Annotated in this window: 30 protein-coding genes, 2 tRNA genes and 1 rRNA gene; 10 read left to right on the top strand and 23 right to left on the bottom strand. The window is 32.7% G+C overall.

The features are described from left to right. Nucleotides 1–82: 82 nt before the first annotated feature. The 4 genes from DFR66_RS12815 to DFR66_RS14060 all read right to left on the bottom strand — a co-directional run bounded on the left by DFR66_RS12815 (nt 83) and on the right by DFR66_RS14060 (nt 2108). Entirely contained in the window at nt 83–517 is a 435-nt protein-coding gene (locus DFR66_RS12815) for a hypothetical protein (RefSeq protein WP_114755234.1), read from the bottom strand. A gap of 203 nt (nt 518–720) precedes the next feature. Further along, entirely contained in the window at nt 721–1266 is a 546-nt protein-coding gene (locus tag DFR66_RS12820; RefSeq protein ID WP_114755235.1) for a DUF1697 domain-containing protein, read from the bottom strand. A 130-nt stretch (nt 1267–1396) separates the two neighbouring features. Continuing rightward, nucleotides 1397–1822: an exonuclease/endonuclease/phosphatase family protein gene (locus DFR66_RS14055; RefSeq protein WP_242008683.1), complete on the bottom strand. Its 426-nt coding sequence runs from the start codon at nt 1820–1822 to the stop codon at nt 1397–1399. Next, the gene (locus DFR66_RS14060; RefSeq protein ID WP_242008682.1) at nt 1785–2108 is read right to left on the bottom strand and encodes an endonuclease/exonuclease/phosphatase family protein; all 324 of its coding nucleotides are present in this window, start codon (nt 2106–2108) and stop codon (nt 1785–1787) included. Before DFR66_RS14060 ends, DFR66_RS14055 begins: the two co-directional genes overlap by 38 nt. A gap of 203 nt (nt 2109–2311) precedes the next feature. Between DFR66_RS14060 and recG the strand changes: the two genes are divergently transcribed. The 7 genes from recG (at nt 2312) to DFR66_RS12860 (ending at nt 13109) form a co-directional block, all read left to right on the top strand. Then, nucleotides 2312–4417: an ATP-dependent DNA helicase RecG gene (gene recG, locus DFR66_RS12830; protein ID WP_114755236.1), complete on the top strand. Its 2106-nt coding sequence runs from the start codon at nt 2312–2314 to the stop codon at nt 4415–4417. A gap of 293 nt (nt 4418–4710) precedes the next feature. Further along, nucleotides 4711–5769, top strand: a complete 1059-nt coding sequence (locus DFR66_RS12835) for an efflux RND transporter periplasmic adaptor subunit (protein ID WP_114755237.1) — start codon at nt 4711–4713, stop codon at nt 5767–5769. A gap of 71 nt (nt 5770–5840) precedes the next feature. Then, the gene (locus DFR66_RS12840) at nt 5841–8936 is read left to right on the top strand and encodes an efflux RND transporter permease subunit (protein WP_114755238.1); all 3096 of its coding nucleotides are present in this window, start codon (nt 5841–5843) and stop codon (nt 8934–8936) included. Nucleotides 8937–9016: 80 nt separating this feature from the next. Continuing rightward, nucleotides 9017–10330, top strand: a complete 1314-nt coding sequence (locus DFR66_RS12845; protein WP_114755239.1) for a TolC family protein — start codon at nt 9017–9019, stop codon at nt 10328–10330. A gap of 254 nt (nt 10331–10584) precedes the next feature. Continuing rightward, the gene (locus tag DFR66_RS12850) at nt 10585–11106 is read left to right on the top strand and encodes a hypothetical protein (RefSeq protein WP_114755240.1); all 522 of its coding nucleotides are present in this window, start codon (nt 10585–10587) and stop codon (nt 11104–11106) included. Nucleotides 11107–11248: 142 nt separating this feature from the next. Continuing rightward, nucleotides 11249–12112 (top strand): bestrophin family protein, encoded by an 864-nt coding sequence (locus DFR66_RS12855; RefSeq protein WP_114755241.1) that lies wholly within the window; start codon nt 11249–11251, stop codon nt 12110–12112. 73 nt (nt 12113–12185) lie between these two features. Continuing rightward, on the top strand, nt 12186–13109 hold the full coding sequence (locus DFR66_RS12860) for an AraC family transcriptional regulator (RefSeq protein ID WP_114755242.1): 924 nt from the start codon (nt 12186–12188) through the stop codon (nt 13107–13109). Between the two features lies 1 nt (nt 13110). On the opposite strand, the gene DFR66_RS12865 is transcribed toward DFR66_RS12860, so the two are convergent. The 3 genes from DFR66_RS12865 to DFR66_RS12875 form a co-directional block, all read right to left on the bottom strand. After that, entirely contained in the window at nt 13111–13485 is a 375-nt protein-coding gene (locus DFR66_RS12865; RefSeq protein WP_114755243.1) for a DUF779 domain-containing protein, read from the bottom strand. Between the two features lie 80 nt (nt 13486–13565). Next, nucleotides 13566–14633, bottom strand: coding sequence for a 2,3-butanediol dehydrogenase (locus DFR66_RS12870; RefSeq protein ID WP_114755261.1), 1068 nt, complete (start codon nt 14631–14633; stop codon nt 13566–13568). Between the two features lie 63 nt (nt 14634–14696). Next, the gene (locus DFR66_RS12875) at nt 14697–16202 is read right to left on the bottom strand and encodes an aldehyde dehydrogenase family protein (RefSeq protein ID WP_114755244.1); all 1506 of its coding nucleotides are present in this window, start codon (nt 16200–16202) and stop codon (nt 14697–14699) included. A 295-nt stretch (nt 16203–16497) separates the two neighbouring features. Between DFR66_RS12875 and pheT the strand changes: the two genes are divergently transcribed. After that, nucleotides 16498–18918: a phenylalanine--tRNA ligase subunit beta gene (pheT, locus tag DFR66_RS12880; RefSeq protein ID WP_114755245.1), complete on the top strand. Its 2421-nt coding sequence runs from the start codon at nt 16498–16500 to the stop codon at nt 18916–18918. Nucleotides 18919–19041: 123 nt separating this feature from the next. On the opposite strand, the gene DFR66_RS12885 is transcribed toward pheT, so the two are convergent. The 12 genes from DFR66_RS12885 to DFR66_RS12945 all read right to left on the bottom strand — a co-directional run bounded on the left by DFR66_RS12885 (nt 19042) and on the right by DFR66_RS12945 (nt 38592). After that, nucleotides 19042–19596 carry a fasciclin domain-containing protein gene (locus DFR66_RS12885; protein ID WP_114755246.1) on the bottom strand — a complete coding sequence of 185 codons (555 nt, stop codon included), beginning with the start codon at nt 19594–19596 and terminating at the stop codon, nt 19042–19044. Between the two features lie 309 nt (nt 19597–19905). Continuing rightward, nucleotides 19906–21684: a 30S ribosomal protein S1 gene (rpsA, locus tag DFR66_RS12890; protein ID WP_114755247.1), complete on the bottom strand. Its 1779-nt coding sequence runs from the start codon at nt 21682–21684 to the stop codon at nt 19906–19908. A gap of 964 nt (nt 21685–22648) precedes the next feature. After that, entirely contained in the window at nt 22649–24025 is a 1377-nt protein-coding gene (locus tag DFR66_RS12900) for a nucleoside permease (RefSeq protein ID WP_114755249.1), read from the bottom strand. Nucleotides 24026–24098: 73 nt separating this feature from the next. Further along, nucleotides 24099–24791 (bottom strand): (d)CMP kinase, encoded by a 693-nt coding sequence (gene cmk / locus DFR66_RS12905; RefSeq protein ID WP_114755250.1) that lies wholly within the window; start codon nt 24789–24791, stop codon nt 24099–24101. A 60-nt stretch (nt 24792–24851) separates the two neighbouring features. Then, nucleotides 24852–25874: a type IX secretion system protein PorQ gene (porQ, locus tag DFR66_RS12910; protein ID WP_114755251.1), complete on the bottom strand. Its 1023-nt coding sequence runs from the start codon at nt 25872–25874 to the stop codon at nt 24852–24854. A gap of 164 nt (nt 25875–26038) precedes the next feature. Next, the gene (gene lon, locus DFR66_RS12915; protein WP_114755252.1) at nt 26039–28492 is read right to left on the bottom strand and encodes an endopeptidase La; all 2454 of its coding nucleotides are present in this window, start codon (nt 28490–28492) and stop codon (nt 26039–26041) included. Nucleotides 28493–28925: 433 nt separating this feature from the next. Further along, nucleotides 28926–30254, bottom strand: coding sequence for an MFS transporter (locus tag DFR66_RS12920; protein ID WP_114755253.1), 1329 nt, complete (start codon nt 30252–30254; stop codon nt 28926–28928). 173 nt (nt 30255–30427) lie between these two features. Continuing rightward, a complete protein-coding gene (locus tag DFR66_RS12925) occupies nt 30428–31243 on the bottom strand; it encodes a M48 family metallopeptidase (RefSeq protein ID WP_114755254.1) in 816 nt (271 codons plus the stop codon). Nucleotides 31244–31332: 89 nt separating this feature from the next. Beyond that, complete coding sequence (locus DFR66_RS12930; protein ID WP_114755262.1) at nt 31333–33732, bottom strand: glycoside hydrolase family 31 protein; 2400 nt, start codon at nt 33730–33732, stop codon at nt 31333–31335. Between the two features lie 184 nt (nt 33733–33916). Continuing rightward, nucleotides 33917–35824, bottom strand: a complete 1908-nt coding sequence (gene glgB / locus DFR66_RS12935; protein ID WP_114755255.1) for a 1,4-alpha-glucan branching protein GlgB — start codon at nt 35822–35824, stop codon at nt 33917–33919. 69 nt (nt 35825–35893) lie between these two features. Further along, nucleotides 35894–37174 (bottom strand): glucose-1-phosphate adenylyltransferase, encoded by a 1281-nt coding sequence (locus tag DFR66_RS12940; RefSeq protein ID WP_114755256.1) that lies wholly within the window; start codon nt 37172–37174, stop codon nt 35894–35896. After that, nucleotides 37171–38592, bottom strand: coding sequence for a glycogen synthase (locus DFR66_RS12945; protein ID WP_114755257.1), 1422 nt, complete (start codon nt 38590–38592; stop codon nt 37171–37173). Before DFR66_RS12945 ends, DFR66_RS12940 begins: the two co-directional genes overlap by 4 nt. A 157-nt stretch (nt 38593–38749) precedes the next feature. Here DFR66_RS12945 and DFR66_RS12950 point away from each other — a divergent pair, with 157 nt between their 5' ends. Together DFR66_RS12950 and msrB are read left to right on the top strand one after the other, a co-directional pair. Further along, nucleotides 38750–39616: an alpha/beta fold hydrolase gene (locus DFR66_RS12950; RefSeq protein ID WP_114755258.1), complete on the top strand. Its 867-nt coding sequence runs from the start codon at nt 38750–38752 to the stop codon at nt 39614–39616. Between the two features lie 39 nt (nt 39617–39655). Then, nucleotides 39656–40045, top strand: a complete 390-nt coding sequence (gene msrB, locus DFR66_RS12955) for a peptide-methionine (R)-S-oxide reductase MsrB (protein WP_114755259.1) — start codon at nt 39656–39658, stop codon at nt 40043–40045. Nucleotides 40046–40226: 181 nt separating this feature from the next. Here the strand turns inward: msrB and DFR66_RS12960 are convergent, their stop codons facing one another. From DFR66_RS12960 to rrf, 4 genes are all read right to left on the bottom strand, one after another. Continuing rightward, nucleotides 40227–41852, bottom strand: coding sequence for an amidase (locus DFR66_RS12960; protein WP_114755260.1), 1626 nt, complete (start codon nt 41850–41852; stop codon nt 40227–40229). Between the two features lie 530 nt (nt 41853–42382). After that, nucleotides 42383–42468, bottom strand: a tRNA-Leu gene (locus tag DFR66_RS12965). A gap of 9 nt (nt 42469–42477) precedes the next feature. Further along, a tRNA-Phe gene (locus tag DFR66_RS12970) sits at nt 42478–42550 on the bottom strand. Between the two features lie 65 nt (nt 42551–42615). Beyond that, nucleotides 42616–42704: ribosomal RNA gene (gene rrf / locus DFR66_RS12975) — 5S ribosomal RNA — on the bottom strand; the annotation flags it as partial.

Raw genomic sequence — 42704 nt, forward strand, 5'->3', positions numbered from 1 at the left:
TTGGTTTGTTTTGCAACTTCAAGATACTGAATTTCAGTATCTTGACCAATATCTTTCCCCGATTTTTTTCCTTAATTTAATTTCACCCAACGGGTTTTTTATATTTTAATCCCGGACCATCACAATAACTCCATGTACTAGACAAAGAATTATTGGCATTTAAAAACAGAACTTCTTTTTGGTTTCCATAACAGCTGCCTATAATTTCGCTGTCAATTGGATATGTTAATTCAAAAAAAATTCCGTCAAATTGAGTTGTGGTCGTATAAGTACCCGAAAGTGTTGTTTTTATTGAATTTTCTTCTCTGGATTTTGTAAAAGTTCCGTTGGTGTTGAATAAATAAAATTCTTGCCAAGCCATTGCTGCGCCTGTAGTTTCTGAATTTTGTAATCTACCCGTCAATGAAACCAAATTCCATTTCCCGTAATAATCGGTAGTAACAATTGCTTCAGCTTCATCCTCAGAACAGGAGCTAAAAATTGTAAGGAAAGCAACAAGAATAATTCTTTTTTTCATGTATCAGATTTTACAGATATTATTTAGATGCTTCTTCTTGCAGAAGGTTGCGTCAAATTATAATTGTTTTTTATAAAGTTAAAAATAGATTTTGAAACATCCTTGTTTTGACTTTAAAAAAAATACCGCTAATTCGAAATTTTAAATGGTTTATAGCATTTAAAAATTAGCGAATTAGCGGTTAAACCAGACTTAAAGTCTTATTACCTTTCCTCGTACATTTTCAGTAATTGCGTCACTGTATTCCAGTTGCGGATTGTTGCAGTAACATTGAGTTTTTTCTCGATATATTTTTGGTCAAATCTAGTTTTTCCAGCGCCAACTGCATATTTTATAAAAATTCTGTTGCCGTCAATACTAGCTTCATCAGGTTTGAATTGGCTAATTTTTAAATCATTCATACTGGTGCTTTGCAATGTAGTAGAAATAAAAGCCACATATAACTTCTTAGTATCAATGTCTTTTTCCTTCAAGAAAGGATTGTTCTTGAAACATGCTTCTAAATCCGCGGAACCAATCACAACAACAGGCACTTCATGACCAAAAGCCTTGAAAATTTCTTGCTTTATTTTGAAACCTACAGCTGCAGGACTTTCTTCTTCAGTATCTACAAAAACATTCCCAGATTGAATATACGTTTGCACATTTTGAAAACCAATGGCTTCTAAAGTCGTTTTTAAAGTCTCCATTTTGATCATACTGTGACCGGAAACATTGATGCCCCGAAGCAATGCGAGATGAGTTGTCATGATTTAAGGTATTTTATTATTGGCGAAGATATTGTGTTTTGATGAAACATATCTCTTTATTTATTTAATCAGGTGATAAAATAATTCCGAATTTCGCAAATATCAGAAAGTCTAAAACTTAATTTTCTTTTTAAAGTTCGAATTTTACTAATAACGGGGAATGATCGCTAAGTTCAATCCAATTTTCAAAAGTTCCAATTTCTATTTCTTTAAATTTATTAATTAAACTTTCCGATGCAAAGCAGTAATCTATATGATATGGTTTATTTTTATTTCGTTGCAAGTAAAATGTTGGTTTTGTTTCCTTTCCTTGCTCTTCATTATAATGTTTATGATAAATACTAAATATCTTTTTGTTTGCTAATCTATCAACAACTTCCGAATGATTTCCAATTCGATGTTTTCTATCCCAAATTTTGTTACTATTAAAATCTCCAATTAATATTGATGTCTCATTATTTAGAATTTCATCATAATGATTTATCGCCTTCCAAACTTGTTCAATATATTGATTATTTTTATCTTGTGTATTGTTCGCCCAGATTGCAAAAAACAAATGAATTTTTAATGTTACTTACCTTAATTGGCGTCACAATTTTGAATTCAGGATTATATTGCTCAAAAAGTTCTAATTTATAATTTCCAAATGAAAATATTGCAAGCCCTTTATTTTGGTTAATTCCAAACCATAAAAAATTCTTCGGTTTTATTACAGGATTTTTAAAAATCAATTTTTCAGGACTTTCACATTCTTGAACAACCAAAATATCAGGATTAAGGTTCAAAATGTGCTCAGCTTTTTTTCTGAAGGCACCTTGACAATTCCATGTTATTAGTTTCATTTTTTAGGTTGGCTATTTTCTAGATTTTCATTTCAAATATAACATTTTTCTTACTCTATTTCCAAACATTCCCATTTCCAAATTTCCAAACAAAAAACTATCTTCGCTTCATCAAATTAAAAATCCGTTTTGATCCGCGTTTTGTCATCTCGAGCGAAGTCGAGAAAAGCAAATCCGTTTCATCCGTGTCCAAAAAAATCTAAATGCAAAACCTCCTACTTACTCCCATCGAATACCTCAAAGGCGTTGGTCCCAATCGGGGCGAATTGCTACGTAAGGAATTGGGTATTTATAAGTATCAAGATTTAGTTAATTTTTTTCCAAACAGATACATCGACAGAACTCGGTATTACAAGATTAACGAACTGCAGAACAACATTGCAGAAGTTCAGATTATCGGTAAAATCATCAACATCAAAACTGTAGAATTTGGCAGAAACCAAAAACGATTAGTCGCGACTTTTGTAGATGATACGGGCCAAATGGAACTCGTTTGGTTTCAAGGTCACAAATGGATTAGGGAGAGTCTGAAGCTCAATGAAATTTGTGTGATTTTTGGGAAATGCACGTCTTTTGGGAATGCTTTTAACATGGCGCATCCGGAAATTGAGTTGTTGAGCGAACATGAAAAAAGCCTTCGCTCTGCGATGCAACCCGTGTATCCTTCAACAGAAACCTTGACGAATCGCGGGATTTCAAATCGGGTGATTAACAAAATGATGCAACAATTGTTTCTGGAAACGCAAGCGTTGTTTACGGAAACCTTGCCTGACTATTTAATCAACGAATTGAAACTGATTCCTAAAAAAGCAGCTTTATTCAACATTCATTTTCCAAAAAGCACCGAAGTTTTGGCAAAAGCCAAATTCCGATTAATATTTGAAGAATTGTTCTTTATTCAGTTGCAATTAATTACTAAGAATCTCATTCGAAAACATAAAATAAAAGGACATCCGTTTACAACTGTAGGAGAATATTTTAATGATTTTTATCAGAATCATTTGCCTTTTCAATTGACAAATGCTCAAAAAAGAGTGATCAAAGAAATTCGTACCGATATGGGAAGCAACGCCCAAATGAATCGTTTGCTACAAGGCGATGTAGGTTCTGGAAAAACTATTGTTGCTTTTATGAGCATGCTTTTGGCACTTGATAATGGTTTCCAAGCGTGCTTGATGGCACCCACGGAAATCCTGGCCAATCAGCATTATATTGGTTTATCCGAATTAGCTGAAACTTTAAACATCAACATTCGAATACTGACGGGTTCTACTAAAATAGCACATCGGAGAATTATCCATGAAGAACTGGAAAACGGTACGTTACACATTCTTATCGGAACACATGCTTTACTGGAAGACAAAGTAAAATTTAAGAATCTAGGATTGGCTGTGATTGATGAACAACACCGTTTTGGAGTAGAACAACGCTCTAAATTGTGGAAAAAAAATGTGATTCCGCCACACGTTTTGGTGATGACCGCCACTCCTATTCCAAGAACTTTGGCAATGAGTTTGTATGGCGATTTAGACATTTCAGTGATTGATGAATTGCCTCCGGGACGAAAACCGATTCAGACCGTACATCGTTTTGATAGCAACCGACTGAAAGTATGGAAATTCCTTCGGGATGAAATCGCTTTGGGTCGCCAAATCTATATTGTGTATCCGCTCATCCAAGAATCCGAGAAAATGGATTTCAAAGATTTAATGGACGGTTACGAAAGTATTTCTAGAGATTTTCCGTTGCCACAATATTCGATTTCTATATTGCACGGAAAGATGAAACCTGCGGAAAAAGATGCCGAAATGAAACGTTTTTCGGAAGGAAAAACCAATATAATGGTTGCTACAACCGTGATAGAAGTTGGAGTCAATGTACCTAACGCTAGTGTGATGATTATTGAAAGCGCTGAACGGTTTGGATTATCACAACTGCATCAGCTTCGTGGTCGTGTAGGTCGTGGTGCAGAGCAAAGTTATTGCATCCTGATGACGAGCCATAAATTGAGTTCTGACAGTAAAACCAGAATGGAAACGATGGTAAAAACTAATGATGGTTTCGAAATCGCCGAAGTCGATTTGAAGCTTCGTGGTCCTGGAGATTTAATGGGAACACAACAAAGCGGTGTTTTAAATCTTCAAATTGCCGATTTAGTTCGGGATAGAGATACGCTGTCATTAGCTCGAAATTACGCTTTGAAATTACTCAAGGAAGATGCAGCCATGCAAAAACCAGAACATGCAGCGTTGAGAGCTGTTTTTATCGAAATGACCAAAAAGAAAAACATTTGGAATTACATCAGCTAAATAATGCTTTATCTTTAATATTAAGTGTCTAAAAATGCGTAACTTCCTTTATTTCTCAAAAAAAATTTCTTTTTTTTAATTATTGATTAAACCATTTGCATTTTTTATAGTCAATACTCTTTAAAAATAGTTAAAGCTTGTATTTATTTGTAAATACTTTAATTAACTAAGTGTTAATATTTGTATGTACAAACGTTAAATAAAAATTAACTAAATCACAATTACCAATTCTAAAACCTAAATTTGTTTTTAACTAAAATTACTGAAACTTAATCCTACATTATTCAATTCTTATGAAAATTAAATACCTAGTTTATGCCTTATTAACCATTGGAATCATTGGATTTATTGGTTACCGAATCACAGAAAATAATAGTAAAAATGCAGATTCGAAAGACCAAAAAGGGAAAGGCAAGTCTATAAGTGTTAACGGAATTGTTGCTACACCGCAAACTTTTGACAATAATTTGTCTCTTTCCGGTTCTATTGAGGCTAATGAACAAGTAGAAGTACGCAGTGAAGTTTCAGGAATTGTAGAAGCAATTTATTTTCAGGAAGGAAGCAATGTGAGCAAAGGACAAGTACTTTTTAAAGTTAATGATTTAGAGTTAAGAGCTCAACTGAGACAAACTTCTACCAGAGAAGGATTGGCTTCAGAAAACGAAAGAAGAGCTAAATTATTATTACAAAAAGAAGCCATCAGTCAGGAAGAATATGATTTGGCTCGAGCTGATTTAAAATCGGCACAAGCACAAAGCCAATTAATACAAGCACAAATTGCAAAGACATCGGTTAGAGCACCATTCTCAGGAAGAATTGGATTGCGTTCCATTTCTCCAGGTACCTATATTACACCTGCAATTTTAGTTGCTAAATTAGTAAATACTGGAAAACTTAAAATTACTTTTTCAATCCCAGAAAAATACGCCAGTCAGGTCAGAACAAACACTAACATCAGTTTCACCATTTCAGGTTCTACAGAAAAGTTTACGGCAAGAGTTTATGCTATTGAGCCTGAAGTTGCTGTAGCTACCAGAACATTACAAGTTCGTGCGATTGCTGAAAATAAAAACGGAAAATTATTACCGGGAACATTTGCTGATGTCGAATTACCTTTAGACATCATAAAGGACGCTATTGTAGTCCCAACAGAAGCTGTGATTCCAGTTCAAAATGGTAAAAAAGTTTTTATCTCTAGTAATGGTCAAGCCAAAGAAGTAATGATAGAAACTGCCACACGAACAGATGCTTCAATCTTGGTACTTTCTGGTCTGAAAGCCGGCGATACAGTAATTACAAGTGGTGTAATGTCCTTAAAAAATGAAACTCCAGTAAAAGTTCTAATAAAATAATTTTAAAAGTTATACATTATAAATTATGATTTACATCGTATTCATAATGTATAACTCATAATTCAAAAAAAATGAGTTTATCCACAACAAGTATTAGAAGACCCGTATTTACAATAGTAATCAATTTAGCCATTGTATTGTTTGGGATAATTGGTTATACATTTCTTGGAGTACGAGAATTCCCTTCGATTGACCCTGCCCAAGTTTCTATCAGTACTCGATATGCCGGTGCAAATGCTGATATTATTGAGTCGCAAATTACGGAACCGTTAGAAAAAGCAATCAATTCTATTGACGGGATTAGGAACGTGACTTCTTCGAGTGCGCAAGGAAGCAGTAATATTACGATTGAGTTTAATCTAGACAAAGATTTAGAAGAAGCTGCTAACGATGTACGAGATAAAGTTTCTCAAGCTGTTAGGAATCTTCCACAAGATATTGATTCTCCACCAGTTGTTTCTAAGGCTGATGCCAATGGAGAAGCAATTATATCAATGACGGTACAAAGTGATACCAGAAATGCATTAGAATTAAGTGATTATGCTGAAAATGTAATTTCACAACGATTAGAAACGATTCCAGGTGTGAGTGGTGTTCAAATTTGGGGGCAAAAAAGATATGCCATGCGTTTGTGGATTGATCCTATAAAACTGGCTGCCTATGGTTGTACCGTATCGGAAGTGAGAGATGCCTTGAACAAGCAAAATGTAGAATTACCTTCTGGAAAACTTACCGGCGATAATACTGAATTAACGGTGAAAACAGTTGGTAACCTTTCGACTGCCGAGGAATTTAACAATATTATTATTCGTTCTGAAGGTGAAAAAGTAGTTCGTTTTAGCGATGTAGGGACAGCGAGTCTTGGACCAGAAAATACGGAAACTAAAATGACGCAGTCCGGTACACCTTTAGTTGGTGTTGCTATTGTGCCACTTCCAGGAGCAAATTATTTAGATATTTCTACCGCTTTTTACAAAGAATTTGAACGATTAAAAAAAGATTTACCTAAGGATATCAAATTAAACATTGCGATTGACAATACTATTTTTGTAAAAAAATCAGTTATTGAAGTTGCTGAAACATTGGGGATTTCAATAGTTTTGGTAATTTTGATTATCTATTTATTCTTTAGAGATTGGGCGATTGCCTTTAGACCATTAATCGATATTCCTGTTTCGTTGATTGCTACTTTCTTTATCATGTGGCTTTTCGGGTTTTCCATCAATGTATTGACATTATTGGCTATTGTCCTGGCAACGGGACTTGTGGTAGATGATGGAATTGTGGTCACCGAGAATATTTTCAAAAAAGTAGAAGAAGGCATGACTCCTATTGAAGCAGCCATCAAAGGATCAAACGAAATATTCTTTGCTGTAATTTCGATTTCAGTCACTTTAGCAGCGGTATTTCTTCCGGTAATATTCCTCGAAGGATTTGTTGGGCGATTGTTTAGGGAATTTGGCGTCGTCATTGGTGCTGCGGTATTAATTTCTGCTTTTGTATCGTTGACATTAACACCCATGTTGAACGCTTATTTAATGAAAGGCGGCGAACAAAAAAAATCAAAATTTTATATTCGTACTGAACCTTATTTTGTACAATTAAACAATGGTTATGCCAGAGCGTTAGACCGTTTTATGAAGAAAAAGTGGTTGAGTTTCCCAATATTAATAGCTTGTTTTGGATTGATTTATTTATTTTTCAACCTTTTGCAAAAAGAAACAGCGCCTTATGATGACCGAAGTGGTTTTGTTTTACGAATGTCAACTCCTGAAGGTTCTTCTTATGAATACACTGATCGTTTCATGCAAGAAGTTTCTAAATTAGTTGATGATTCAATTCCGAGCAAAAAAGTAGCCTTGGTTATTACATCTCCTGGTTTTGGATCTTCATCCGTAAATAGTGGTTTTATTAGGGTGTCATTGGTTCAACCAGATCAAAGAAAAGACTCTCAAAAAGAAATTGCGGAGAAATTAACGAAATGGACCAAACAATATCCAGACGCAAAAACCTCTGTAATTGAGCAGCCAACAATTGCTGTAAACAGACGAGGCGGATTGCCTATTCAATACATCATACAAGCTCCAAACTTTAAAAAACTAGAAGAAAAAATTCCTGTTTTTATGGACGAAGTTGCTAAAAATCCAACTTTTGCAGTTAGCGATGTGAATCTTAAATTTAACAAACCTGAAGTTAATGTTACTATCGATAGAGAAAAAGCAGAAAGTCTAGGGATTTCAGTGATTGACATTGCGCAAACATTGCAGCTTTCGCTAAGCGGACAACGCTTTGGTTACTTCATGAGAAATGGAAAACAATATCAAATTATTGGGCAATTTGACCAAAAAGACCGTTCGAAACCATTGGATTTGACGTCAATGTATGTCAAAAATAATATGGGGCAATTAATCCAGATGGACAATGTGGTAACTATTGAAGAGAAAAGTAATCCACCACAATTGTACCACAACAATAGATATATGGCCGCTACTGTTTCTGCAGGTTTAGCTCCTGGTAAAAGTATCAGCGATGGAATTGATGCGATGAATGAAATAAAAGCAAAAGTCCTTGACGATACATTTTCCACAGATTTAGGTGGCGAATCCAGAGATTTTGTCGAAAGTAGTTCGAATACTGCTTTTGCATTTGGATTGGCTTTAGTATTGATATTTTTGATTTTAGCGGCACAATTTGAAAGTTTTATCGACCCGCTGATCATCATTTTGACCGTGCCAATGGCCGTTGCTGGTGCTTTATTCTCTTTGTGGTTGTTTGACCAGACTTGGAATATTTTTAGCCAGATTGGAACTGTAATGCTTATTGGTTTAGTAACTAAAAACGGAATCTTAATAGTAGAATTTGCAAATCAGCTTCGAGAACAAGGTAAGCCAAAAATGGAAGCCATTTTAGAGGCTTCGGAAGCGAGATTACGACCTATTTTAATGACAAGTTTAGCCATCTCATTAGGAGCGTTACCAATAGCAATGTCACTTGGAGCAGCTTCAACCAGTAGAATTGGAATGGGAGTTGTAATTGTAGGAGGAACTATTTTCTCTTTAGTTTTAACATTATTCGTTATTCCAGCAATGTATTTAATGTGGTCCAAAGCGCGAAAACATTATCCTGAATTTGATCATATTGAAGAATATGAAAAAGAAGTTAAATAATTTTGAATGTAACGCTGAAGTCGCTTATTAATCAGAGTTTTTATTTAAATCTCGTTGATTAATGGCTAAAAAATATAATTATGACAAATACTAAAATACTGTTTCAAAGCTTACTACTATTCTTTTTTTGTGTGGTAAATACCAATGCACAAGAAGTTTTGACATTAGAAAACGCAGTAAAAATTGCATTAGAAAACAATTACGAAATTAAAATTGCGACCAATAATTTATCTATCGAAAAAACAAATGTAGCCATTGGTAATGCCGGAATGTTACCTACAGTTACGGCGACTGTTATTGATAATAACAGTGTGCAGAATAGTTCCCAAACGCGTCAGGATGGAACTGAAACTGAATTAGATAATGCTAAAAACAATAGTTTGACTTATGGTGTTGGACTTGATTGGACTATTTTTGACGGAATGAGAATGTTTGCGAGACTGGATCAGTTAAAAGAATTACAAAAACTGGGTGAAGCTCAGTTAAAATTAACTGTAATAACAAGAATTAGCGACGTAAACGCAGCCTATTATAATTTGGTACAGCAACAACAACAATTAACCGCATTAGATACAACAATAGTTATTTCAAACCAGCGATTAGCATTGGCACAAAACAGATTTACGATAGGGAAAGCATCTAAATTAGAAGTTTTGAATGCTCAAGTAGACCTGAATACGGATCAAGTGGCGTTGTTAAGACAAAAAGAATTGTACACTAACAGTAAAATTTTATTAAACCAATTATTAGCCCGAGATGTTACGACTGAATTCAAAGTTATAGATCAACTTGAAGTGGATGCATTATTACAGCTTCCAGAATTAATAGCTTTAGCTGAAAAACAAAATCCACAATTAGAAGCTCAAATTATTAATAAAAGAATAGCAGAATTAGAATTAAAACAGATCAAAGCAGCACGTTACCCTACAGTTAGAGTAAATACAGCCTACAATTTTTCAGAAAGTCAATCTAGTCTTGGGTTTGTTGCTCAAGCACAATCTAGAGGTTTTAACTACGGTTTTAATGCTTCTTTGAATATTTTTGATGGTTTAGCTCAGAACCGAAGTGAAAAAATTGCCAAGATTCAGATTGAAAATTCTAAATTGAATATCAATCAACAAAATTTAGCTTTAAATTCCCAATTAGCAAGTTCCTATCAAACGTATTTGACCAATTTAGAATTGATTGCTTTAGAAGAAAAAAATGAATCGATAGCCAAGCAAAATCTGAATATTACTTTAGACAAATTCAGAATTGGAACCATAACAACATTAGAATTCAGAACCGCACAATTAAATTATGTAAATGCCAAAGTGCGTTACAGCAATGCACAATTTCAAGGAAAATTATCTGAAATTGCACTTCGGGAATTGGCAGGAAATCTCAATTTTTAAATTAAAAAAAAGAATTATTTACAAAAATCATAATCTACTTATTAGTCTTTTTCAAAGATTATTCTTTCTATTTGTTAATTTTATTTTAAAAAACATTGAATATTAGTGCTTTTTGACGTTAAAAAGAAGAGTATATCGTATATTTTTTTTAAAACTTAATTGTTTATACATCTTTGTATCAACAACATATGAACCAAATATAAATAATTAATTAAAAACGAAAAAAAATGAAAAAAATTTACTTAATTCTTATAATGTCTATAATTACTTTTAGTTGTAGCGATGAATCTGTTAATTTAGAGCCACTGTCAATTGCTAATAGCAAGCGATCAATAAATTCTGTAAGTAATTCTGGTGACTATAATGTTGCTGTTACGGTAAGTTCAGATGGTACTGAATGGACTTATACTATTACAAGAGCAGTTACTAAAGCAAAATCACTTAGTCACTTTATCATCGACCTTAATAATTGTGGTCAAGATAGTGCTACATTTGCCGATATTATTTCAGCTACCGTTAATGGTAATCCTGCAAATATGTCTCCATCTGAAGGTTCTGGAACAGGTTGTGATACACAAGAAATTACTACGAATTTTATTAAATTTGATGTTCAAGAAGCAACTTCATGGGTAATCATTTTGAAATATAACCGCGGGTATGAAATTTCTACTACTGCAACTTCATGGCTTAAAGCAGGTACATCTTGTCATCAAGCAGTGATCTATGCACCTGGCTGTCCTAAAGGTGACGTGTTTGAGGAACTTAGTACTCTATAATCCGTTTTATGACATTTTAAAAATTACAAAAGGAACTATTCATAAAATAGTTCCTTTTTCATTTATTATTATTTCTTAGGTACTTTTTTTAAGTAGCAATAAATCTAAAATTTAATTTAAATTTGCTAAAAAAGCTTATTAAATGGTATCATACAATACAAAAGACTGGTTTACTTTTATTTTTCGTTTTCACAAAGCGGACACTTTTAGAACATTGATGCCATTAATGCTTGCCATAGGTATATATTCTGGAATTATTGGATATTTAGAAGTTGAATACTGGAAATTGACTGATAAAAGTTATGTAAAAAACATTACTCTTATGCACGGAATGCTAGGTTTCGTGATTTCGTTATTATTGGTTTTTAGAACAAATACTGCATATGACCGTTGGTGGGAAGGACGTAAAATGTGGGGTGCTTTAGTGAATAACAGCCGTAATTTTGCCATTAAACTTTCCGTCGTTTTAAAAGATGAAAAAGATCTAACTTTCTTCAGAAAATTAATTCCCAGCTACGCTTCTATTTTAAACAAACATTTAAAAGATGAGGAGACTGGCAAACAGTTATTTGATGATGTCGATTTAGAAATTGATCATCACAAACACAAACCAAATCAAGTCGCTAAAATGTTGTTTCAGAAGATTAATGATTTATACGATTCCAAAAAAATAACGGGTGATCAACTAATTATTTTAAACGATGAAATTAAATCATTTACTGATATCTGCGGCGCTTGTGAACGAATTAAAAACACACCTATTCCCTATTCTTACAGTGCTTTTCTTAAGAAATTTATTTTTTTTTATGTTTTAACTTTACCTTTTGGATACGCTATCAGTTTAGGTTATTACGTTATACCTGTAGTTGTCTTTATTTTTTATGTGCTGTCGAGTTTGGAGTTAATTGCGGAGGAAATTGAAGACCCTTTTGGAAGTGATGAAAATGATTTACCTACTCAAAAAATTGCAGAGAATATAAAAAAACATGTAGAAGAATTAATTTAAATTTTGTTAAACAGTGTTTTGATTCTAATAATTTTGATTAAATTTAAACTTTCGCTTCTTAAAGTTTAAAACTATGAACAATAACCGTGCATTTATTAATCCACCTCATTTATCAACAGAGAAATCCTTAAAAACATTAGTAGAAAATAGAACTGTATATTCTTTAAATCATTGCGAACTGAATCTTTTTGAAACTTATAAGCCTTCGGTATTAGTTCCTTTAAAATTTAATGATTTTGTGGTTACCAGTATGTTGCGTGGAAAAAAAATAATGCATCTTTTTGACGACCCTAGTTTTGTCTATTTACCTGGAGAAACCGTTGTGATTCCCTCTAATGTTGAGATGAAGATAGATTTTCCAGAAGCATCAAAAAATAATCCAACACAATGTTTGGCTTTGGCAATAGACCAAACAAAAATTACCGACACCTTAGCGTTTTTAAACGAAAGATACCCCAAAGAAGGGAAAGATCAATTCTGGCAATTGAATTATCAGAATTATTTTTTTTACAATAATGTCGAACTGGCCACAACGATTAATAAATTGATCAAAGAATGCATGAGTACCTCGATTACTAAAGATGCTTTGGCTGATTTGACTTTACAGGAATTATTAATTCGAATAATGCAAACACAAACATCAAAAGCAATTGATGACGGATTATTTGTAGATCCAAAAAATCCTATAACACAAGTAGTTGAATTCATTCGATTAAATCTAAAGGAAAACATTAGCATGAAACATTTGAGCGAAAAAGCGTGCATGAGTACTACATCTTTCTATCGTTTTTTCAAAAGAGAATTAGGAATGAGCCCAATAGAATTTGTGATTAATGAAAAAATAAGATGTGCCAAGCAGTTGTTGAAAAATCCTTCTATACAAATTAATGAAGTTTGCTACCTATCCGGATTTGAAGATTGTAATTACTTTATTCGTTTGTTTAAAAAACACGAAGGAATTACACCTAAACAATATCAGTTATTGTATGTAAATTAAGCTATTCAATATATTTTACAGGCTCCAATGATAACTCTTCTTCTGGTGTAAAAATGCGATATTCAATTCGGAATGTTTTTTTTAAAGGAGTTTCCAAAGAAAATCCTCCCACACCAAAGGCATCAATTACATCCAAAGTAAAATGAGCGTGTTTCCAATATTCGTATAAATCCTTGTCTACCCAAAACTCTGTATTTTCGATTGTGCCAATACAAACATCACCCAATCTTTGATAAAAACCTCCTTTTTCAAAACACTGTGGTTGAGTTCCTTCACAACAACCTCCAGCTTGATAAAACATCAAATCACCATGTTTTTCCTGCAATATTTTGATTAATTCTATTGCTTTTTCTGTTGCATCTATTCTTTTTGTCATAATCAATCATTTAAAATACAACCACAATTATAGAAAAATTATGGTTGCATAACTTTTTATAAATATAATTTGAATTTAGTTTAACCTGTAATATCGACCAAAATTTTAACTTGTGATGGATTTGACACCAATACTTCAAAACCTTCCGTTACGATCTCGTCTAAGGTAATTCTTTTCGTTACCAGTTTTTCAACCGGCATTCGTCCTAGGTCGATTAATTTTATCACTTGGGGAAATATATTTCTGTAGGCAATAATTCCTTTAATTGTAATTTCACGAACAACTTGATCAAAAGCATCGTGTGTAACCGGTTTTCCAAATAGAGCTACTAAAACAGCTGTTCCACCATTTTTCAAGCTGGCAATACCACCATCAAATGATGCTTGAACACCAGCTGCATCAAGAAAAACATCAACACCACATGAAGTTAATTCTTTAATTTGCTGCGTAATATTTTCACTTTTACCATTAATGATAGTTGTTGCTCCAATTTCTTTAGCTTTTTCTAAACGCTTTTCAGCAATATCAACAACAATAACTTCTGCCGCTCCGGCAGCAATAGCAGCCTGAACACACAAAAGGCCGATAGGTCCAGCACCATAAATCAAACAGGATTGCCCCATTTTTAAACCACTTTGTAAAACAGCATAAACTGCCACAGCAGCAGGTTCTACCAAGGCACCTTGTTCGAAACTCATTGAATCCGGTATTTTATGTACCATATAATCTTCAACAACCGTATATTTTGCAAAACCACCATTAGAAGTCAACCCAATAAAACCAAGCGGTTCAGACAAATTGTATTCGCCGTTAGCGATAAACGGACTATCCGGATTTTTGAAAATTGGTTCCACTACAACTCTGTCTCCTATTTTTAGATGTTTTACCTCTTCACCAATTTCAGTAATTATTCCCGAAAATTCATGTCCTAAAGTAGTTACACCTTGATGACCGTTCAAGGGATATGGTTTTTCAACCGGAATCAAATTAGGTCCATGTGTGTATTCATGCAGATCGGAACCACAAATTCCAGCAAACTGAACTTCAATTTTAACTTGTTTTGAACCTGTTGTTGGGATTTCAGTTTCTTCTACTCTGATATCTTTTGCAGCATACCAGCGAGCAGCTTTCATCGTTTTTGATGACATAATTTTTTGTTTATAAAAAAAGGTAAGTTCCATAACTTACCTTTTTTGATTTTTAATTTATTTCTAAAAGAAACCTAATTTCTTTTTATCGTAAGAAATCAACATGTTTTTGGTTTGACGGTAATGACCTAACATCATTTTGTGATTTTCACGACCAATTCCAGATTGTTTGTACCCTCCAAATGGTGCTCCAGCAGGATAAGAATGGTATTGGTTAATCCAAACACGACCTGCTTGAATTGCTCTTGGGACTTGATAAATCTCATGCGCATCACGTGTCCAAAGTCCGGCTCCTAAACCGTACATTGTATCATTTGCGATAGCAATCGCTTCTTCGGTTGTTTTAAAAGTAGTTACAGCTAAAACTGGTCCAAAAATTTCTTCTTGAAAAATACGCATTTTGTTATGTCCTTTAAAAAGCGTTGGTTTGATATAGTATCCGTCAGATAAATGTCCTTCTAAGTGATTTTCCTCACCACCTGTTAACAGTTCTGCACCTTCTTCTTTTCCTAGTTTTATGTAAGATAGAATTTTTTCTTTTTGAACTAATGAGGTTTGTGCTCCCATCATCGTTGTTTTGTCCAATGGATTTCCCATTTTGATTGCTTCTGTTCTTTCAATAACACGAGCTATAAATTTATCATAAATATCTTCGTGTACTAATAATCGTGAAGGACAAGTACAAATTTCACCTTGATTTAAAGCGAACATTACAGCACCTTCAACAGCTTTATCAAAGAAATCATCATCTGCATCACCAACTGATTTCATGAAAATATTTGGAGATTTTCCACCTAATTCTAATGTTACAGGGATAATATTTTCAGTAGCATATTGCATTACTAAGCGACCTGTAGGCGTAGAACCCGTAAAAGCTGCTTTTGATACTTTTTTGTTAGTTACCAAAGTTCTTCCAAGTTCAGCACCAAAACCGTTAACAATATTTACTACTCCTGGAGGAAGAATATCTCCTATTAACTCCATTAAAATTAATATAGATATTGGTGTACTTTCAGCTGGTTTTAATACTACAGTATTCCCAGCGGCTAATGCTGGAGCAAGTTTCCAAACTGCCATTAAAATTGGAAAATTCCAAGGTATAATTTGAGCAATTACTCCTAATGGCTCGCTCAAGGCAATGGAAACAGTTTGCGAATCTAATTCGGCAATAGAACTCTCTTCGGCACGAATAACACCCGCAAAATATCTAAAGTGGTCAATTGCTAAAGGCATATCGGCTGCTAAAGTCTCGCGAATTGCTTTTCCATTATCAATTGTTTCTACTGTAGCAAGATATTCTAAATTATCTTCCATAACTTGAGCAATTTTATTCAACAAATTACTACGCTCTGTTACAGATGTTTTTCCCCATGTTTGAAAAGCTTCGTATGCTACATCAACGGCTAAATCAATATCAACTTTAGTTGAATGAGCAGCTCTTGTATACACTTTTCCATCAACTGGAGTAACTACATCAAAGTATTGCCCTCCTATTGGCGCAACAAATTTTCCACCTATGTAATTGTCATATTTTGCCTTAAACTCAGGTCTTATTACTACGTTATCCATGCTATTTATTTTTTATGTTTTATCAAATTTAGTCTACTAATTCTTCTAATTATAGCACAATTCAATCAACTAATAGCATTAAATTTTCATATCTGTTTTTTTAACATGAAATTATTAATTAATTCATATTTATTTGTAAACATTACTGCCATATTATTAATTTAAACACCTACTTAAAAGACTAAATCAGATATAAAAAACAAAAAAAATTGTTTCTTACTCCAAACTGCAATCCTTATATTTGCACGCGAGACCGAAGGTCGAACTGACAAAGTAATCTCATTAAAATTTACAGATGAAAATATCTTACAACTGGTTAAAACAATTCATTAAAATAGATTGGAAATCCGAAGACACTGCAGCACTACTAACCGATTTAGGGTTAGAAGTAGAAATTGTTGACAAATATCAATCGGTAAAAGGGGGATTAGAAGGCATTGTTGTCGGACATGTTCTTACTTGTATTCAACATCCAGATGCTGACAGATTAAAAATAACAACCGTTGACTTGGGAAATGGAATTCCAGTACAAATTGTTTGTGGTGCTAGCAATATAGCTGTAGGGCAAAAAGTTCCTGTTGCTACAATTGGGACTACATTATACGATAAAGATGGTGTTGCTTTTTCTATAAAAAAAGGAAAAATACGTGGACAGGAAAGCCACGGAATGATTTGTGCCGAAGATGAATTAGGTTTAGGTGAAAGCCATGATGGAATTATGATTTTAGATGAAGCATTAGTACCAGGAACTCCTGCAGCTGAAGTTTTCAAAATTGAAAATGACGAGGTTTTCGAAATTGGTTTAACACCCAATCGTGCCGATGCGATGAGTCATTTAGGAACAGCACGTGATTTAAGAGCTGGAATGCTACAAAATGGTGTAAACGTAGAATTAATAACTCCTTCAGTGAGTAATTTCAGAGTGGACAAAAGAACTTTGAAAATTGATGTTGATGTAAAAGAATCAAAATTTGCACCAAGATACTGCGGAGTAACGATTTCTGGCATTGAAGTGAAACCTTCTCCAGCTTGGTTGCAAAACAGATTGAAAGCCATAGGATTAAATCCAAAGAATAATATCGTTGACGTTACAAATTATGTTTTACATGAATTAGGTCAACCACTTCATGCTTTTGATGCTTCAAAAATCAATGGTAAAATAGTAGTGCAAACACTTCCCGCAGGGACAAAATTCACCACACTAGATGATATCGAAAGAACCTTACACGAAGATGATTTAATGATTTGTGATGAAAAAGGTCCTTTATGTATTGCTGGTGTTTTTGGAGGGAAAAAATCAGGAGTTTCTGAAAGTACCAACTCAATATTCTTAGAAAGTGCCTATTTTAATCCTATAAGCATTCGTAAAACTGCTAAAAGACATCAATTAAACACGGATGCTTCTTTCCGTTTTGAAAGAGGAATTGACCCAACTATCACTGAATATGCATTAAAGCGTGCGGCTTTATTGATTCAAGAAGTAGCTGGTGGAGAAATAACTTCGGATGTTATAAATGTTTATCCAAAAAAAATTGAGGATTTTACTGTGTTTTTAAATTTCAGTAAAGTTGATAAAATTATTGGACAACAATTGCCAAAAGATGACATTAAGAAAATATTAGTTTCATTAGATATAAAAGTCAATAGTGTTTCAGATGCAGGGTTAGGACTTACAATTCCTTCGTATCGAGTGGATGTTCAGAGAGAAATAGATGTTATTGAAGAAATATTGAGAGTATACGGTTATAATAATATTAACTTTTCTAAAAAACTAAATGCCACTGTTTCCAATTCACCAAGAAACGAAGATTATAAAATACAAAATGTGATTGCTACACAATTAAATTCTCAAGGATTTAATGAGATGATGGCAAATTCATTAACAACTGGGTCTTATGTTGACCTTTCTGAAGATTTGAATCCCGCATACAATGTTACAATGTTAAATCCGCTAAGTACCGATTTAGCCACCATGCGCCAATCCTTATTGTTTTCTGGATTAGAAGCAATCTCTTATAATATTAATCGCAAGAACGCTGATTTGAAATTATTTGAATTTGGAAAAACGTACCATAACTATCTTGCTGGTTACGAAGAGAAAAAACATCTTACTTTATTCCTTTCTGGAAATAGAAATCAAGAAAACTGGTCTATTGTTCAACAACCATCTAATTTCTTTTTATTTAAAGGATATGCAAATGGAATTCTTTCAAGATTGGGCATTCAAAAAACGCAAAACGTTCCAACAACTTCAGATGTTTTTTCTGAAGGAATTGCTATGAGTGTTGGAACCGAAATACTAGTAGAATTAGGAGTAGTTAAAAAATCAATATTAAAACATTTTGGAATTAAACAAGAAGTTTTTTACGCAGATTTTAACTGGGCTTTGATTTTAAAATTGATTTCTACTAAGATTAAATATACTGAGATTCCAAAATATCCAGAAGTTCGTAGAGATTTAGCATTACTTATTGATCAAAATGTATCTTATGACAATATTTATAAAATTGCTCGTCAAACAGAGAAAGCACTTTTAAAAGATATTAATTTGTTTGATGTATATGAGGGCGCAAATCTTCCTGAAGGAAAAAAATCATACGCATTAAGTTTTACCATTCAAGATAATTCTAAAACACTTACAGATACTCAAATTGACAAAATAATGAGTAAACTGCAAAATAATTTTGAAACAGAACTTGGAGCTAGTTTAAGATAAGTCTAATTTCATACTACAAGAAATCCCGATTCTAAAATTAGAATCGGGATTTTTTTTACACAAAAAAGCCCCGCTGAAAGCAGGGCTTTTAAGACTAACAAAATATCAACCTCTAATCTAAAATTATTGTTTTGGCAATACTACAGCATCTATCACGTGAATCACACCATTTGATTGGTTCACATCAGCAATTGTTACTTTAGCTTTATTCATATTCTCATCTGTAATATATAAATCTTTGCCTTGCATCCAAGCTGTTAGAGTACCACCACTTACTGTTTTCATTGTAGCCTTTCCATTGCCCATTTTGATAGCTTTTGCAATATCAGAAGCATTCATTTTTCCTGCAACTACGTGGTAGGTTAAAATAGTTTGTAACATTTTTAAATTTTCAGATTTTAATAATGTGGATACAGTTCCATCAGGCAATTTGTCAAACGCAGAATTTGTTGGGGCAAAAACGGTGAATGGTCCATTACTTTGTAATGTTTCTACTAAACCTGCTGCTGTTACTGCTGCTACTAAAGTTGTGTGATCTTTTGAGTTTACAGCATTCTCAACAATATTTTTTGTTGGATACATAGCAGCTCCACCAACCATAACTGTTTTTTGAGCGAAAGAAGTTGCTCCAAATACTAAAGCCATAAATGCAATTGATAAAATTTTTCTAGTTTTCATAAAATCTGTTATTTTAAGTTATATAAAAGCATTTACGCCCTATATATACTTTTGGTTTTAAAAAAATTAAAATATTTTTTTAAATCATTGAAATACAATTATTTAAAATGTATTTTTTTTAGAGTTATGAAAACGACACGAAGTAAATTAGCCCCGATGGCAGCAAGTATCCCTCGCTTTTGGGCGTGGATACTGCGAACAGCGGGAGGATTGTAGATAGTAAACCAAATGTTGTGCTCCTAAAAATAAAGCACAAAAAAAAGCTCCGCAAAATTGCGGAGCTTTCTGTATTCAAAAAAATTTAAGAAATTATTTTTTCTCTGATTTTTCCATTTTAGCTTTCAATGCAGCTAACATATCATTGTTATCTCCTAAAGTTGCAGCAGGTGCATTTGTAGATGAGTTAGATGAAGTGTTTTCTGAAGCTGATTTCACATTTTTCTCTTCTTCTTCACGGAAGATAGCAGTGTGAGATGCAACTACTCTTTTGAATTCTTTATTAAATTCGATTACTTTGAAATCAGCTGAATCACCTTTTTTCAATTTCTTTCCGTCTTCTTTTTCAAGGTGACGAGTAGGAATGAAAGCAACGATATCATCTCCGAATTCTACAGTAGCTCCTTTGTCAACAATTTCAGAGATTTCACCGTTGTGGATAGTTCCTACAGCGAATGAATCTTCATACTGATCCCAAGGGTTAGCAGTAGTTTGTTTGTGACCTAAAGATAATTTACGTCCATCAACATCCAACTCTAATACTACAACGTCAAGTTTTTCACCAACGTTTACGAATTCAGATGGGTGTTTGATTTTCTTAGTCCAAGATAAGTCAGAGATGTAAATTAATCCATCAATTCCTTCTTCTAATTCTACGAAAATTCCAAAGTTTGTAAAGTTTCTAACGATACCTGTGTGTTTAGAACCTACTGGGTATTTAGCAGTGATATCAGTCCAAGGATCTTGAGACAATTGTTTGATACCTAATGACATTTTACGGTCATCTCTATCTAAAGTTAAGATAACAGCTTCAACAACATCACCAACTTTTACGAAATCTTGAGCAGAACGCAAGTGCGTAGACCAAGACATTTCAGAAACGTGGATTAAACCTTCAACACCTTCAGCAACTTCGATGAAAGCACCGTAATCAGCGATAACTACTACTTTACCTTTTACTTTGTCTCCAATAGCTAATTTAGCATCTAGAGCATCCCAAGGGTGAGCGTTTAATTGTTTCAATCCTAATTGAATTCTTGTTTTCTCATCATCGAAATCAAGGATTACAACGTTTAATTTTTGATCTAATTCAAGAACTTCAGATGGGTGGTTGATTCTAGACCAAGAAAGGTCAGTAATGTGAATCAATCCATCAACTCCACCTAAGTCAATAAACACACCATAAGAAGTAATGTTTTTAACAACACCTTCTAATACTTGTCCTTTTTGTAATTGACCTATGATTTCTTTTTTCTGAATTTCAATATCCGCTTCAATAAGCGCTTTGTGAGATACAACTACGTTTTTAAATTCGTGGTTAATTTTCACAACTTTGAATTCCATCATTTTGTTTACGTATACATCGTAATCTCTAATTGGCTTAACATCAATTTGAGATCCTGGTAAGAACGCTTCAATTCCGAAAACGTCAACAATCATACCACCTTTAGTTCTGCATTTTACAAAACCATTAACGATTTCACCTGTTTCGTTAGCAGAAATAACTCTATCCCATGATTTGATAGTACGTGCTTTTCTGTGAGATAATACTAACTGACCTGTTTTATCCTCACGGATGTCAATTAATACTTCAACAGTATCACCTACTTTTAAAGCTGGGTTGTAACGGAATTCATTTAATGAAATTACACCTTCAGATTTAGCATTGATATCAACGATAACGTCTCTATCTGTAATTCTTACAACTGTTCCTTCTACAACTTCCTCTTGATCAGTTGCAATAAAAGTTTTAGAAACTAATTCCTCAAACTCTAATAAGTTTTTTTCGTCAACAGCATCAATACCTTCTTCGAAATTGTGCCAGTTAAAATTTGCTAAAAACTCTTCTTGTGATTTTACTTGTTCAGACATGCTGATTAAAAATTTGTATTCTGTATTTTCTTGAGTTTCATAATGTGATAGAAAACAACAGAAGTTGTTTGTATAATGTATATAATCCCAAAGGAAACTCTTATTCACCTTTAAGGACTGCAAAAGTAATACATTAATATTGAATACCAAAATTTTAAACTCAAGATAATTGTTTGAAAATCAGGAGCGAAATAATACTTTTTAATTTGTTTTCAAATAGCTAGTTCATTTTTTAAAAGAATGAAATAAACCTTACAAATAAAAAAAATATTTTGTTTAATCAAAATTAAATATAGTTAAACAGTTTTAAATGAATTTTTAATTGTAGCTTTACAATAGATATAAATAAAATTGATTTTCAATACTTTAATTTAATAACAAAACTAATTATGTTTACAAAATTTAAAAAATCAGAACTCTTTACAATTATAGTTGTAATTTTTTTAATTTTCATTTCTGAGTATATATACTTGGTTGAAGGGAATTTTGAAAAAGCAATTTTTATTGGACTTTGGCCTCCAACAATAGTAGGTCTTCTTATATTCTTTAACTTAAAATTAAAAAAGTAAATGAAAAATCTAGATATATTACTATTCACGGGAATCGTTATAATTTGTTTTATAAGTTTCATAGTATCTACTTTTAGAGAATTTGAAAATCTCTCAAAAAAAGATGACTATTTGTCAAAAAAAAGCGGTCTTATATCAAGAATACTAGCTTACTTAGCTAGCTTGGTATCTGATTAGTGATTTATCTATAAATTTATGTTCTTAATTTTTTAATTAATTGTTGGGTTCGTATTAACTATTTCAAAAATGCACATTGATTTGAAAGCAAAATATAGTTTTATGCATTCTAATTAAAAGCATAATCATACTTGACTTTCATTCCATAAAAATACCCCCAAATAGAATCTAACTTTTTGGGGGTATTTTATATTAAACTATTTTTTTTGGTAAAAGATTTAATGACTTACATTTTCTACATCTAAAGGTTCGTGTTTGTGTTTAAATAATACTGCAAAAGCGATGGCAATTACTAATGCATAGATTGCAAAAGCTAACCATATTGTGTGCCAATCTTTCATTAAAATAACCGAATCAAAAAGTCCGTCTGCTCCTATGGTTTTTCCTTGACTAGCCACAAACTCTGTCATCTTAGTGTTCGTTGGTTCTGTTTGCAAAAAACCAGCTAAATCAGTAGTTCCAGTAAATGACTTGGTAAAATATTTATCAATTGCCCAACCTGAGGTAAAACTTCCTAAAACTGCTCCTACACCATTAGTCATCATCATAAACAGACCTTGCGCTGAAGATCTATTTTTAGCATCTGTATTTGTTTCAACAAATAAAGAACCTGAGATATTAAAGAAATCAAATGCCATTCCGTACACTACACATGACATAATAATCATCCACAAACCACTCGTTGGGTTTCCATAGGCAAACAACCCAAAACGCAATACCCAAGCTAACATGCTTATCAACATCACTTGTTTGATTCCAAAACGCTTCAAGAAAAAAGGAATTGCCAAAATAAATAATGTCTCAGAAATTTGAGAAATCGACATGATAATTGTAGAATATTCAACTACAAATGAATCGGCATATTTAGGAAAATGCTTGAACTCATCAAGAAAAACATCTCCATAAGCATTTGTTAATTGCAGTGCACCTCCTAAAAACATAGAGAAAATAAAAAACAAGGCCATTTTGTAATCAGCAAATAACTTAAAAGACTCTAAACCTAAAGTTTCCATTAAAGAAGCATTTTCTTTAGACAAGCGTTGCGGTTTACATGGAGGCAACGTAAATGAGTAAAACCCTAGTCCTACAGCAGCAAGACCAGCAATGTAAAATTGATATGCTGTAGCTTTATTTCCAGTTAAATTTGTAATCCACATGGCTGCAATAAAACCTATTGTTCCCCATACTCTTATGGGTGGAAAATTCTTAATTACATCTTTATTATTTAATTTGAGCGCATTGTATGAAATCGAATTACTCAAGGCTATTGTTGGCATGTAAAAACACATAGCCAAAAGCATGATGTAAATAAAATTTTCAGGAGTAGTTACTTGAGGAAGGTAAAACAACACTCCAGCATACAATATATGTAATGCTCCATATAACTTTTCTGCATTTATCCATCGGTCTGCCATAATACCAGTAAGCGTAGGCATAAATAACGATGCTATCCCCATGGTACTAAAAACCAATCCAAATTGAGTTCCTTCCCAACTCTTTGTACCAAACCAATAATTTGCAATTGTAATCAACCAAGCTCCCCAAACAAAAAATTGGAGAAAACTCATTATGATCAATCTATTTTTAATTCCCATGAGATGAATTGTTTTTTATTTAAAAAAATTAACAAGGCGTAAATCTACTATTAAAAATGAGATCTGCCAATAATTATATCGTTTTAGTAATTTCATTTACTAATTGCAACACAACATCAAATTGTTCCTCACGATTTAAATGAGAGTTGTCAATTTCTATAGCATCTTCCGCCATCACCAAGGGTGAATCCTTACGATGGGTGTCAATATAATCTCGTTCTTCTACATTTGCCAAAACTTCATCAAATGTTACCGCATCTCCTTTTTTTACCAATTCATCGTATCGCCTTTGAGCTCTTGTTGATGCGCTGGCAGTCATAAAAATTTTAAGCTCAGCATCGGGAAAAACTACAGTGCCAATATCTCTTCCGTCCATTACTATCGCTTTGTCTTTTCCCATTTCTTTTTGCTGTTCTACTAGTTTGGTACGAACCTCAGAAACTTCAGCTACTTTACTCACAAAACTGGATACTTCAATCGTTCTGATTTCGGTTTCCACATTGACATCATTTAAATACATTTCTGCAAAACCCAAATCAGGATTAAACTTGAATTGCAATTTTATATTTGGCAAACTATTAATTAATGTTTGTGTATCAAAAGATTCTGCATTTATGTAACCGTTTTGCATAGCTAATAAAGCTACAGCTCGATACATCGCCCCAGTATCTACATAAACATATTCTAAATGATTAGCAAGTTGTTTGGCTAACGTACTTTTTCCTGTGGATGAAAATCCGTCAATTGCAATTGTAATTTTTTTCAAAATATTGTATTTAAATTTTAATAAATAATCTAACTATATAACCCAAAATTCAAAATGAAATCATTCTTGAAAGTTAATAGTTAATCCAAAAAGGCTTGTGTTTCCTGCCAATGTGTATCTAGAATAGGAATAATTAAATTTCAGTTTATTTAACTTAAGCCCAAAACCCAATGAAACTCCAGAAAAGTTACGTTGTTCTTGAAGGCGTAATTCTTCAGCTCTTCGAAAATTATATCCCAAACGCAAATTAAATGCTTTTTTAGGAAAAAGCTCTACTCCTACAATTACATGTCGTAATGCATTATTGACAAATGAAACTTTTTCTTCAGAATCTGTTCCATCAAAAGACGATTCAGCTCTGACAGGATTTGAAAAAGCTATATTCCATTGTTGTAAATTTTCTATTGTAAGATGCCAGCGAATTGGCACGTTTTCTAATTCTTGTGAAACACCAATAATTATTTCGAGTGGCAGTTTTTCCTTTATACCATTGTAAGTTGAAAATTGAGTTCCAATGTTTCTGACCGCCAATCCCCAATTTACGTCGTTTCTTTCATCAATATACAAAGCTCCAATATCAAGAGCCCCTCCAAAAGAATGATACGTTTCTAAACTAGAAGAAATTAGTTTTGCACTAGCTCCAAGATGAATATCAGTGAAAGGAATGTTGTAAGCATACCCAAAAGAAAGGGCTATTTCACTTCCTGTAAATTCAGTTGTTAGCTGACCATTTTCATCGTAGCCTTCAAAGTTACCGTAATTAACATAGTTTACACCAGCTTGAATAGTTTGTAAATGTCTGTCATAAGTATAAGCATACGATGCTGTTCCGTATGATACTTCTTTGAAATAACTTCCATAATTCAAAGCTAAATGATTGTCCATCTCAGCATTTATGGTTGCTGGATTAAAATGAACCTGATTGACATCATTATCATATATCGTAATTACTTTTCCTCCCAAGGCTGCTTGTCTTGGTGAAGTGACCAAATTCAAAAACTGATAGGTATACTTACCTCCTATCTGACTGTATGAAACAGCGCAAATAATAAGGAAAAAGTATAATAGAAGTTTTTTTAACATGCTATAAATTGCAGTTGGTCTAAGGTAAAACGCAACTGCGAAGATAAAATTATAAATACAATAAATTGTAACTTTAAAACTCGTAATTACAAATAAAAAATCCAAATTCTAAGTCTTGAAAATCAAGTTTTAGAATTCGGATTTTTAATATTTAAAAAGTTTTTTTATGACAAAACTTTTGCATTTTTAACTTTCTGATCTGTTAAAGCAAATTTTAAGACTTCGCTCATTTCTTTAACATAATGAAAAGAAAGTCCTTCCAAATATTCTGGTTTTATTTCATCAATATCACTCTTGTTTTCATGACATAGAATTATTTCTTTGATATTGGCTCTTTTTGCCGCCAAGATTTTTTCTTTAATACCACCAACTGGTAATACTTTACCACGTAAGGTGATTTCTCCTGTCATGGCTAAGTTTTTCTTTACTCGTCTTTGTGTAAATAATGAAACTAATGACGTCAACATTGCAATACCAGCACTTGGGCCATCTTTTGGGGTAGCCCCTTCAGGAACGTGCAAGTGAATATTATATTTAGAAAGAATCTCGGAATCCAATCCTAAAAGTTTTGCATTGGCTTTGATGTATTCTAAAGCAATTGTTGCGGATTCTTTCATTACCGTACCTAAATTACCAGTAATTGTCATCGTTCCTTTTCCAGGAGAAAGCAACGATTCTATGAACAGAATGTCACCACCAACAGAAGTCCATGCCAAACCAGTTACTACACCGGCAACATCATTGTTTTCGTATTTATCTCTTTCTAATCTTGGAACACCAAGTGTTTTTATGATGTCTTCATCGGTTACTTTTTTGTTATACTCTTCTTCCATTGCCACAGATTTTGCTGCGTTTCGGATTACTTGAGCAATTTTAGCTTCTAAACCACGAACTCCAGATTCACGGGTATATCCCTCAACAATTTTTTCTAATTGTTTTTTTCCAATGGTTAAATCTTTGGTCGTCAAACCGTGTTCTTTTAATTGTCTTGGGAACAAATGCTGGCGCGCAATTTCTACTTTTTCTTCTATAGTATAACCAGACATTTTGATGATTTCCATTCTGTCTCGCAACGCCGGTTGAATTGCAGCCATATTATTAGAAGTCGCAATAAACATCACTTTAGACAAATCATATCCCATTTCAAGGAAATTATCATAAAAAGAATTGTTTTGTTCCGGATCTAAAACCTCTAATAATGCAGAAGATGGATCACCCTGATTACTGTTTGACAGTTTGTCAATTTCATCCAAAACAAAAACTGGATTTGAAGTTCCCGCTTTTTTCAAACTTTGAATAATTCTTCCTGGCATCGCGCCAATATAGGTTTTTCTATGTCCACGAATTTCCGCTTCATCACGCAATCCACCTAATGAAATTCTAACATATTTTCTACCCAAGGCTTCTGCAATGGAGCGTCCAATAGAAGTCTTACCAACTCCCGGAGGTCCTGTTAAACATATAATTGGGGACTTCATATCATTTCGCAATTTTAAAACTGCCAAATGTTCTATCATTCTTTTCTTGACATCTTCAAGACCAAAATGATCTCTGTCCAATATTTTTTGAGCTCTTTTTAAATCAAAAATATCTTTGGAATATTCGTTCCAAGGCAATTCTAAAAACAACTCTAAATAATTTCGTTGAATTCCAAAATCTGGCGCTTGAGGATTCATACGACGCATTTTAGACAATTCTTTATCAAAATGTTTTTTAGTCTTCTCGTCCCAACTTTTGGTTAATGATTTTTGCATCATCTCGTCCATTTCTTCCTCTTGAGAAACGCCACCCAATTCTTCTTGAATGGTTTTCATTTGTTGGTGCAAGAAATATTCACGTTGTTGTTGGTCTAAATCGAAACGAACTTTTGATTGAATATCATTTTTCAATTCGAGTTTTTGCAACTCAATATTCATGTAACGAAGTGTTTCTAAAGCCCTTCCTTTCAATTCATTAATCGCCAGTAAATCTTGTTTTTCTTTAACAGAAAGATTCATGTTAGAGGTAACAAAATTGATCAGAAATGATTGGCTTTCAATATTTTTGATTGCAAAAGTCGCCTCACTTGGAATGTTTGGACTTTCTTTGATAATTTGAATTGCTAATTCTTTAATAGAATCTAGAATTGCAACAAATTCAGTATCATTTTTCTTTGGTCTTTTTTCAGGAACTTCCTTTATTTTTGCAGTTATATATGGAGACTCTTCAATAACAGCATCAATTTCGAAACGTTTTTTTCCTTGAAGAATTACAGTTACATTCCCGTCAGGCATTTTTAACACACGCAAAATACGCGCAACAGTACCTATTTTATGAATATCGTCCTTTGTTGGATCTTCATCCTCCTCATTGATTTGTGCTACCACACCTATCGTTTTACCAGCGGCATTAGCGTCATTAATCAATTTAATTGATTTATCACGTCCAGCGGTAATAGGTATTACAACTCCAGGAAATAAAACCATATTTCGTAATGGTAAAATAGCTAATAATTCCGGTAATGCCTCATTATTCATTTCCTCCTCGTCCTCTGGAGTCAAAAGTGGAATTAAATCTGCTTCTGAATCAAATTCCTGAAGTGACAGATTGTCAATAGTAAGTATTTTATGATTTGACATATATTATTTAAGTCTTTTTGTCATTAAAAAATTCATTCTTTAAGCAAATATAAGGTTTCAAAATAGTCTTTTTAGATAAAAACAATGTTTAATCTTTAATATTTGCATAACGGTAAAAGTGTCAATCTTTGTGCCAAAACAAAGTCTATTAGTCCATTTTTTTATTGCAAAGTGATATTTTATTTACACAAAACAAGTTTAAATTAAACCTTTCAGAGCTCAACAATTCTGATATAATAACTAAACAAAATAATTATAACAATATCTAAATCAGCAGACAACACTATTTATAGCTGTGAATGCATTCATGCCAAATTATTAAGTTCTGTAGATATTGAATATAAAGGAAATTAAAAAAAAGATAATAATTTGACTAGCATAGGAAACATTTCAAAGTGGAAACGTTAAGTTTATCGTATTAAACTAAGGTGTTTTATGAATTCAAGACACCTTTTTTTGGCACTCTTCTTAATAAAATAACAGCCACAACAAAAAATACACCCAGAAATACAATCGCAAGTCTCGGGCTACCGGTAATTTGGTCAATTATTCCATAAACTAACATACCTATAACTATTCCTATTTTTTCAGCTACATCATAAAAACTAAAAAAAGAAGCCGTGTCCTGCGTTTCTGGTAATAATTTAGAATAAGTAGAACGCGATAAAGCCTGAATTCCTCCCATCACAAGGCCAACAAAACTAGCCATAATATAAAATTGTATGGGTTGTGTAATAATATAAGCACCTGCACATAGCAATACCCAGAAACAATTAATACCAATCAATGTAGGAATGTTACCAAATTTAGCTGAAGCTTTTGAAGTTAAAAAAGCACCCAACACTGCTACTAATTGTATCAGTAAAATACATATTATCAATCCTATGGTTCCCTCCTCTTTTGAAGACCAATCAATTTCTTGTGCTCCAAAGTAAGTAGCAACAAGCATTACCGTTTGTACGGCCATACTTGAAACAAAGAAACTTCCTAAGTATCGTTTTAATGCAATGTTCTCATTTAATAAAAACCATACTTTTCTTAACTCTTTAAAACCATTAAAGACAACATGGTGTGTTACTTTACGGTCAGCATTTTTATTGCCTTTTGGCAAAAAATAATAGGTGTACTGACTGAATAAAATCCACCAGACACCCACCATAACAAATGAATATCGCATAGCTTTCATCGCTGCTTCTCCGTCAGTTCCTGTGATTCCAAAAAGTTTTGGTTTCATAATCATCGCTAAATTGATAATCAATAAAATTACACTTCCAATATATCCTAAAGAATATCCTTTGGCACTGATCTTATCTTGTTGCTCTTCAAAAGCTATGTCTGGCAAATAGGAATTATAAAAAACCAAACTCCCCCAATACCCAATCAATCCAAAAAAGTAAAATGCCAAACCAATATATATATTTTCAAGGTTGAACCAATACAATCCCATGCACGACAATGCTCCCAAATAGCAAAAGAACTTCATGAATGATTTTTTATCGCCAACATAATCAGCTATACCCGATAATAATGGAGAAATAAAAGCAACCAATAAAAATGCAAAAGCAGTTATGAAACTGATTAAAGCGGAATTTTTAAGATGTAAACCAAAAACATCAATATAATGATCTCGTTCAGAAAATAAAGCTTCGTAAAAAATTGGAAAAACCGCAGATGCTATGGTAAGGGTATAAACTGAATTTGCCCAATCATAAAAAGCCCAAGCATTTAATAATTTCTTACTACCTTTTTGTAAATCTGCCATAATTAATTTTTATGATGCGAATTTATTTATTTTTCCGAAAGAACAGTGAAAAAAGTCATTAAATTATGCGTTATCAAATTATAAATAAAAATTAATATTAAGAAATATCTATAAGTTATAACAAAAAAAGCTATCCCTTTTGAGGATAGCTTAAACTATTTTTCAGATAAAATTTATTTGTAAATAACTCCAACTTTGGCTGCTAAAGCTTTAGCTTCTGGAATTAATGCTTGTAAGTTTGCAATTCTTGTGGCGTCAGATGGGTGTGTACTCATAAATTCTGGTGGTGCTTGTCCAGCTGATTGTGCAGACATTCTTTGCCAGAATGTAATTGATTGATCCGGATTATATCCTGCAATTGCCATTAAAGTAAGACCAATTTTATCTGCTTCCGTTTCGTGATTTCTACTAAAAGGAAGCATTACACCAAACTGAGATCCTAAACCATACGCTTGACCCCATATTTGTTGAGTTTGTTCACTTTTACCCCCAGTGGCAACTGCTACTCCTACAGCTCCTAATTGTTGCAATTGTGCAGCACTCATACGTTGTGCTCCATGGTTTGCCAATGCATGAGTAACTTCATGTGCCATTACAGTAGCTAAACCTCCATCATCTTTCGTGATTGGCAAGATTCCAGAATAAATAACAATTTTTCCTCCAGGCATACACCAAGCGTTTACTTCTTTACTTTCTATTAATTTATATTCCCAACGGTAATCTTGTAAATATTGTGATTGCCCTAAATAAATTAAATATTTTTCGGCAGCAGCCTTAATACGCAAACCAACTGTTTCTACTTTTTTAGCATCAGCAGTCCCAGTAATTACCTTATTTTCTTTTAAGAAGGTACCATATTGTTGAAAAGAAGTTGGAAACAACTCACTGTTTGAAACAAAATTTAAACTTTTTTTACCTGTTAATGGATTCGTTGCACAAGAATAAACTAATCCTACTGCAAAAATCCCTGCTATTAAATGCTTTTTCATAATTTTTATATTTTAAATGTCAAACAAAAATACAATTATAATAATAATTTAAATTTACATAATTAAATATAAATGTATCAACTTTTTTGTTATTCTCCTGTAATATGAAAGGCCGTAAACCCTTTATCAATAATTATATAATTTTCAATATCTAAGGTATTTTTATCAAACGAAACTTCTACATTATCTATTTCGATCATTTTGACTTTAAATGGTAGACCAATTAAATTTATTCTATATTTAGTATAATTTGTATCGTATTTTCCTTCTTTATGCAATTGTATAATCAGTTCTTTTTCTTTGCCTGTGGCTTGAAATGATAGAAAGCTGTATCGCCCTTTTTTGTAATCATAACCATCTTGAGCATCCTCATACACTACTGATTTTTCTTTTCCGTCTTTGTAGTAAACATCTAATATTAATTCATCAAATTCTAATTCTCCAACGTATTGTTGAACAGGATATTTAGGGATAATGGCACCTGCTTTTACGAAAATTGGAATCTGATCAAATTTAGTGTCAACCCATATTTCTTTTCCTCCTTTTATTTCTTCATTGGTCCAATAATTATACCATTGTCCACGAGGAATATACATTCTTCTGCCCACAGCATTTGGTTCTAAAATTGGACAAACTAATATTTGGTTTCCAAAAACAAATTCATCATTTCTGTAATGTGTTTGAATATCATCTTGATCATAATACACTAATGGTTTCAGCATAGGAATTCCTTCCTCAATATATTGCCAAAACATAGTGTATAAATACGGTAATAATTGATATCTCAAATTGACAAATTTTCTAGTGATATCAATAACTTCTTCATCAAAAGCCCATGGTTCCTGATCGCCATGATCTCCAGAAGAGTGTGTTCTGCAAAAAGGATGAAAAACACCCAGTTGAATCCAACGAGCGTATAATTCTCCCGAAGGTTGCTCAGCAAATCCACCAATATCTGAACCTGTAAATCCCATCCCGGAAATTGACATTCGTTGTACTTGAATATTGGCAATCCATAAATGTTCCCAAGTAGCCACATTATCTCCTGTCCAAGAGGACGTGTAGCGTTGCGCTCCCGCGTATGCTGATCTTGTGATTACAAAAGGTCTTTTTGGATACGCAAATCGTTTCACACCATGATAGGTTGCTCTAGCCATTTGGGTACCGTAAATGTTGTGTGCTTTTCTATGACTGCAAGGATTTCCATCATAATCATGGCGTACATCCATGGGAAATGTTTTATTTGGAACCTCCATTACTGCGGGTTCATTCATGTCATTCCACACTCCTTTTACTCCAATATCTGAAATAAGTTCTTTAAATAATCCTGCCCACCATTCTCGTACTGCAGGGTTTGTATAATCCGGAAAATTACATTCTCCTGGCCATACTTTTCCTTTCATATAGGGTCCATCTGCTCGTTTGCAGAAATAATCGTTCTCTAAAGCTTCTTTGTAAACTGAATATTCTTTGTCAATTTTTATTCCTGGATCAATAATCACCACTGTTTTAAAACCATCTTCGGCTAATTCAGCGACCATTCTTTTGGGGTCAGGAAAATGTTCTTTATTCCAAGTGAAACATCGAAAACCTTCCATGTAATCAATGTCTAAATACAATGCATCGCATGGAATTTTCAATTCTCTGAATTTAGATGCTATTTCTTTTAAATTACTTTCAGGATAATAACTCCATTTACATTGGTGGTACCCCAGTGCCCATAGTGGCGGTAATTCTGGTTTTCCAGTCAAATCAGAGTAAGTGGTAACCACATCTTGCATTTTTGGTCCGTAAATGAAATAATAATTCATCTCGCCACCTTCAGCCCAAAAACTAGTTACATTTCTTCTTTCGTGACAAAAATCAAAATAAGTTCTAAATGTATTATCAAAGAAAATACCGTAGGATTGCTTGTTTTGTAATCCAATATAAAACGGAACTACTTTATATAAAGGTTCTTGGTCTTTTTGAAAAGCATATTGATCTGTTGCAAAATTTTCCAGTCTTTTTCCTTTCAAATTCATTTGGGTTGCTTTATCACCAAGTCCATAAAAGCACTCCCCATCTTTTGAAGATTTACTCATTTTTACGATATTTCCACCGTATTCATAGCTTTCTTCCCAATGAAAACCTAGTTCATCCTCTAAAATTATATTGTCTTCCAAATCATAAATAGACAATCTCATATCTATTTTTTGAATTCTGCATTTTACTTTACTAGTTATTATCTGATAATAGTTTTCTAACTCTGAAACCTTCAGAAAATTATAACCATGTAAATGACTTTTATCTATAGCATAAGAAAAATCTTTACTAAAATAACCTTTAGTGGTAAATCTAAATCGGATTAAACTATCTCTTAAGACAGTTACTTTTAATATGACACTATTATCGGTATGAAAATATATTGAGTCTACTTCATGCTCAAAAGAAACTATTTTTGTGGGATATAGATCTCCTTTATATTCTAATTCAGTATTTGTAATCATTTTATATGGTATTAATTTTAATCTTTTTCTCAATCATACTTACAAAAATACTTTGTAAACACTTAAATATGTACAGTTTATTCTAAAAAAAATTATCGTTTATTAATATTCAACAAACATCACTATAAAATAATGGTTTCCATATAATATGAAAACCATTTGATATATTAACAAAAAAATGTGCTTATGAAATTTTAAAAACTGTAACACTTAGTGGAGGCAAAAGTAATTCAGCAGAATAATCTCTACCATCATAAGGTATAGCCTCAATTACTGTTTTTTTAGTGTTAGTTACTCCACTTCCACCATAAATTAAACCATCACTATTAAAAATTTCTACCAATTTCCATTTTTTAGGTAAACCAATTCGATAATTAGGTCGTACCATTTGAGTAAAATTACAAACTACAATCACATCGTTTTTTGGGTCAATTCCTTTTCGAATAAAAGACATCACAGCATTTTGATGATCAGAATAATTAATCCATTCAAAACCTTCAGGACTGAATTGTTTTTCGTGCAAAGCAGGTTGAGTCTTATATAATTTATTCAAGTCTGTAATCAATTTTTTAACACCTTCATGATACGGATACTGCAACAAATGCCAATCTAGACTTCCTTCAAAATTCCATTCACTGCTTTGTCCAAATTCGCTCCCCATAAACAACAATTTACTTCCGGGATGCATAAACATATAGCCGTATAACAATCTTAAATTCGCAAATTTCTGCCATTCATCTCCTGGCATCCTTCCAGCAATTGATTTTTTTCCATACACTACTTCGTCATGCGAAAGAGGTAACATGAAATTTTCTGAAAAAGTGTAGGTCATCGAAAAAGTTAAATCATTTTGATGATACTTTCTATACACGGTATCTTTTTGAAAATATTCTAAAGTATCATGCATCCAGCCCATCATCCATTTCATACCAAAACCTAAACCTCCTATGGATGTTGGTCTCGAAACCATAGGAAACGAAGTACTTTCCTCTGCTATAGTTTGAACTCCTTCATAGTTTAAATAAACGGCTTCGTTAAATTCCTTCAAGAAACTAATTGTATCCAAATTTTCTCGACCACCGTAAATATTTGGTTCCCATTCTCCATCATTTCTGGAATAATCTAAATATAACATCGAAGCAACAGCATCTACGCGCAACGCATCGGCGTGATAATAATGTAGCCAAAAAAGAGCGTTACTTATCAAAAAGGAACGAACTTCATTTCGTCCATAATTAAAAACTAAACTTTTCCAATCCGGATGGTATCCTTTTCTGCGATCAGGATGTTCAAATAGATTAGATCCATCAAAAAAGCCTAAACCATGGGCGTCATCAGGAAAATGAGAAGGAACCCAATCCAGAATTACTCCAATTCCAGCTTCGTGCAATTTATCTACTAAGTGCATGAATTCTTGCGGATTCCCAAAACGAGAAGTTGGTGCAAAATACCCAACTAATTGATATCCCCAAGAAGGATCGTAAGGATATTCCATGATAGGCATAAATTCTACGTGAGTAAAACCTGTTTCTTTAACATAATTTACTAAATCTTCCGCAAATTCTAGATAAGTTAAAAAACGATTTTCTTCTGTATGGCGTTTCCAAGAGCCCAGATGTACTTCATAAACAGAATAAGGTTTGTCTAAACCATTATGGTTTTGACGTGTTTTCATCCAGTTATTGTCTTTCCATTTATATTCTAAATCCCATACTACGGATGCTGTATGTGGTGGTTTCTCACAATAAAAAGCAAACGGATCGGCTTTCTCAGTAATGATTCCACCATTATTGGATTGTATTTTATACTTGTAGGTGGTTCCTTTTTTTATATTTGGAATAAATCCTTCCCAAATACCAGATGAATCCCAACGAACTTGCAAGAGATGATCTCCCTGTGTCCAAAAATTAAAATCTCCAACCACCGATACGGAATGAGCAGTAGGAGCCCAAACCGCAAAATAAACACCTTCTACTCCGTCAACCTCTATAAGATGCGCACCCAGTTTTTCATATAGTCGGAAATGTTTCCCTGATTTGAATAAATCGATATCAAAATCTGTAAAGAGGGAATGCGAGATAACTTTATTCATATAACATTTGTGTAATTCTATTTTCATAAAAAAAATAGAATATTATTTTAAGAAAAACAGTTTGTAAATTTATTTTATGCTGTAATTATCTGGTATAAATGCTCCTTTTTTTATAACAACAATCCCGTCTTTAATAGCATATAATTCATTTGAAAAATCTTCTAAATGACTGCCTCCACTTATGTAAACATCATTACCTATTCTGCAATTTTTATCAACAAGAGCATTACTAATAAAGCATCTTTCTCCAATACCTACTAATTGTCTACCGGTTTTAAGATCATCATTCATATCATCAATATTCTGATAATAATCGTTCCCCATTATATAACAATTCTGAATTATTGTTCCCTCTCCTATTCTAGATCGAATACCAATTACAGAACGATTTATTTCTTTGGCATTTAAAATACAACCTTCAGAAATCAATGACTTGTCAACCATGGTTTTTTGGAATTTCGATGGTGGTAACAATCTTGGTCTAGTAAATATTTTATTCTCGTTATCAAATAAATTAAATTTTGGCAAGTCATCGGTTAACCCGATATTAGCTTCAAAAAATGAATCAATATTACCAATATCTGTCCAATATCCTTCATATTGGTAACTCAATATCTTTTTGTGACCTACCGCTTGAGGAATAATTTCTTTACCAAAATCTTTGGTATCTTTATTTGACATGATGTCTACCAACAGTTTTTTGTTGAAGATATAAATTCCCATTGAAGCTAAATAATTCTTTCCTTCACTCTTCATTTGCTCACTCACATCCGATTCCCAATCTGGCAATAATTCTTTTGCAGGTTTTTCGATAAAAGATTCAACACAACTTTCAGAGTTCGTTTTTAATATTCCAAATTCAGGAGCATCTTTAGCATTTACGGGTAAAGTAGCAATTGTAATATCGGCTTCTCGCTTGATATGCTCTTCAACCATATCATTGAAATCCATTTGATACAATTGATCTCCAGAAAGAATTAGTGCATAATCAAAATCATGATTCAGGAAATGAGGCATACACTGTCTTACAGCATCAGCAGTACCTTGAAACCAAGTTGGATTGTCTGGAGTTTGCTCAGCTGCAAGTATATCAACAAAAGCATGACTAAAAATACTAAAATTGTAAGTGTTTTTTATATGGGCATTTAAAGAAGCAGAGTTAAATTGAGTCAAAACAAACATTCTATAAATATCTGAATTCATACAATTTGAAATTGGAATATCAACCAATCTATATTTTCCTCCAATTGGTACTGCAGGTTTAGACCTTGTTTCTGTTAACGGATATAATCTAGATCCTTGTCCTCCTCCTAAAATAATTGCAATAACATTTTTCTTTTTAGCTTTCATTTTTTGTTAATTATTAAATTGTACATTTCTATATATTCCAGGCAAACCCTTTCCCAAGAATGATCAGTACTCATTCCTTTTTTTATAATTTTATTAAATTCTTTTTTATTGTTGTATAAGTTTATAGCCCTTTGAATCGAATAACAAACATCACCTACTGTAGCTTGGTCATGGCAAATTCCATTTCCATCATCACCAAAATCAATGACAGTATCCTTCAATCCTCCGGTCCTGCGCACTATAGGAATTGTTCCGTAGCGCAACGAATACATTTGATTTAAACCACAAGGTTCAACTCTGGAAGGCATTAACAAAAAATCAGAACCTGCATAAATCAAGTGTGCTAATTCCTCATTATAACCAATAAACGTATTATAATTGCCTTTATAATCGGATAACAAGCCGTTAAGTTGATTTTCAATAGCTGTATTTCCTGACCCTAATATTAAAATATTGATTTGCTGATAATTTTCAGATAGCGCTACCGCTGCAGCATGCGGTAATAAATCGCCTCCTTTTTCTTCTAATAGCCTACCTATGAAACTAAAAAGTGGTTTTGTAGGGTCTAGATTAAAAAGGTTACATAATTTTTCTTTATTTTCTAATTTTCCTTCTTCAAAATTTTTCAAAGAATAGTTTTTCTCTAACATCGCATCTTTATCAGGATCCCAAACTTCGATATCTATTCCGTTTAAAATTCCTCTGGATTTGTATCGAACTAAATTAAACAACGATTCTAATCCATTAGCTGAATAATTAATTTCATTTAGATAATTTGGAGAAACTGTTGTAACAGCCCAAGCACATTTTATGGCTACTGCCAATGAATTAATACAATTATCCCATTCTAAAACTTTAACATGAACCAAATCAAATTCTGGTAGATAAAATAATTTATCAAAACCAAATTGGCCTTGATACAAACCATTATGTATTGTAATCATAGAAGGAGTATTGCGTAACTTTCCATATTTGTAGCAATACAACATCATAAAAGGAATTAAACCAGTGTGATGATCATGACAATTGATTACATCAGGAACTTCATTCCTTCCTATAATCCAATCTAAAGTTGCAATCTGAAAAGACAAAAAGCGTTCAATATCATCTTGATATCCATAAACATCTTTTCTATCGAATAATTCCTGTATTTCGACCAAATACAATTCAAATCCTAACTTGTCTGTTTTTTCCTTGAGAATACTAAAAGGAAAATTAAAAAATCCCAATTTCACATGCCCCCAATGAACACATTCAAAATCATTTTCTTTTTTGAATTTTGTATCATAACATGGCATTACCACCCTTACTTGATGTCCTGCACTATTTTGATATTTAGGCAATGCACCCACAACATCCGCTAAACCTCCTACTTTAGCTATTGGGTAACACTCTGCACTGATGTGAAATATTTCCATTTATGAAATTTTGTAGTTTATAGTTAATTTGAATTCTATTAAATTTCTGCCTTTTATGTTAATACCAATAAAAACTTTATAAAAAACACTACTTTTATGTTTTTCTAAATTTACTAAAAAAATTATAATATAATATTGCGCTTGAAAATTTATTGAAATGACAAAAAAAACTTCTAAACATACACAATCATTGAAAATTCCTAAGTTTATTATATTAACCAGTAAATTAATCTCTTTTATTTCTCCAAAATTAATTACATTATTTACCGCTAAACTCTTTACAACTCCCATAAAACATAAAATTCCAAAAAGAGAATTAGAAATGGACCGAAATAGCGTTCAAAAATTAATCCAAGTACCATCTATTAATAAAGAAGTTGTTTTGTATCAATATGGAAAAAGTGAAAAGAAAATTTTACTAGTTCATGGTTGGTCAGGGCGCGGAACACAATTATTTAAAATAGCAGATGAACTATTAAAAGCAGGATATTCCACAATTAGTTTTGATGCTCCTGCGCATGGAAAATCACCCGGTAAAACGACAATAATGGTCGATTTCATCGCTACTACTTTAGAAATAGAGAAACAATTTGGACCTTTTGAAGCAGCAATTGGTCATTCATTGGGAGGAATGTCAGTTTTGAATGCGATAAAAAAAGGATTAAAAGTAAATCATGCCGTAGTTATTGGAAGTGGTGACATCGTAGAAGATATTATGGCTGATTTTGTAGCAAAACTAGAATTAAAACCAGAAGTAAGCTCTCTTCTACGATTACATTTCGAAAAAAAATATGGAGAAAAAATGAATAGTTATTCTGCTTTTTTGGCTGCAAAAGAAACAGACATACCAGTTTTAGTAATCCATGATAACAATGACCCTGAAGTTCCTGTTAAGGCTGGGATTCACATCCATAAATATTTAAAAAATGGGGAATTATTATTAACAGATGGTTTAGGACATCGCAAAATTCTGGGTAATACTAAAGTAATTGAAAGAACAATTCAATTCATCCAAAATAAATAATTAAAAAACAACATTACATAATTACTAAAAAATTGAATTATGAAATATCCTGTTAAAAAAACAGAACAAGAATGGAAAGAACAATTAGGCGAAGAACGCTATAGGATTCTTCGTCAAAAAGGAACTGAATATCCGCACACGGGAACATATAACTTGCATTTCGAAAAAGGAACCTATTGCTGTGGTGGCTGTGGAGAGCCTTTATTCGAAAGCAATTCCAAGTTTGATGCACATTGCGGTTGGCCGTCATTTGACGAATCGATTCCCGGCAAAGTTGAATATATTTCAGACTTAACGCATGGTATGAAACGGACCGAAATCCTTTGTGCAAATTGCGGTAGTCATTTAGGGCACGTATTTGATGACGGCCCCACTAAAACTGGTCAACGTTATTGCGTAAATTCTTTATCAGTAGACTTTAGAGAATAATATCATAGATTAAAACATAAACATAAACTAATTAAGGTAAAATTTAAGCTGTCTCTATCAAAAAATAAATAGATTCATAACCCAAATTTCCATTAAACTCATATTGTAACTAACATTTAAAATAAAAGGGTAAAAAGTGACTCACTTTTTACCCTTTAAAATATTCCTAAACTCAATAATTTTACTTTAAAAATGAAGTTTTGAATGCTGGTTTTAATCGTTTTTTTGAAGCTTGTTCAAATGCAAAACCCAATCCTATTAATTCTCCCTCGGTATACGGAGTTCCAAAAAAAGATAAACCAACAGGCAAATCATAAGCCATTCCATTAGGAACAGTTATATGAGGATATCCACTTGTTGCAGCTGGCGATGTCAAAGAATATCCTCCCCAGCGGTCTCCGTAAATCATATCAATACTACAAGCCGGTCCCATTGTTATACCACAAATAGCATCCAACTTTTTTTTCTCAAAAACAGCTTTCAGTATATCTTTACTTCCCTCGAAACTTACTTTTAGAGCTTCTAGATATTTTTTATCATTTAATCCTTTTTTTTCGTTTGAACTCTCTAGTGTTTCTTGTTTAAAATACGGCATTGTTTTATCTTCATTATTAATATTAAAATTAATAACCTCTGTTAAATTTTTTACTTTTGCATTAGCTGAAGCCAAGTAGGAATTCAATCCTTCTTTAAATTCATACTGTAAAACTTCAAATTCTGCTTGTCCTAAAGCTTCAAATTTTTCTATGTAATCAATTTCAACTATGATAGCACCCTGCTTTTTGAGTAAATCAATGGCATCTTCTAAAAGTGCATTTACATATTTATTGTCACCTTGTGGTTTTTTCTCAATACCAATCCGTTTGCCTTTCAAAGCATTTATATCTAAAAAGGTTGTATAATCTTTTTGAGTTTTACCTTTACTTTCAAGAGTTACAACATCATCTTGGTCAATAGCTGCCATAGCACCTAATAAGATAGCTGCATCGGTTACTGTTCTAGCCATTGGTCCTGCAGTATCTTGTGTTTTTGAAATTGGAATAATTCCTGAACGACTCACTAAACCAACTGTTGGTTTTATACCTACAATTCCGTTAACCGAAGCGGGACAAACTATGGAACCATCCGTTTCGGTACCCACAGCTACTACACATAGATTCGCTGACACGGCAGTTCCTGAACCCGCACTTGAGCCACATGGATTGTGATCTAAAATATATGGATTTTTAGTTTGTCCGCCTCTGCTGCTCCATCCAGAACAAGATTGTGTTGAACGAAAATTTGCCCATTCACTCAAATTGGTTTTACCAATGATAATAACACCAGCCTCTCGGAGTTTTTGGACTACAAAAGCATCTTTTGAAGCAATATTCCCTGCCATTGCTAAAGATCCAGCAGTAGTCTGCATCTTGTCAGCAGTGTCAATATTATCTTTTATCAAAACAGGAATTCCATGTAAAGGTCCTCTGCTTTTACCTGCCTTCAATTCTTTATCCATTGTAATAGCAATAGTAACTGCATCCGGATTAATTTCGATAACAGAATTCAATTGAGGTCCGTTTTTATCTATAGCTTCAATGCGTTTTAAATACAGTTGCACTAATTGCTCCGAAGTATATTTTCCAGAAGTTAATTTCTCTCTTAAACTGCTAATGGTTTCTTCATCCAGCTCAAAGGCTTCAATGAAATCTTCCACTGGTAGTGAATCTTCATTGTTTTTGGTACTTGATGTGCAACTTGTTACTAAAAGCGTGGTAAGCCCTGCTGAAGCAAGAGTTGCAGTGGTTAAAAAAGATCTTCTTTTCATAGATTAAATAATTTATTTTAATATCTATTATTAAACATTAAACTAATATACTTTATTTGCAGCAAATAAATCAAACCATCAATTATAACAATTGTTAAAGTTTAATAATCAAAATGAAATAATTTTAATAATCGAAAATTTTTCAAGCCGAAATTTTAATATTAATAGAGCAATAATATCTATTTTTTTTTGTATTCTAGAATATTTCAATTTTATTATTAAGAAAATCAGAAAGGATTGAAATGAGATTGATAAGTAAGAAATTAATCTATATAATTTTAAAAAATAAGTTAACCAAAAAAGAATATTTAACTAATCAAATAATTTAGATTGATTTTAATATTTTTTTTTCAAATTAAAAGTTGAAATAATATTTAAAAATAGTATAATTATCTAACAATCAATAATTTAAAATAAATATTATAAAATAATTATAATATAAAGTATCATCTTAAAAAAATGAAAATGATTTAGTTTTATACATAAAGAAAAACTCCAGCTAGCATGAGCTAACTGAAGTTTTTTTATAGTACTCAGAGCGGGACTTGAACCCGCACGAACATTGCTGTTCACTGGATTTTAAGTCCAGCGTGTCTACCAATTTCACCATCCAAGCATAAATTTGTGGTACCTCCAGGGATCGAACCAGGGACACATGGATTTTCAGTCCATTGCTCTACCATCTGAGCTAAGGTACCAGTATACTTTTTAAAATAAAAAGTATTAATAAAAAAAACCCGTTCATTGGAACGGGCTTTTCAAAGAAAGGCGACGACATACTCTCCCACATAACTGCAGTACCATCTGCGCAGGCGGGCTTAACTACTCTGTTCGGGATGGGAAGAGGTGAGC

This window comes from Flavobacterium glaciei (genome assembly GCF_003350545.1).
Lineage (GTDB): Bacteria > Bacteroidota > Bacteroidia > Flavobacteriales > Flavobacteriaceae > Flavobacterium > Flavobacterium glaciei.

Coding starts and splice junctions, on each gene's coding strand:
- DFR66_RS12815 (WP_114755234.1), bottom strand. CDS start 517: ATGAAAAAAAGAATTATTCTTGTTGCTTTCCTTACAATTTTTAGCTCC.
- DFR66_RS12820 (WP_114755235.1), bottom strand. CDS start 1,266: ATGACAACTCATCTCGCATTGCTTCGGGGCATCAATGTTTCCGGTCAC.
- DFR66_RS14060 (WP_242008682.1), bottom strand. CDS start 2,108: ATGAAACTAATAACATGGAATTGTCAAGGTGCCTTCAGAAAAAAAGCT.
- recG (WP_114755236.1), top strand. CDS start 2,312: ATGCAAAACCTCCTACTTACTCCCATCGAATACCTCAAAGGCGTTGGT.
- DFR66_RS12835 (WP_114755237.1), top strand. CDS start 4,711: ATGAAAATTAAATACCTAGTTTATGCCTTATTAACCATTGGAATCATT.
- DFR66_RS12840 (WP_114755238.1), top strand. CDS start 5,841: ATGAGTTTATCCACAACAAGTATTAGAAGACCCGTATTTACAATAGTA.
- DFR66_RS12845 (WP_114755239.1), top strand. CDS start 9,017: ATGACAAATACTAAAATACTGTTTCAAAGCTTACTACTATTCTTTTTT.
- DFR66_RS12850 (WP_114755240.1), top strand. CDS start 10,585: ATGTCTATAATTACTTTTAGTTGTAGCGATGAATCTGTTAATTTAGAG.
- DFR66_RS12855 (WP_114755241.1), top strand. CDS start 11,249: ATGGTATCATACAATACAAAAGACTGGTTTACTTTTATTTTTCGTTTT.
- DFR66_RS12860 (WP_114755242.1), top strand. CDS start 12,186: ATGAACAATAACCGTGCATTTATTAATCCACCTCATTTATCAACAGAG.
- DFR66_RS12865 (WP_114755243.1), bottom strand. CDS start 13,485: ATGACAAAAAGAATAGATGCAACAGAAAAAGCAATAGAATTAATCAAA.
- DFR66_RS12870 (WP_114755261.1), bottom strand. CDS start 14,633: ATGTCATCAAAAACGATGAAAGCTGCTCGCTGGTATGCTGCAAAAGAT.
- DFR66_RS12875 (WP_114755244.1), bottom strand. CDS start 16,202: ATGGATAACGTAGTAATAAGACCTGAGTTTAAGGCAAAATATGACAAT.
- pheT (WP_114755245.1), top strand. CDS start 16,498: ATGAAAATATCTTACAACTGGTTAAAACAATTCATTAAAATAGATTGG.
- DFR66_RS12885 (WP_114755246.1), bottom strand. CDS start 19,596: ATGAAAACTAGAAAAATTTTATCAATTGCATTTATGGCTTTAGTATTT.
- rpsA (WP_114755247.1), bottom strand. CDS start 21,684: ATGTCTGAACAAGTAAAATCACAAGAAGAGTTTTTAGCAAATTTTAAC.
- DFR66_RS12900 (WP_114755249.1), bottom strand. CDS start 24,025: ATGGGAATTAAAAATAGATTGATCATAATGAGTTTTCTCCAATTTTTT.
- porQ (WP_114755251.1), bottom strand. CDS start 25,874: ATGTTAAAAAAACTTCTATTATACTTTTTCCTTATTATTTGCGCTGTT.
- lon (WP_114755252.1), bottom strand. CDS start 28,492: ATGTCAAATCATAAAATACTTACTATTGACAATCTGTCACTTCAGGAA.
- DFR66_RS12920 (WP_114755253.1), bottom strand. CDS start 30,254: ATGGCAGATTTACAAAAAGGTAGTAAGAAATTATTAAATGCTTGGGCT.
- DFR66_RS12925 (WP_114755254.1), bottom strand. CDS start 31,243: ATGAAAAAGCATTTAATAGCAGGGATTTTTGCAGTAGGATTAGTTTAT.
- DFR66_RS12930 (WP_114755262.1), bottom strand. CDS start 33,732: ATGATTACAAATACTGAATTAGAATATAAAGGAGATCTATATCCCACA.
- glgB (WP_114755255.1), bottom strand. CDS start 35,824: ATGAATAAAGTTATCTCGCATTCCCTCTTTACAGATTTTGATATCGAT.
- DFR66_RS12940 (WP_114755256.1), bottom strand. CDS start 37,174: ATGAAAGCTAAAAAGAAAAATGTTATTGCAATTATTTTAGGAGGAGGA.
- DFR66_RS12945 (WP_114755257.1), bottom strand. CDS start 38,592: ATGGAAATATTTCACATCAGTGCAGAGTGTTACCCAATAGCTAAAGTA.
- DFR66_RS12950 (WP_114755258.1), top strand. CDS start 38,750: ATGACAAAAAAAACTTCTAAACATACACAATCATTGAAAATTCCTAAG.
- msrB (WP_114755259.1), top strand. CDS start 39,656: ATGAAATATCCTGTTAAAAAAACAGAACAAGAATGGAAAGAACAATTA.
- DFR66_RS12960 (WP_114755260.1), bottom strand. CDS start 41,852: ATGAAAAGAAGATCTTTTTTAACCACTGCAACTCTTGCTTCAGCAGGG.